A 56,304-nucleotide genomic window follows, 5' to 3' on the forward strand; every position below is an offset into this window, starting at 1 on the left:
GGGAAGGAGCGTGCAGGTGCGTTTTCGGTACCGGTCAGGATCCGGTACTGGTCAGGATCCGGTACTGGTCAGGATCCCGTACTGGTCAGGACGCTGCGACTTCCACCGTTGCCAGGTTCTTCTTGCCCCGGCGCAGAAGCAGGTAGCGCCCGTGCAGCAACTCGCTGGCCGCAATAACGGCGTCGGGGTCAGACACCTTCGCATTGTTGACGTAGGCGCCGCCCTCCCCCACAGTGCGGCGTGCGGCGGACTTGCTCTCAGACAGACCGGAGGCGACCAGCAGCTCGATGATGCCCAGGGCGCCGGCGTCAACCGTGGCGGAGGGCAGCTCGGAGGTCGCCGCCTTCAGTGTCGCTTCGTCCAGTACGGAGAGGTCGCCGTTGCCGAACACCGCGGCGGAAGCCGCAATGACCTTCTCGGTGGCGTCCACGCCATGGACGAGCGAAGTCACCTCGTAGGCCAGCTTTCGCTGGCCCTCGCGGGCGAAGGGCCGTTCGGCGATCGCGAGCTCCAGTTCCTCAATCTCGGCGCGGCTCAGGAAGGTGAACACTTTGAGTCGGTCCGCGACGTCGGCGTCCGCCGTGTTGAGCCAGAACTGGTAGAACGCGTAAGGGCTGCACATGGTTGGATCCAGCCAGATCGCGTTGCCCTCGCTCTTGCCGAACTTGGTGCCGTCAGAGTTGGTGATGAGCGGCGTTCCCAGGGCGTGGACGTGTTTGCCCTCAACCTTGCGGATGAGCTCGGTGCCACTGGTGAGGTTGCCCCACTGATCCGAGCCGCCGGTCTGCAGCATGCAACCGTAGTCGCGGAACAACTGCAGGTAGTCCATGCCCTGCAGGATCTGGTAGCTGAACTCCGTGTAGCTGATGCCTTCGTCGGAACTGAGGCGGGAGGCGACGGCGTCCTTACGGAGCATCGTGCCGACACGGTAGTGCTTGCCGATCTCGCGCAGGAAGTCGATGGCGCTCAGGGGCGCCGTCCAGTCCAGGTTGTTGACCATCCGGGCTGCGTTGTCGCCCTCGAAGTTCAGGAACCTACGGACCTGGGCCTGAAGGTAGCCCACCCACTCGGACACGGTGTCCTTGGTGTTCAGGGTGCGTTCCGCCGTCGGACGCGGATCACCGATCAAGCCCGTGGAGCCGCCCACCAGTCCGAGCGGCTTGTGGCCGGCCAGCTGGATCCGGCGCATGAGCAGCAGCTGGACCAGGTTGCCCAGGTGCAGGCTCGGCGCGGTCGGATCGAAGCCGCAGTAATACGTCACGGGGTCGCCGGCGAGGAGCTTTTCGAGCTCCGCCTCATCCGTGGAGACGTGGACAAGGCCGCGCCATTTCAGCTCCTGCCAGATATTGGCAAAGCTGGGATCGTTCTGCTGGGCATCGAGAATATTTAGCTGGGACACGGAATCTAAGTTAGCAGGATCAACCGGGCGGCAGCGCAGGTGACGCCTGCCGGCCCGGCCTACTCCTCGATGCCTGCCGGGACTCCGGCGGCGGCGATGAGCCGCAGGCGCTGGGTGGGCCGGGTCATGGCCACGTACAGGTCACCCACCCGGCCGTGCTCGTGATTGAGCATGTCCGTCGGTTCCAGGACCACGACGCCGTCGAATTCCAGCCCCTTCGCCTCGCGGGGACTGATCACCACGATGTCCTGCGCATAACTCCCGGCGCCCGTCCCGACCCGGTGGCCGTACACGGCCCGCAGTGCCGCGCTGGCCTCAGGGAGAAGGCCGCCGTCGGCGATGACCGCCAGCAGGCCGCCCTCGATGGCGTCCAGTTCCTCCGGAAGCACCTCGACGAGCTTGCTGACGATCTGGCCCTGGCCGACTTTGTCGATGACCGGGGACCATCGCCCTTCCCGCACGGCCTTGGGCGCCGAAACCACAAGTCCTGCCGCGGTCGCCATGCGGGCGGCGGCCTCGGCGATCTGGGACGGGGTGCGGTAGTTGACGGTCAGCTCCTCGAGCTGCCAGCGGTCGCCGAACATGGGGCCCAGCGCGCTGTGCCAGGAGTTGGCGCCGGCAACAGAACTGGTCTGCGCGATGTCGCCCACGATCGTAAAGGACTTCAGCGGGCAGCGTCGGACCAGCAGCCGCCACTGCATGGGTGACAGCTCCTGCGCTTCGTCCACCACAATGTGCCCGAAGGCCCAGGAACGGTCCGTGGTGGCACGCTCTGCAGCGGTCAGCCGCGTCTCACGCTCCTGGTTCTGATCCACCAGGTCTTCGGCCGTGACAAGGACGTCCACGCCGGCGGTTTCCATGTTGACCAGGGTCTGCTTGGCGTTGGCCAGGTCGCGGGCCCGGTCCTGTTCCTGCTGCGCCAGGCCGCGCCCGGCGGCGGCATCAAGTTCGCCGAGCAATTCGGCAGCCTCGTCCAGCAGCGGAACGTCGGACTCGGTCCAGGGCGAATCGGCCGGACGGAGCAGCAGTGCGCGTTCTTCCGGGCTGAGGTTCGGGGTGCATGCCTCGAGGATGGCCGGCTTGCTGAGCAGCTCCCCCACGAGTTTCTCCGGGGTCATCGGCATCCAGCACAGGTTCAGGGCGATCCGGACATCCCGGGCCGAGCGGACATCCTCGGCCAGGTAGGAGCGGTCGGCGTTGTTGCCGATGTTGCCTGCCTCCACCAGCTCCGTCATCTGCTCGGTCAATTCGCGGAGCAGGATCTTGACGAAGGAGACGCGGGCCTCGTTGTGCGCTTTGCCCGTGGCGCGCGCCCTCTCCTTGGCGCGGCGGACCTGCCTGGGCGTGAGGACCAGTTTGCGGCCGTCCACCTCAAGGGTCCGGTTTCCGGCCGGAATGCGCTGCCGGTTGGCCACGGCGTTGGCGACCACCTCGGCCATGTCGAGCCGGCCCTTGATGGCGGCGACGGCGGAGTCCGGCTCGGCAACGGCGGTGATGCCGGGCATCAGCCGGCCCAGACTCGCCATGACGACGCCGGTCTCGCCGAGCGAGGGCAGCACGCGTTCGATGTACTTCATGAAGGACGACGTCGGCCCCACCAGCAGGACGCCGGCGCTCTTGAGCCGGTCCCGGTGCGTGTAGAGCAGGTACGCGGCGCGGTGCAGGGCGACAGCGGTCTTGCCCGTGCCCGGGCCACCCTGGACCACGAGGGCGCCGGAGATGGAGGAACGGATGATCCGGTCCTGCTCGGACTGGATGGTGCCGACGATGTCTGACATCCGGCCCGTCCGCTTGGAGTTCAGGGCAGCCAGCAGGGCACCCTCGCCCTGTAGCGAATCGTTGTCGGCGAGCATGTCGGCGTCGAGCACGTCATCCTCGATTGCCTTGACCTCGCGGCCCTGCAGGATCAGGTGACGGCGGCGGCGGACGCCCTGCCGGTCGAATGCCGTGGCCTGGTAGAAATGGCCGGCCTCGGGCGCACGCCAGTCCACCATGAGCCGCTGCAGGTCCTCGGTGGTCAGGCCGATGCGGCCGATGTACTGGGCCTCCCCGGAATCCAGGTCCAGGCGGCCGAACACGAGCCGGTCATCGACGGCGTCGAGCTGGGCGAGGCGGTCCTCGTAGAGGGCGGCGAAGGCATCACGTTCGGAAACGTTCTGCATGGTGCCCACGGCACCGGCCCGGCGCACCTGGGCCAGCTGGGTGCGCTTCTCCGCCCGCAACTCATCGAGCCGGGCGTAAAGTCCGGCCACATAGTCGCGTTCATGGGCCAAATCAGCGTCGTGCATCGAACGTTCCCCTATCGAAAAAGACAGACCCACCATTCTACAGCCATTTCGGCGGCACGGCTGTTGCATGTCGCCGAACGATGCCAAGGCAGTCTTCGTCAGGGAATTCTACCGACACGGCCCGGATGGTCCAGCCCGGCAGGCCCGCTAAATCCGCAACAGGGACCGGACGTTGTGGCCGGTCAGGGCTGTGCGGCCGCCAAGATCGTCGAGTTCCATGACCACACCGATGCCTGCCACGTGGATCCCGCACCGCTCGAAGAGCCGCGCCGCGGCGCCGAGCGTGCCGCCCGTGGCGAGCACGTCGTCGAGGATCAGCACCCGGCTCCCCGGCGCCAGGTCCGTGGTGTGCAGCTCAAGGGTGGCGGTGCCGTACTCCAGGGCGTAGTCCTCGGAGAACACCTCGCGCGGAAGCTTGCCGGCCTTGCGGACCGTGATGACCCCGGTCCCGGTGGCGTAGGCGGCGGCCGCCGCGAGCAGGAAGCCGCGGGCCTCCACTCCGGCGACGGCGTCGAACTGGCCCTGGAAAGGTCCCACCAGGGCATCGACGACGGCCCCGAAGGCGGCACCGTCGGCGAAGACCGGGGTCAGGTCCTTGAAGCTGACGCCGGGTTTGGGATAGTCCGGGATAGTGGCGCACAGGCTCTTGATCAGCTCATCCACCGGCATTGCAGTCGTCGTCTGGTTCGGGTCGCTTTGATTCACCCATCCACCTTACTGGCTGGTAGCCGGAAGCTTCCCGGGCCTCCCGTCCCGGCGGCCCGCGGCAACCCACCGGCCATCCAATGTTCACGCTGTCGGTGCCGGATTCGCCGCTCCTGTCCATCCCGCCGGTGATTGAATGCTCGAATGCGACACGAAATCGTCCTCTCCGGCCATGGGGTTCGGCTGGTTCCGCTGGCCCCGCACCATGCGGCGGGCCTCTTCGATTTTGTGGACGCCGGCATGTGGGCAGGCATGGCGGCACCGATGCCTGCGACTGCCCTCGAACTGGCGGCGCTGTTCCGGTCACGGCTGGAGGATCCCGCCACCATCCCGTTCGCAGTCACGGACGGGCGCACCGGCGCCCTGCTGGGCACGACGTCCCTCCGCGACTACGTTCCGGACCAGCAACGCCTGGAAATCGGCGGAACATTCTACAGGCGGCAATTCTGGGGCAGCCACGTCAATCCGGCGAGCAAGCACATGCTCCTCGCCTACGCCTATGAGGTACTGGAAGTTGACCGGGTGGCTTTCCGCTGCGACGCCCGCAACACCAGGAGTGCGACGGCGATCGAACGGCTCGGCGCACAATTCGAGGGGGTCCTCCGCGGCCACCGCGCGGCGCCAGGCGGGGGACGAGCGGACACCGCCGTCTTCTCGATCCTCTCGCAGGAGTGGCCGCACGTGCGCGAGGACCTGCGGCGCCGGCTCGCCCCCTTCGCCGTCGGCGCCGACTATTCACTGGGCAGCTCCGCAGCAACTTGGAACCCCTAATCCCCTGCCGGTGGCGGCAAGGCGTCCGGATGAACGGGAGGCCCGGCATCTGGGGGCACGGCATCTGGAGGCACGGAGTCCGGTTCCGGCGGGCGCAGGAGTCCGTTGGCAAGCCCGTAGTTGACGATGTTCAGCGCTTTTCGGAGCGCGCGCTCGGCGTCGAACCGCCCGGCCGCCACGCGGCTCAGCCGGGCGTAGTCCCCGGCCCATCCGGACCGGCGGAACCTGTCGGCGTCACCGTGAAGGAGCCGTCCATAGAGGACGTCCTCGAACAAGTCATGGTCGGCCAGGGCGATTTCGGCCATCAGCGCCTCGCGGTCCCGGATCATCCCGTTGGTGAACATCCCGGCCGCTTCCGCTGCGCCCTGGGCCAGGCGGGAGTCCGCCGAGTAGTTGCACAGGCGCAGCGCCCGCACCACGAGTTTGAGCGAAACGTGTTCTTCGGGAACGATGAATTTGCGCAGCAGGGCCGCGCGGAAGAGCTCAATCCAGTGCCGGCGCTCTGCCTCGACGGAGTCCGCCGCGACCTGCCCGCCGTCGGGGGTGAACAGTTCCACCATGCGGAAGTATTCGGCGGCCAGCTCCGCGAAGATCTGGAGCCGCTCAAGCTCGCTGCCCGGTTTTCCGCGCTTCCCCTCGCCCATAATGCTCCATCATCCCCCACCGCACGCTCCGGCATCAGCGCGCGGGAACGAGGCGCACACAGTGCCCGCTGCCTCACGCGCCGCGGGCGCCTGGCGCCTTTGCCGGCTTTGCCGCCTTGTAGCGGGAGACGGTCGGGTCGCCGCTGAGCCAGAACCGCCAGGGGTACTCGTGGCTGCCGCCGTCGCCGGAGACGCCGACGCGCGGACCGGAGCTGATGCCCGCGGCGACCCCCTCCGGCGGGTGCGCGGCCGGTTCCAGCCGGAACGGCGGCGCGAGGGCATCCCGCCCGCTGTCCGCCGTCGTCAGTCCCAGCGCGGTCGCCAGCCGGGCAGGCCCGCTCGCGAGGTCGACATCCGATTTCGACGTCGGCCGCCTGGCCCTCGCCAGTTCATGCCCCGCGACCACTTCGCCGGCCCGCAGCAGGAGCGCCGACGCCACGCCCTCGGGCCCGCACACGATATTGGCGCAATGGTGCATCCCGTACGTGAAATACACGTAGAGGTGGCCGGCCGGGCCGAACATCGGGGCGTTGCGGGCCGTTTGGCCGCGGAAGGTGTGGGACCCGGGGTCAGGGTGGTGCGAATCATGCGGGCCCAGGTATGCCTCCACTTCGGTAATCCGAACCGAGACGGATCCGCCGGGCCCGTCGTGCGTCAGGACCGCGCCGAGGATCAGCGGCGCCACGTGCCGGGCATCGGCCGAGAGCAGCTCGCGGACGGACACGGCCGCGCCGGACTCGGCAGGAAGCGGGCTGGAAGTCATGCTCAGACTTTAACAAACACCGCCAAAGGTGAGGACGGCCGCGTCCGAATTCCGCTAGCAGCTGCTCCGCGAAGCTGGCAGGATGGGGTGATGGACTTCTGGCAGCGCTACCGGGCAATCGATGCCCGGGACACCCGATTCGACGGGCAGTTCTACACAGCTGTCCGGACCACCGGCATCTATTGCCGGCCATCGTGCCCCGCGCGGACGCCCAAGGCGGACAATGTCACGTTCTATGAAACGTCCGCCGCGGCGCACGACGCCGGCTACCGTGCGTGCAAACGCTGCCTGCCCGAGGCCGTGCCGGGTACGCCGGCCTGGAACGTGCGCTCCGATATCGCCGGCCGGGCCATGCGGCTCATCAATGACGGCGTGATCAACCGCGACGGCGTCGAGGGGCTCGCGGCCCGGCTCGGATACTCCTCGCGCCAGCTCAACCGGATCCTCAGCCACGAACTCGGTGCCGGCCCGCTGTCCCTGGCGCGGGCCAGCCGCGCCCAGACCGCCCGCACCCTGCTGGTCTCCACCGCCATGAAAGTCTCGGACATCGCCTTCGCCGCCGGATTCAGCAGCGTGCGCCAGTTCAACGAGACCATCGGCGAGGTCTTTGCGATGACGCCTTCCGCGCTCCGGGCCACAGCCAGGCATCACCGCTCCCCCGCGGCCACCACAGCGCTCACGCTCAACCTTCCGTACCGCGAACCGTTCGACCCGGGCGTCTTTGATTTCCTGGCCGTCCGCGCCATCCCCGGGATCGAGGAAGGTACCTCCACTTCCTACGCCCGGACCCTGCGGCTGATGCACGGCGATGCCCGCTTCCGGGTGGATTACGACGCCGGCACGGCCGGGCGTCCGCTCGTGCTGACCATCGGCGCCGTCGACCTCCGGGATCTGGCCGCCCTGTTGAGCAGGGTCCGCCGGCTGCTGGACCTGGACGCCGATCCGGTCGCCATCGATGCCGCCCTCGAGGCCGACTCCCGGCTGGCCGCCGCGGTGGCGCTCACGCCGGGCATCCGGATGCCCGGCGCCGTTGATCCGCAGGAACTGCTGATCCGGGCGATGATCGGCCAACAGATCACCGTGGCCGCCGCGCGGACCGCCCTGGTCCAGCTTTCCGCGGCCGGGAGCACGAGCCTGGTGCCCGATGACGGCCTCCACCGGCTGTTCCCGACGGCCGCACAGATCGCCGGGACCGGCTTCGAACTGCTCCGCGGCCCGCAGCGGCGCATCGATGCTGTCCGGGGCGCCGCGGCGGCGATGGCCTCGGGCGACCTCGATTTCGGCTACGGCGATGACGTGCAGGGGCTGGAGGCCAAACTCCTGCCCCTGGCCGGCGTCGGGCCGTGGACCGTGGGATACGTCGCGATGCGGGTCATCGGCGCGCCGGATGTGTTCCTGGCCAACGACGCCGCGGTCCGCAATGGCATCCGTTCACTCGCCGAGATACCCGACGGCGCCACCCTCGCCCCGGATTTCCGTGAGGTCAGCCCCTGGCGCTCTTACGCCACCATGCACCTGTGGCGCGCAGCAGCGGCTGCCCAGGCCGCGGCGCGCAAGCCGTCCCTGCCGCCGAGGCAGGCTCCAACGCAGAACCACAAGCAGACTCCGAAGCAGACTCCGAAGGAAGCGAAACCATGAAAGCCCAGCTGTTGACCATGTCCACCCCGGACGGTCCGTTCACCATCATTGCCCGGGACGGGGCTGTCCTGTCGTCGGGCTGGACCGCCGTTCCCGGCGAGCTGACCGGCCAGATCCACGCTGACCTGCTTCCGGCCGGATTCGAGACCGTCACCGGGCTGGGCGAGATCTCCGAGGCCGTGGAGGCGTTCTATGCCGGCGATCCGGAGCCTGCCATGGGGGTGCCGGTGCTGCAGAAGTCCGGGCCGTTCCGCAGCCATGCCTGGGACGTGCTGCGCACGGTCGCGCCGGGGCGCCCGGTGACCTACACGGAGTACGCGGAGCTATCCGGCAACGCCAAGGCCGTCCGGGCGGCCGCCAGTGCCTGCGCCTTCAATGCGGCGGCCCTGTTTGTTCCCTGCCACCGCGTCATCCGCACCGACGGAACGCTGGGCGGCTTCCGCTGGGGGCTGGCCGTCAAGGGCAGCCTGTTGGACCGGGAACGCGAAGCAGCCCTCGCGACGGCACGGCCCTGAGCCTTATTCCGTAGCCCGCCCGGCCCGGGCGGGCTCAGTTGTTGACCGGAACGCCGGCAGGCCAGGGCAGCAGCTTCGGAAGGTCGACGCCGTCGGCCGCGGCGGTGGCGCGCAGGCTGCCGAGGGTGGGGTTGCGGCCGGCGAGCCACGCGGCGATGTCCGTGAGCATGCCGTTGATCACGGTCGATGTTCCGCCGCTTCCGATGGCCACCGCGGGCAGGCCGAGCGGCTGCAGCACGAAGCGCTGGCCCTCGGGTACCCGCGCGGAGAGGAAATCGAAAAGGTGCCCGCAGAACGGGCGGCTCCAGGTTTCCGGTCCGTGGCCGGTGCCGAGGTCGGCGGCATGGATGACGAGTTCGCGCCACAGTGCCAGGCCGCCGTCGAACACGACTCCTCCGCGGTAGGTGATGGGCTCACGCCAGCCGACCGCGTCGAGGGAGTCGAAGGCGCGCAGGGCCCGGTCCAACGCTGCGTCGAGGTCGGCCCGGTGCTGCCCGAGGCTGTGGCCGGCCGCCATCTCGATGGCGCGGTTCCGCCCCTCGAAGCCGCCGTCATAGAGTTCGACACCCTCGCCGCGGGCGGCAAATTCGAGCTGCCGGGCCATCGCGTTGGCAATCCCGCAGATGTGGGCCAGCACGTGCCCGCGGCTCCAGCCGGGCAGTTCCGACGGCGCTTTGATGTCCTGCTCCGTCAGTTTCGCGGCGATTCCGGCCACGACTCCGGCGGCGCGGTGCAGTTCTGCCCGGAGGTTATCTGGTGTGATTGAGGTCATGGCGCCCATCCTAAACCGAGCCACCCGATTAAGTCGGATTAACTGAGCGTTGCCCGGTCAGCGGGGCGCGTAGCGGTGCCGGATATGCCGGCGGTCGTGCCGGGCCTGCCAGAATTCGATTTCGCGGGGCCGGATGGCGTAGAGCTGCCAGTCTGTGTTTTCATTGTCTGCATTTTCGCCGTCGTCGGCGCCGGGCCGGGCCCGCCAGTCGGCGGCCGAGGCTTCCGCGGACAGCTCCACGACGTCCCCGGCCACCCGCACCTGGCGGCCCTGGTGTTGCCAGAAGAAGTTCAGCGCCGCGTGCGGGTTGGCCGTGAGCTCCTTGCCCTTGCGGGATTTCCGGGACGTGGCGAAGTGCCAGCCGTCGGCGTCGATGTCCTTCAGGATCAGCATCCGCGACGACGGCCGGCCGTGCTCATCGGCGGTGGCCAGGCTGCACGCATTGGGCTGCGGCACCCCGGCCGCCAGGGCCTCGTCCAGCCACAGCCGGAACAGCTCCGCGGGGTCCGCGGGCGCCGCCCCCGGGTCGAAGTCCGGGAGCACTTCCGGGAAGTCTGGCAGGGCAYGCAGCAGTTGGCGGAACGATTCGCTCATGTCGCAATGCTAGCGGGGAGTTTTCGGCGGCAAACGCCAAACGCTCCCTCACTTTTGGCAGGAAATCCGCCGACGCTCCTGCAGGCAATGCAGGAGCGTCGGCCGAGACGCTGCCGGAACTCCCCACCGGCMCCCTMGCCTCGCAAGCTCGGCCAGGGAACCCTGCCCGCGTGGCCCCTCTCGCGTGTGCTGGCTAGCCGGCGTACTCCCGCACGCCGGCGAGCTCGCCCTCGAGGGCCAGCAGCTGGCGTTCGACGGCGGCCGGTGCGGTGCCGCCCTGCGAGTTCCGGCTGTTGAGCGAACCCTCGGTGGACAGGACTGTACGGACCTCCGGCGTCAGGTGCCCCGAGATGGCGGCGTATTCCTCGTCCGTGAGGTCCCAGAGCTCGACGCCGCGGCTTTCGGCCTGCTTGACCGCGGCGCCGGAGAGCTCGTGCGCCTCGCGGAACGGCACACCCTGGCGGACCAGCCATTCGGCGATGTCCGTCGCCAGCGCGAAACCCTGGGGAGCCAGCGCTTCCATCCGTTCGGTGTTGAACTTCAGCGTCGCGATCATCCCGGAAACTGCCGGGAGCAGGACCTCCAGGGTGTCGGCGGCGTCGAAGACCGGTTCCTTGTCCTCCTGCAGATCGCGGTTGTACGCGAGCGGCAGGCCCTTCAGGGTGGCCAGCAGCCCGGTCAGGTTGCCGATCAGCCGGCCGGCCTTGCCGCGAGCGAGTTCGGCCACGTCCGGGTTCTTCTTCTGCGGCATGATCGAGGAGCCGGTGGAGTAGGAATCGTGCAGGGTGACGAAGGAGAACTCCTTCGTGGCCCACAGGATCACTTCCTCCGAGACCCGGGACAGGTCCACGCCGATCATGGCCGTGATCCAGGCGAACTCGGCGAAGACGTCGCGGGAGGCGGTGCCGTCGATCGAGTTGTGCGTCGCCGAGAAGAAGCCGAGGTCCGCGGCGACGGCCTCGGGGTCCAGGCCGAGCGAGGAGCCCGCCAGGGCACCGGAGCCGTAGGGCGAAACCCCGGCGCGCTTGTCCCAGTCGGCCAGCCGCTGCACATCGCGCAGCAGCGCCCATGCGTGGGCCAGCAGGTGGTGGCTGAGCAGGACCGGCTGGGCGTGCTGCAGGTGGGTGCGGCCAGGCATGGCCACGCCCTGGTGCGCCTTGGCCTGGTCCACGAGAGCGTCAATCGTGGCGAGCACGCCGCGGGCGATGATCCGGGCGTGATCGCGCAGGAACATCCGTCCCAGGGTGGCCACCTGGTCGTTGCGGGACCGGCCGGCGCGGAGCTTGCCGCCGAGCTGGGTACCGGCGCGTTCGATCAGGCCGCGCTCGAGCGAACCGTGCACGTCCTCATCGGACTCGGCCGGCAGGTAGGCGCCGGAGGCGACGTCCTCATCCAGCTGCGTCAGGGCGGCCAGCATGCCGTCGAGTTCGGCGTCGTCCAGCAGCCCGGCCTTGTGCAGCACGCGGGCGTGCGCCTTGGACCCGGCGATGTCGTAGCGGGCCAGCCGCCAGTCGAAGTGCGTGGACTTGCTCAGCGCGGCGAGGGCGTCCGCGGGGCCGCCGGCAAACCGGCCGCCCCACAGCGCTCCCGTATTTGTCGCCTCAGACTTAGTGGTTTCCGACTCAGCCACAGGGGCTACTCTCCTGCGACGCGGATGTCGCGGCCGGAGGCAACCTTGGCGGACATGCCCCACAGCTCGATGAAGCCGCGCGCCATCGACTGGTCGAACGTGTCGCCGGTGTCGTACGTGGCAAGGTCGAAGTCGTAGAGCGAGGTCTCGGAGCGGCGTCCGTTGACGATTGCCTGGCCGCCGTGCAGCACCATGCGGATGTCACCGGAGACGTACTTCTGGGTGTCCTCGATGAAGGCGTCGAGGGAGCGCTTGAGCGGCGAGAACCACTGGCCGTCGTAGACCAGCTCGGCCCAGCGCTGGCCGACGGTCGCCTTGAAGCGGGCCTGCTCGCGCTCGATCGTGATGTCTTCGAGGTGCTTGTGCGCGGTGATGAGCGCCATGGCGCCCGGTGCCTCGTAGATCTCGCGGGACTTGATGCCCACGAGGCGGTCCTCGACGACGTCGATCCGGCCCACGCCCTGGGCGCCGGCGCGGCGGTTGAGTTCCTTGATGGCCTGCAGCGGGGTGACCTTGACGCCGTCGATCGCGACCGGGACGCCGGCCTCGAAGGAGATGGTGACCTCATCCGGTGCCGGCGGGAATTCCGGGGTGGCGGTGTAGTCGTAGATGTCCTTGGTGGGGGCGTTCCAGATGTCCTCGAGGTAGCCGGTTTCGACGGCGCGGCCCCAGACGTTCTGGTCGATCGAGTACGGGTTCTTCTTGGTGGTCTCGATCGGCAGTCCCTTTTCCTCGGCGAAGGCGATGGCCTTGTCGCGGGTCAGGGCGAGGTCACGGACCGGGGCGATGCACTTCAGGTCCGGGCCGAGGGTCTGGATGCCGACTTCGAAGCGGACCTGGTCGTTGCCCTTGCCGGTGCAGCCGTGGGCGACGGTGGTGGCGCCGAATTCGCGGGCGGCCTTGACCAGGTGCTTGACGATCACCGGGCGGGAGATGGCCGAGACCAGCGGGTAGTGGCCCTGGTAGAGGGCGTTGGCCTTCAGCGTGGGCACGCAGTACTCGTTGGCGAACTCGTCGCTGGCGTCGGCGACGTAGGCTTCGACGGCGCCGCAGCCCAGCGCGCGCTGGCGGATGGTCTCCAGCGATTCGCCGCCCTGTCCGACGTCGACCGCCACGGCGATGACCTCGGCGCCGGTGGCTTCACCGATCCAGCCGATGGCTACGGAAGTATCCAGGCCACCGGAGTAGGCCAGAACAATACGCTCAGTCACGGAAATGCTCCTTAGTTGTTTGGTGATGCTTTAAGTCTGGGAAAAATCTGTCTGTTGCAAGCCTGTCACACACCCCGGGTGCCCGGTCCTGTGAAGGGCTCATGGTGTGGCTTACTGGCCGGCTTCCTCGGCGAACTGCAGGAAGCGTGCGGCGATGTCCGCGCCGCCCAGGGGGTCCCGGGTGACAAGCAGGACGGTGTCGTCCCCAGCGATGGTGCCCAGGATCGAGGGCATCACGGAGTGGTCGATGGCGAGGGCCAGGAAGTTCGCGGCGCCCGGCGGGGTCCGAAGCACCACGAGGTTGGCGGAGGCCTCGGCGGTGACGAGCAGTTCCCCACACAACCGGGTCAGCCGGGCGTCGAGGATTTCCTGGGTGACGCCGCTCTTGGCCGCCCGTTCGCCGCCCTCCCCCGGGACGGCGTAGACCAGCACGCCGTCCTTGCCGCGGACCCGGACGGCGCCGAGTTCCACGAGGTCGCGTGACAGCGTGGCCTGGGTGACCTGGACGCCGTCGTCCGCGAGCAGCGCCGCGAGCTCGGCCTGGGAACGGACAGATTCGCCCGTGAGAATCGCCGTGATCCGCGCCTGCCGGGCTGTCTTGGTGGCCGGGCTGGCCCCAGGAGAGGCTGGCTGGACGGACATCAGGCCGGGCCGCCCACCGGTGCCGGCCCATCGAGTGGCGCCAGACCGTCAACCACTGCCAGACCGGAGCGGTGCATGAGCCAGGCCATGAGTGCCTTCTGCGCGTGCAGCCGGTTTTCGGCCTCGTCCCAGACCACCGACTGCGGGCCGTCAATGACGTCCGCGGCGATCTCGTAGCCCCGGTAGGCCGGGAGGCAGTGCAGCACGACGGCGTCCGGCGCCGCGAGCTTCATCGCGTCGGCATCCACGGAATAGGCGCGGAACAGCTTCATCCGCGCTTCCTTCTCCGCCTCCTGGCCCATGGACACCCACGTGTCGGTCGCGACGACGTCGGCGCCCAGGAGCGCTTCGGCGGCGTCAACCGTCACCAGCACCGAGCCGCCGGTCTCCGCGGCACGGTCCTCGGCGGCGGCGATGATCTCCGGCGACGGCAGGTAGCCTTCCGGCCCGGCGACGCGGACGTTCATGCCCGCCGTCACGCCGGCCAGCAGGTAGGAGTTGGCCATGTTGTTGGCCGAGTCGCCCAGGTAGGCCATGGTCAGGCCCTGGAGCGAGCCTTTGTGCTCCTTGACCGTCAGCAGATCGGCCAGGAGCTGGCATGGGTGGTAGTCATCGCACAGGGCGTTGATGACCGGAACGCGGGAGTTCTCGGCCATGGCGACGAGCCCGGCATGCGCGCCGGTGCGCCACACAATGGTGGAGACCATGCGTTCGAGCACCTTCGCGGTATCCTCGACCGATTCTTTGTGCCCGATCTGCGCCTCGCCGGGGTTGATGATGAGCGCGTTGCCGCCCATGTCCGCGATGCCGGTGGCGAAGGAGACCCTGGTCCGGGTGGAGGTCTTGTCGAAGATGACGGCCACCGTCCGGCGGCCGTTGCCGTCCGCGGCGAAGGGCTGCACGCTGTAGGGCGCGGCCTTCATCCGGACGGCGAGCTCGAGGACCTCGGCCTGTTCGGCCGGGCTGAGGTCCGTGTCCTTGAGGAAGTGGCGGGTGGGCACTGAGGCGGTCACGGCGGCGGTCACTTGGCGTCCTTTGCAGCGTTGGTCTTGGCGGTCTCGAGCAGTGCCGGCAGGGCGGCCAGGAAAAGGTCTGCCTGCTCGGTGGTCAGGATCAGCGGGGGCGCCAGCCGGATGGTGCGCGGGCCCGGGCTGTTGACGATGAACCCGGCGTCGAGGCCGGCGGCCACGACGCCCGGGGCGACGTCGGCGTCGAGGTCGAAGCCGATCAGCAGCCCCTCGCCGCGGACCTCTGTCACGCCGGCGATTCCGGCGAGGCCGGCGCGCAGATGCTCCCCCAGGTTCCGGACGTGGGCCAGGATGTCCTGGTTTTCCAGGACGTGCAGGGTGGCGAGGGCGGCGGCGGTGGCCACCGGGTTGCCGCCGAATGTCGTCCCGTGCTGGCCGGCGGTCAGCAGGGCAGACGTTTCCGGGCCGAACGTGACGAGCGCGCCGACCGGGAAGCCGCCGCCCAGGCCCTTGGCGAGGGTCACGGCGTCGGGCACGATTCCGGCGTCCTCGCTGGCCAGCCACTTACCGGTGCGGCCGATGCCGGTCTGGACCTCGTCGAGGATCAGCAGGGCGCCGGCCGCGCTCGTGGCCTCGCGGGCCGCCTTGAGGTAGCCGGCAGGCAGCGGCCGGACGCCGGCCTCGCCCTGGATCGGTTCGAGGAAGACGGCGGCAGTGGTCTCATCAATGGCGGCGCGGAGGGCCTCGATGTCACCAAACGGGACATGCACGACGCCGCCGGGCAGCGGCGCGAAGGGCGCCCGGTAGGCCTCCTTGGAGGTCAGCGCGAGGGCACCCATGGTGCGCCCGTGGAAGGCGCCTTCGAGCGCGATGATCTTGGTGCGCGGCTTCGCTGTTTTTTCCGCGACAGTATTCTCCGCGGCCGCGGACTGGCTCGCGCCACTGTTACGGCGCGCCAGTTTGAAGGCCGCCTCGACGGCTTCGGTGCCGGAGTTGGCGAAGAACACCTTGGAGCCGGCCGGGGCCTTGGACAGTTCCAGCAACTTCTCGGCCAGGGCGATCTGGGTGGGGCTCGTGAAGAAGTTCGAGACGTGGCCCAGGGTGGCCAGCTGGCTGGAGATCACCGAGGTCACGAACGGGTGGGCGTGGCCGAGGGCGTTCACCGCGATGCCGCCGAGCAGGTCCAGGTATTCCTTGCCGTCGGCGTCCCACACGAGGCAGCCGGCGCCGCGGACCAGGACCCGCTGCGGGGTGCCGAAGACGCCCAGCAGGGAGGACGAGTAGCGGGACAGCCACTGCGCGCCACTGGTTTGACCAACGAGCGCGGTTGCGGCGGCCTCCGCAGCGATGCGGCCTTCAGCGGAATGGCTCAGTTCAGTGCTGCTCACTATGCGTTCACTTCCTCGTCGGGGACGACCTGGGTGCCGATGCCGGCGGTCGTAAAGGTTTCCAGGAGCATCGAGTGCGGCAGGCGGCCGTCCACGATGTGGGCGCGCTCGACGCCGTCGTCAATGGCCTTCAGGCACGCCGCCATCTTCGGGATCATGCCGGACTCGAGGCGCGGCAGCATCTCGCGCAGCTCCGACGCCGTCAGCGACGAAATGAGCGATGACCTGTCCGGCCAGTTGGCGTAGAGGCCCTCGACGTCGGTCAGGATGACCAGCTTGGAGGCACCCAGGGCCGACGCGACCGCGGCCGCCGCCGTGTCCGCGTTCACATTAAGTACCTGACCGGTGGTGGATCCGTCGTCGTGGATTTCCGGGGCGACGGTGGAGATCACGGGAATCCGGCCGGCCGCGAGGATGTCCACAATCCCTTCCGGGTTCACCCCGACCACCTCGCCCACCAGGCCGAGGTCCACCGCTTCGCCGTCCACCACGGTGCCGGTGCGGACGGCGCGGAGCAGGCCGCCGTCTTCGCCGGACATCCCGACGGCGTACGGGCCGTGGGAGTTGATCAGGCCCACGAGTTCGCGTCCCACCTGGCCGGTGAGGACCATCCGGACCACATCCATGGCCTCGGGGGTGGTGACGCGCAGCCCGCCCTTGAATTCGGATTCGATCCCGAGCCGGCTGAGCATGGCGTTGATCTGCGGGCCGCCGCCATGCACCACCACGGGGTGGATGCCGACGTGGTGCAGGAACACGACGTCCTCGGCGAAGGCGCGGCGGAGCTCGTCATTGACCATGGCATTGCCGCCGTACTTGATCACCATGGTGCTGCCGGCAAAGCGCTGGATCCAGGGCAGCGCCTCGATCAGCGTGGCGGCTTTGTCCCGGGCGTCGGACTGGGAGGTGGTCTCGCGGGTCTGGGTGTTCATGCTGTTCGTCCTCTGTTCGTCCCTACTGTTCATCCCTCCGGGGGGGGATTAGCTGGAGTAGGCGCTGTTTTCGTGGACGTAGTCGTGGGTGAGGTCGTTGGTGAGGATCGTGGCCTCGGCTCTACCGGCCTGCAGGTCGATTTCGACCAGGACCTCGCGCGGTTCGAGGTCCACGAGGTTCCGGTCATCGCCGATGCTGCCGTTGCGGCAGATCTGCACACCGTTCATGGATACGTTCAGCTGGTCCGGTTCGAAGGCCGCGTCGGTGGTGCCGACGGCGGACAGCACGCGGCCCCAGTTGGGGTCCTTGCCGAAGATCGCGGTTTTGAACAGGTTGGAGCGGGCGACGGCGCGGCTGACGACTTCTGCGTCCCGCTCACTCGTGGCGTTGAACGTCCGGATCGCGATGTCGTGGCTGGCGCCCTCGGCGTCGCCGATCAGTTTGCGGGCCAGCTCGGCGCAGACCTGGGTCAGGCCCGTGCCGAAGTCGGCGGCGGACGGCGTGGCACCGGAGGCGCCGGAGGCGAGCAGCACCACGGTGTCGTTGGTGGACATGCAGCCGTCCGAGTCCGCCCGGTCGAAGGTGAGCCGCGTGGCGTTGCGGAGTTCGGCGTCGAGCACGTCCGGCGGGACGTCGGCGTCCGTGGTGAGGACCACCAGCATGGTGGCCAGGCCCGGGGCCAGCATGCCGGCGCCCTTGGCCATGCCGCCGATGGTGAACTGCGTGCCGTCCGCGGCCGTGCCGGTGAAGACGGCCTGCTTGGACACCGAATCCGTGGTCATGATCGCGGTGGCCGCCGCGGGGCCGCCGTCCGCGGCCAGGGCCGCGGTGGCGGAACCGATCCCGGCCAGGATTTTCTCCATGGGGAGCTGCTCGCCAATCAGTCCGGTGGAGCAGACCACGACGTCGGTGGCGGAGACGCCGAGGACCTCGGCGGTCTTCTCCGCAGTGGTGTGCGTGTTCTGGAACCCCTGGGGCCCGGTGCAGGCGTTGGCGCCGCCGGAATTGAGGATCACGGCATCCACGCGGCCGTCCTTGACCACTTCGCGGGACCAGTGCACGGGGGCCGCGGCCACGCGGTTGGACGTGAAGACCCCCGCGGCGGCCCTGGACGGGCCGTCGTTGACCACGAGGGCCACATCCGGCTTCCCGGAAGCCTTGAGCCCGGCCGTCACGCCGGCGGCGCGGAATCCCTGCGGTGCGGTGATGCTCACGGTGCGACTCCCTGGAGGTTGAGGCCGGCGGTTTCCGCCAGGCCGAGGGCTAGGTTCATGGACTGCACGGCCCCGCCGGCGGTCCCCTTGGTGAGGTTGTCGATGGCACAGCACACGATCACGCGGCCGGTGTGCTCATCGAAGGAGAGCTGCATGACCGTGTGGTTCGATCCCTGGACCGATTTCGTGGAGGGCCACTGCCCCTCGGGGAGCAGGTGCACGAACGGTTCGTCGTCGTAGGCTTCGGCCCAGGCGGCACGCAGGTCCGCGGCAGTGACACTGCGGCCTGGCTGCTGCCGGACCCTGGCGGTCGCCGTGGTGAGGATGCCGCGGCTCATCGGTGCCAGCGTGGGCGTGAAGGAGACGGTGACCGGGGACCCCAGCGCCTTGGAGAGTCCCTGTTCGATCTCGGGGGTGTGCCGGTGTCCCCCGCCGACCCCGTAGGGGCTCATGGAGCCCATGACTTCGGCGCCGATCAGGTTGACCTTGGCAGCTTTGCCGGCCCCTGAGGTGCCGGAGGCGGAGACGATCACGACGTCGTCGCCCTCCAGCAGCTGGTTGCTGAAGCCGGGAGTGAGGGCGAGCAGGGCCGAGGTCGGGTAGCAGCCGGGGACGGCGATCCGGGTGGCGCCACGGAGGGCATCTCGCTGGCCGGGCAGTTCCGGGAGTCCGTAGGGCCAGGTTCCGGCGTGGGCCGACCCGTAGAACTTCTCCCAGGCCTCCGGGTCCTCGAGTCGGTGGTCCGCGCCGGCGTCGATGACCAGGGTCCCGGCGGGCAGCTGCGCCGCGATCTCCCCGGATGCCCCGTGCGGAAGCGCCAGGAACACGACGTCGTGCCCGGCCAGGTTATCCACGGTGGTGTCTTCGAGAATCCGGTCCGCGAGGCCATGGAGATGCGGCTGCAATTCCCCTAGTCTGGAACCGGCGTTGCTGTGGGCCGTGATGGCGCCGATGGTGACGTCGGGATGACCGGCGAGGAGCCGCAGGACCTCGCCGCCGGCATAGCCGCTAGCCCCGGAAACGGCAACAGAAATAGTCATAAGCACGACTATACAGCAAGAGTATGCATAGATGCCGATATTTATGCATCGATGGGCGTGTGTCCAAAGCTCCCGAACGGCCCGCCGCGGAAACCCGGGGGCGTATGCTTGGTAAAGGGTGATCCAGACCGTGCAGCTGCGAATGTCAGCTGCAGCGTTGCCCGTAACCGTGACGAGGCAAGCGCCCTATGACCGCCACTTCCACCCTTCCCGCCGAAACGCCGGCGCGGCCGCCATCGCGGGTCCGGCAGCCCAACGCCGTCGTCCTGAGCTATTCGGAACTCCTCAAGAGCGTGAAGACGGCCGGCCTCCTCGAACGGCGCGTCGGGTTCTACATCACAGTGTTCGCCAGCCTGGTGCTCCTGATGGCCGCCACCTGGTTCGGGTTCGCGCTGATCGGTGACAGCTGGTTCCAGCTCCTGATCGCCGCCGCCCTCGGCATCATCTGCACGCAGTTGAGTTTCCTCGCCCACGAGGCCGGGCACCGGCAGATCTTCGCGTCCCGCCGTGCCAACGACTGGGCAGCACGCCTGCTCGCCACCTCCGTGGCCGGGATCAGCTACTCCTGGTGGGAGCAGAAGCACGGCGCGCACCACAACCACCCGAACGTCATCTCCAAGGACCCGGACATCGCGCCCGGCCCCATCGCCTTCCACCCCGAAGCCGTAGCCGACCGTCAGGGACGCCTCGCGTTCCTGACCCGCAAGCAGGGCTGGTTCTTCTTCCCGCTCCTGTTCCTGGTGGGCCTGGGACTGCAGATCGATTCCGTGAAATTCATCGTCCGCCGGGCCAAGGTCACGCACCGCTGGGTCGAAATCCCGATCCTCGCGGTCCGGCTCAGCCTCCTGCCGGTCCTCGCGTTCACCTTCCTGCCGCTGGGCATGGCGTTCGCCTTCATCGGCGTCCAACTCGCCGTGTTCGGCTTCTATATGGGCGCGTCCTTCGCGCCGAACCACAAGGGCATGCCGGTGCTGCCGGCGGACAGCCGGGTGGACTTCTTCAGCCGCCAGGTCCTGACGTCCCGGAACATCTCGGGCGGCCGCTTCATGGACATCCTGCTCGGCGGCCTCAACCGCCAGGCCGAACACCACCTCTTCCCGGACATGGCCCGCCCGCAGCTGCACCAGGCCGCCAAGATCGTCCGCGAGTACTGCGCCAAGCACCAGGTCCCGTACACGGAAACCACGCTGATGCAGTCCTACGCCATCATTGTCCGCTACCTCAACGACGTCGGACTCGCCGCGGGCCGCCACTTCGAATGCCCGATGGCAACGGTAACCCGCCGCTACTAAAGGACGGACCGCCGCCGGCCGCGCAGGACCCGCCGCCTCCGGGCCACGTCGGCCCAAACATCACGTGACGGCTGGTTACGGAAGGCCCCTTCATGGTTACCCCCGGTGTCCCTAGGATGGACCCAGGGACCGGGACAGAATTCCCCGCCCGGAAAAGGAGCCACATGATGCACGCAATCGTCGCCCGCCAGGCCGGCGGCCCCGAGGTCCTCGAACTCGACAAGACAGCCCGACCCGTTCCCGGGCCCGGCCAGCTGCTGGTCAAGGTCGCGGCCGCGGGCGTGAACTTCATTGACACCTACAAGCGCAGCGGCGTCTACAAGGTCAGCTACCCCTTCACGCCCGGCTCCGAGGCCGCGGGCACCGTGGAGGAGGTCGGCGACGCCGTCACCGGGTTTGCTCCCGGTGACCGGGTGGCCACGGCCGAGGGCGCTGACTGCTACGCCGGCTATGCACTCGTCGATGAGGACAAGGCCCTCCCGGTTCCCGACGGCCTGGATGATTTCACCGCCGCGGCGCTGCCGCTGCAGGGCGTGACGGCCCACTACCTGATCAACTCAACTTTCAAGGTCGAGTCCGGCCACACCGTGCTGCTCCACGCCGGCGCCGGTGGCGTGGGGCTCCTGATGATCCAGTTGCTCAAGGCCAGGGGCGCCAATGTCATCACCACCGTTTCGACAGACGCGAAAGAGCAGTTGGCCCGAGAAGCCGGCGCCGACCACGTGCTGCGCTACGACGGTTTCGCCGACCGGGTCCGGGATCTGACCAACGGCACCGGCGCGGATGTGGTGTACGACGGCGTCGGAAAAGACACTTTCGACGCCTCCCTGGCGTCCCTGCGCATCCGGGGCATGCTGGTCCTCTTCGGCGCAGCGTCCGGCCCGGTCCCGCCGTTCGACCCGCAGCGGCTCAACGCCGGCGGCTCGCTGTACCTCACGCGGCCCACCATGGGCCACTACCTGCGCGACGCCCGGGAACGCCGCTGGCGCTCCGACGAAGTCTTTGCCGCCGCCGCCGACGGCAGCCTCAAGGTCAGGATCGGCGCACGCTATCCTCTCGGCGAGGCGGCCCGTGCCCACGAGGACCTTGAACAGCGCCGCACCACCGGCAAAGTCATCCTCGTCCCCTAAGCTGCACGGTCCCCCAAGCCGTACGGCAACACCATCCGTTCATCTCCTGCAGGGACAATGCGCCAGTGACCGAGCAACGACTGACCCCCAGTGAAGCCCCCGACGCCGGTGCGGTGCAGAGTCTTCCCGCTCCCCGTCTCACCGTCCACGAGCCCCAGCTGCCGGGCGCCCTCTCCGCCCCGCCGGAGCGCACGCTGATAGACATCGTCCGGGATACTGCCGCCCGGTACCCGGACGCTTCGGCGCTCGACGACGGCCACCGTTCGCTCAGCTACGCCCAGCTCATGGACGAGGTCCGGGCCACCGCCCGGAAACTGCACCTCGCCGGGCTGGGTGCCGGCGACAAGATCGGCGTCCGGATCCCGTCGGGCACCAACGAGCTCTACGTCTCGATCCTGGCGGTGCTGCTGGTCGGTGCGGCCTATGTCCCCGTAGACGCCGACGATCCCGACGAGCGGGCCAAACTGGTCTTCGGGGAGGCGAGGGTGGCCGGCATCCTCCGCGCCGGCGGGAAGATCGTCACGGACAGCAACCACCCCCGCCCGTTCCCCGACGCGAGGCCGCCCGGCCCCGACGACGACGCGTGGGTCATTTTCACGTCCGGCTCCACCGGCACCCCCAAGGGCGTCGCGGTCCAGCACCGCTCAGCCGCCGCGTTCGTGGACGCCGAGGCCCGCATCTTCCTGCAGGCCGATCCGGTGGGTCCGCAGGACCGGGTGCTGGCTGGCCTGTCCGTTGCCTTCGATGCCTCCTGCGAGGAAATGTGGCTCGCGTGGCGCCACGGCGCCTGCCTGGTTCCGGCACCCCGGGCGCTGGTGCGGACCGGGATGGACCTCGGCCCCTGGCTCATCAGCCACGGCATCACCGTGGTCTCCACCGTCCCCACACTGGCCGCTCTCTGGCCCGTGGAGTCGCTGGAAAGTGTCCGGCTGCTGATCTTCGGCGGGGAGGCGTGCCCGCCCGACCTTGCCGAACGGCTCGCCGTCGAAGGACGCGAAGTATGGAACACCTACGGGCCCACCGAGGCCACCGTGGTCGCGTGCGCCGCGCAGCTCGGCGCGCCCGGCCCCATCCGGATCGGCCTGCCGCTGGACGGCTGGGACCTCGCCGTCGTCGACGCCGATTCGCTGCCCGTCGCCGAAGGCGGGGTGGGCGAACTGATCATCGGCGGCGTCGGGCTGGCCCGGTACCTTGACCCGTTCAAGGACGCGGAAAAATATGCCCCCATGCCGTCCCTGGGCTGGCCGCGCGCCTACCGCTCCGGCGACCTCGTCAGGTACGAAGCAGAAGGCCTCATTTTCCAGGGCCGCGCCGATGAGCAGGTCAAGCTCGGCGGGCGCCGGATCGAGCTCGGCGAAATCGACGCCGCCCTGCAGTCCCTGCCGGATATCGCCGGCGCCGCGGCCGCCGTGCAGACCACCGCGGCCGGCAACCAGATCCTGGTCGGCTACCTTGCCGCCGTCGCGGGCCGTGACATCGACCTCGCAGCCGCCCGCGAACTGCTGGGCGAACGCCTGCCCGCGCCCCTCATTCCGCTGCTGACGCTCGTCGATTCGCTGCCGACCAAGACCAGCGGCAAAGTGGACCGCCACGCCCTGCCCTGGCCGCTCAGTGGAACCGGAGCGGCGGAGGCCGAAGGTGCCCCGCTGAACCTGCCGGAGGACGCGCAGTGGATCGTGGAGCAGTGGAGCGCCGTGCTGGGAAGCCCGGTCACCAGCCTCGATGCCGACTTCTTCGCCTACGGCGGCGGCTCGCTGGCCGCCGCGCAGCTCGTGTCCGCCCTCCGCGTCCGCTATCCCACCATCACGGTGGCCGATATCTACGCGACACCCCGGGTGGGCGCCCTGGTGGACGAGGCCCGGCAGTCGCTGCCGGAGGGTGGTGCCGTCGCTGCCCAGGAGCGCACCGTCCGGCCCACCGCGCGGAAGTCGCAGGCCTTCCAGACGCTCCTGGGCGTTCCCTTGCACATCCTGGTCGGCATGCGCTGGCTGACCTATCTGATGGCAGCCAACAACCTGCTGGCCGCCGTCGCCGGATTCAGCGCCGCGCCAACGATCTCATGGTGGTGGGTGGGAGCTTCCTGGCTGGTCTTCGTCAGTCCCGCCGGGCGGATGCTGCTCTCCGTCGCCGCCGCCCGCATCCTGCTGCGCAACGTGGTGCCTGGCACCTATCCCCGGTCCGGGCGGGTGCACCTCCGGCTCTGGCTCGCGGAACAGATCCAGGACCTCGCCGGCGCCATCAGCCTCGCCAGCGCGCCCTGGGTGCCCTACTACGCGAAAGCGCTCGGGGCGAAGATCGGCGAGAACGTCCAGCTGCACTCGCTGCCGCCCGTCACCGGGCTGCTGACCCTCGGCACAGGATCCAATATCGAGCCCGAAGTCGATCTGTCCGGCTGGTGGATCGACGGCGACCGTGTCCACATCGGCGCCATCCGGATTGGCCCCGGCGCAAGCGTGGGGGCCCGCAGCACGCTGATGCCGGGAGCCACGGTGGGTGCCGGGGCGCAGGTAGAGCCGGGTTCCGCTGTGATCGGCAAGGTCAAGGCGGGCCAGCTCGTGGCCGGGTCGCCGGCCGAGCGCCGTGGCAAGGCCCGGCACTCGTGGCCGGACTCCCCGGACGAGCACCGGCTGATGGGCCGGTTGTGGTTCGCCGGTTTCGCCGCCGCCTCCGCCATGCTGGCGCTCATCCCCTACGTCTCCGCTGCCGTCGCGGGCTTGGTGATCTTCGCGTTCATCCAGGGCAGCTCCTCCCTGCCCGCGGCCCTGCCCGGCATAGCGCTCTCGATCCCGCTGGCGGCGCTGGCATGGTTCCTGACCAACCTGCTGCTGATCCTGGCCACGACGAGGCTCCTCAGCGTCGGCCTCGCTGAAGGCTACTACCGGGTCCGGAGCCGGATCGGGTGGCAGRTCTGGGCGACCGAGCGGGTACTGGATCTGGCCCGGGATCTGCTGTTCCCGATCTACGCCAGCCTCTTTACGCCGGTCTGGCTGCGGCTTCTCGGTGCGAAGGTCGGCCGCAACGTGGAGGCCTCGACAGTGCTGCTGATCCCGCGGATGACCACCGTGGGCGAGGGCGCGTTCCTGGCCGACGACACGATGGTGGCGTCGTACGAACTCGACGGCGGCTGGATGCACATAGCCCCGGCCAAGATCGGCAAGCGGTCTTTCCTGGGCAACTCGGGCATGACGGCGGCCGGGCGCAGCGTGCCCAAGAACTCCCTCGTGGCGGTGTTGTCCGCGACGCCGGCCAAGGCGAAGTCCGGCACCTCGTGGCTCGGCAGCCCGCCGGTGCGGCTGCGGCGCACCGCCATCGCCTCGGACGACACGCGGACCTACCAGCCGCCCCGGAGGCTGAAGGTCGCGCGCGCCCTGTGGGAGCTGTGCCGGTTCGTCCCGGTCATGCTGACGGTCGTCATCGCCGTCGGTGTGATGCTCGCGTTCGACGCGATGGCGGCCCTGTTCAACTACGGAGTCGCCGCTCTCCTGAGCGGGGTGGTGATCCTGCTCGCCGGGGCCACGGCCGCGGGCAGTGCTGTCGTGGCCAAATGGCTGCTGGTGGGCCGCATCCGCCCCGGCGAGCACCCGCTGTGGAGCTCCTTCATTTGGCGGAACGAGGTAGTGGACACGTTCATTGAGATGGTCAGCGCCCCGTGGTTCGCGCGCGCCGCCACGGGGACACCGGCGCTGGTGTGGTGGCTGCGGGCACTCGGCGCGAAAATCGGTGCCGGGACCTGGTGCGAAAGCTACTGGCTGCCAGAGGCGGACCTCGTCACCCTCGGCAGGAATTCGACCGTCAACCGCGGGTGCGTGGTCCAGACCCATCTGTTCCATGACCGTGTCATGAGCATCGACACTGTTACGCTCGATGACGGAGCCACCATGGGCCCGCACGGCGTCATCCTGCCGCAGGCCAGGATCGGCAGCGGCGGCACGGTGGGGCCGGCGTCCCTCGTCATGCGGGGCGAAACCGTCCCTGCCGGGACGTACTGGATGGGCAATCCGGTCAGCCCCTGGGACGGGCCGGCACCGCCGGCCGGGCCCCGTTAGGCCCGGCGCCTGCGCACGTCCACCAGCACCACAACCGAAGGTCCGTCCATTGAGCACCAGCGCACCAAGCAGCAGCGGCGCCGCCGCCCGCGGGGACATCAGCGGGGAAATCAGCCGCGAAATCAGCCGGGCGACGAGCCCGGAAGCCGGCGCCCCGGACCCCTATATGCCCGGCCACGGGACCAATGCCTACCGCGTCACCCGGTATGAACTCGATCTGGACTACCGCGTCAGCAGCAACCGCCTTGCCGGGCACGCCGTCCTGCACGCCATCACGCAGCTCCCGACGTCGGCGATCGTCCTGGACCTGGCCGGCTTGCGGGCCACGAAGATCCAGCTCAACGGGCGCAGGGTACGCCGGTTCACGCAGCGGGCAGAGCAGCTCGTTGTCTACCCCGACAACCCACTGCTCGCCACCGAGGCCTTCACGCTGGACATCCGCTATGAGGGGTACCCCGCGCCGCGCCGCGGTGTGTGGGGCGAAGTGGGCTGGGAAGAGCTCTCCGATGGGGTGCTGGTCGCCGGGCAGCCCAACGGGGCAGCCTCCTGGTTTCCGTGCAATGACCACCCGCGGGACAAAGCGACTTACCTCATCACCGTGACCACCGATGCGAACTACCGGGCCGTGTGCAACGGGGTGATGCTCTCCCGCACCAGCAGGGCCAGCCGCGTGACGTGGGTCTTTGAGCAGGCCGAACCCATGGCCACGTACCTGGCCACGGTCCAGATCGGCCGCTACGAGCTCCTGACCCTCAATGCCGACCGGCCCTCAGGGCACGTTCCGCAGTATGTGGCCGTGCCGGCGTCGCTGCAGGCGGGCGCCCGGGCCGCCCTGGCCCGCCAGCCCGACATGATGCGGACCTTCACGAACTGCTTTGGGCCGTACCCGTTCCCGGAGTACACGGTGGTGGTCACCGACGACGTCCTGGAAATCCCGCTGGAAGCGCAGACACTGTCCATCCTGGGGCCCAACCATCTGCGGCAGGACTGGGAATCACAGCGGATGATCGCCCACGAACTCGCCCACCAGTGGTTCGGGAACTCCCTGACCACTGCGACCTGGAGGGACATCTGGCTGCACGAGGGCTTTGCCTGCTACGCGGAATGGATCTGGTCTGAAGAGGCCGGCATCATGTCGGCGGCGGCCCGCGCGCGCGCCGCCTGGCGCAAGCTCGCTGCTGCCCCGCAGGACCTGATGGTGGGCGACCCCGGCCCGGAACTGATGTTTGACGACCGGGTCTACAAACGCGGCGCCCTGGCCCTGCACGCCCTGCGGGTACGCTGCGGCGACCTGGCGTTCTTCGCCCTGCTGCACGACTGGACGGACCGTTTCCGGCACGGCACCGTGACCACCGCCGACTTCATCGTCGCGGCCGCCCACACGACGGGCCTGGACGCAGAGGCCCTGTTGCACCCCTGGCTGTTCGCCGACGCCCTGCCGCCGCTCCCGCAGGCAACGCCGCCCAAGATCTGATCAGGGGCGCGGAGCCCTGACTAGGGAAGGACCGCCAGGGCGACGGCGGCCACCAGGTCAGCGGGCAGGCCTGTCTCTGCCGGCGGCAGGTCCCGGAGCCCTGCGCGGCCGTTCACTGCCGGCGCCAGCACGTCCAGGGTGTCCGGGGCCGTCTGCAGCCCGGTGCCCAGCATTTTGAGCCAGGCCTCCTTGCGCGCCCACAGGCGCGCCCTGCCCTGCAGCAGCGCGATGCCGGCCAGCCCGGCGAGGTGCCATTGTTCCGCCGGGGTCAACACGACGTCGTCGAACCCGTCGAAGTCCGCCCGGGCCGGGTCCTCGACGTCGATGCCCAGCTGCTCACCCGGGTCCGGGTCCACGACCCCGGCCAGTAGCGTCCAGCCGGCCGCACGGGACAGGCTCAGCAGCAGCGGCGCAGCCTGGCCCCGGAGCAGGTAGCCGGGCCGGCCGTGTGAGATGTCCGCGCCGGTGCCGCACCGTGGGCAGCTGTACCAGGCGGTGAGATCCGACGCCGGAACGCCGAGCAGGCCGGCGGCGAACCGGCGCTGCGCGAGCCGCCCGTACAGGAAGTCCTCCCGGGTCCGCGGGGTCATGGCCCGGGCCCGGACGAGTTCGGCCCCGTCCAGCAGGGAGCGCGAGTCGCATTCCAGCTCCGGTTCCGGATAGAGGGCTGGTGCCGCGTCCACGGGCGCCCCCAGGTCCCTGGGAACACGGGGGTCGCCGGGAACGCGAAAGGGCGGGCAGGCACGCACAACAAGGTGTGATGCCATGACCCGCCCCTTTCAGAAACGTCTGCGCCGTGAGCAGCGCAGTCCTCAGCGCTGCACCGCTCCGAATCGTTCGTGGGCGGCGGCCACGGCACCTTCACGGGCCTCCGAGGCCTCGTCCGCCGTCAGGGTGCGGTCGTCGGCGCGGAAGCGCAGGCTGAACGCCAGCGACTTCTTGCCTGCCTCGATGCCCTTGCCCGCGTAGACGTCGAACAACGCGACGTCCTCGAGCAGCTCGCCGGCGCCTTCACGCAGCGCAGCCAGCACCTCCCCCGCCGGGACATCCTGCGCCACTACCAGGGCCACGTCCTGCGTGGCCACCGGATACGTCGAGATGTGCCGGGCCACGATCACGTCGGCGGCGGCCTCGAAGAGGGCGTCGGCGTTCAGTTCCAGTGCCACGGAACGGGCCGGCATGTCGTGCGCCGCCAGCAGCTTCGGGTGCAGCTCGCCGGCGAAGCCCACCACTTCGCCGGTGCGCAGTTCAAGCTGCGCCGCCCGGCCCGGGTGGAAGGCCTGATGCCGGCCCTGCGTGACCAGGAGCTCGACGCCGAGCACGTCGCCGGCGATCCGGGCGATGTCCACCGCGTCTGCCCAGTCCCAGGCCCGCGGGGCGTGGCCCGGGGCAGCGGGAGAGTCGTGCCCCGTGAGCACAGCGCCCAGGTGCAGCGGCTGGTCCGGGACGCCGTCGTACAGGGCATCAAGCACGTCGTCGCCGGGCTTGACGCCGAGCGGCGGAATCGCGGAGGTGCCAAGCTTCTCGCCCGGCAGGAACACGAGCCCGGCCTCGAAGAGGGCGAGGTCGCGGAAGCCGCGGGAGTGGTTGCGCTTGGCCACCTCGATCAGGCCCGGCAGCACGGAGGTCCGCAGGAAGCCGTGCTCCTCGCTGATCGGGTTGGCCAGCTTGAGGGCCTTGCGCTCCGCACCCTCGGCGGGGACGCCAAAGGTGTCATTGGCGGACTTCGAGACGAACGGATACGCCAGCACCTCGGTGAGTCCGGCGTCGGCGAGGGCCTGGATCAGGCGGCGGCGCTGCTGCTGGACGCGGGTCAGGCCACGGCCCGGGGGCGCTACCGGCAGGGTCGCCGGGATCTTGTCGTAGCCGACCAGCCGGGCGATTTCCTCGGTCAGGTCGTCCTGGGTCTCGAGGTCCTGGCGCCAGCTCGGGGCGGTCACCGTATAGCCGTTACCGGTCCTGGCAACGACGGCGCCGAGGTCCTCGAGCGAACTCAGGATCTGTTCCTCGGTGAAGTCGATCCCGATCCGGGCTGCCGCGTACTCTGCCGGCAGTTCGATGGTGACGGCGTCCGGCGCGGTCCCGACGTCGGTCCCGGCCTCGTCGGCCGTTCCGCCGGCGAGTTCGACCAGCAGGTCCACCACACGCTGGGCGGCCACGTCGGCCACCTGCCAGTCCACGCCGCGTTCGAAGCGCTTGGACGCCTCGGACGGCAGCTTGTGCCGGCGGCGTGCGCGGGCGATCGAGACCTCGTCGAAGTGCGCGGCCTCGACCAGGACGTTCGTGGTGGTGTCCGAGACTTCGGTGTGGGCGCCTCCCATGACACCGGCGATTCCGATGGGCCCGGATTCGTCCGTGATCAGCAGATCCTCGACGTCGAGCGTGCGCTCCTTGTCGTCCAGGGTGGTGATCTTCTCCCCCGCTGTGGCCCGCCGGACCACGATGTCGCCGGCCAGCTTGTCCAGGTCATAGCAGTGGTTCGGCTGCCCGAGCTCGAGCATGACGTAGTTGGAGATGTCCACCGGCAGGGAGATGGACCGGATGCCGGCGAGCCGGAGACGGGAGGTCATCCACAGCGGGGTGGGCCGGGTGGCATCCACACCGCGCACGGTGCGGGCCACGAAACGGTCGCAGCCGGGCTTGCCGTAGATGGGGGCGTCGTCGTTGAGCTTGACGCCGTAGCCGCCGGAGAGCGACTGCGGAACCTGGACCTTGGAGACCGGGTCCGTGAACACGGTGCCGGTGGCGTGCGCGTATTCACGGGCTGCGCCGCGGATGGAAAACGCGTACCCGCGGTCCGGCGTCACATTGATCTCGGCCGCCTGGTCATAGAGGCCCAGCAGTTCCATCGCGTCGGTGCCCAGTTCCGGGTCGAGGCCGATCCGGGACAGCACCAGGATGCCGTCATGGTCCTCACCGATGCCAAGCTCACGGACGGAGGCGATCATGCCGGCAGAGAGGTGCCCGTAGGTCTTGCGCGCGGAGATGTGGAAGTCGCCCGGCAGCACTGCGCCCGGGAGGGTGACCACCACCTTGTCACCCTCGACGAAGTTGTGGGCGCCGCAGATGATGCCCTGCACGCCGGAGGGGTCGATGCCCTCGCCCGTGAGGGTCTGCTCGCGGCCCTCGGGGACAACCCGGACCTGGCACCAGTTGATGGTCTTGCCGTTGGTCTGGGGCTCCTTGACGATGCTCAGGACCTGGCCCACGACGATCGGCCCACGAAGGGTGTCCGTGGGTCGGTGGACGGCTTCTTCTTCAAAGCCGACCTTGACGAGTTCGGCCATGACGTCTTCGGCCGATGCTTCGGCCGGTACCTGCGCGAATTCGCGCAGCCAGGAAAGTGGGATACGCACTGTTAGATCTCCATCCCGAAGTGCTCGCTGAAACGTACGTCGCCTTCAATCATGTCGCGCATGTCGCCAACCTCGTTGCGGAACATGAGGGTGCGTTCGATGCCCATGCCGAAGGCAAAGCCTGAATAGATGTCCGGGTCGATCCCGGCCGCGCGCAGGACGTTGGCGTTGACCATGCCGCAGCCGCCCCACTCGATCCAGCTGGGGCCGCCCTTGGCGCCCGGGTGCCAAATGTCCAGCTCCGCGGACGGCTCGGTGAACGGAAAATAGTTCGGGCGCAGCCGGATCTGGGCTTCCGCACCAAACATCTGGCGTGCGAAGTGCTCCAGCGTGCCGCGAAGGTCCGCCATGCTCAGGTTCTTATCGATGGCCAGGCCTTCGAACTGGTGGAACACGGGGGTGTGCGTCGCGTCGAGCTCGTCCGTGCGGAACACCTTGCCCGGGCACAACACATAGATGGGCAGCTCCCGTTCCAGCATGGAGCGGACCTGCACCGGCGAGGTGTGCGTGCGCATGAGCAGGTGGGCCTCGGGCGGCTCGACGAAGAACGTGTCCTGCATGTCGCGGGCGGGGTGGTCCGGCTTGAAGTTCAGGGCATCGAAGTTAAACCATTCGGACTCGACCTCGGGCCCTTCGGCAATTTCCCAACCCATGCCGACAAAGATGTCCGCCACGCGGTCCTGCAGCGTGGACAGCGGGTGGCGTGCACCGGCCGTGCGCCGGCGCGGCGCTGCCGTGACATCCACGGTCTCTTCGACGAGGATCCGCGCGTCGTTCTCGGCCTCGAGCGCGACCGTCCGGTCCGCGAGCGCCTTGTTGACCCGCCCCCTCGAGGCGCCCATGAGCTTGCCGGCGGCGGCCTTCTGGTCCTTGGGCAGCGCGCCAATCTCACGGTTGGCGAGGCTCAGGGCGGACTTCTCGCCCGTGTGGGCGAGGCGCACGGCCTTGAGTTCATCGAGGGTCGCTGCGGCGGCGATGGCGGCAACGGCCTGGTCTACGGCGGCGGTAATGGCGGCTTCATCCAGAGGATTCGGGACGGCTGCGTCCGGCAAAGTTTCAGTCATCTACTGTTCTTAGCTACGAGTCGGATCATGCCAACAGCGTGCGCCGGGCACAGGGCGCGGCGCAGGTTCTCGGCAAGGCTTGTGGTCACTGTCCCCAGTCTAGTAGACGGCCGTCGGCGGCATGGCAATGGCCGCCCCGCACGTGACGCCGCGGTGCCGGCCGCCCCTGGCACGCTTACGCCGGAATTCCAAGGGCACGGGACATCCCGGCGGCCCCCTGACTGCCGGGCACACCCCCGGCTACCATGGCCTCATGACGCCCGGACAACGGCTTCGCCAGATCGCCAACCTGCTCAACGGCTCCACCCTGCTGGGCCTGCTGCTGGCAGCCTGTGCGCGGACAACCGTCAGCTCCGGTCCGCGCGGACTGCTGATCGCGGGCCGCTACCGCTGGCGGTTGCCGTTTGCTGCGGCCTTCACCGTGGGCAACGTGATCCTCTTCCGAACCGGACCGGAATCCGCCCGCGCCAATCCAGTGCTGCTGGGCCACGAGGAGCGCCACAGCACCCAATATGCCTGGTGCCTCGGGCTGCCCTTCCTTCCGCTGTACTTCATAGCCGCCGGCTGGTCCCTCTGGCGCACGGGCAACCCGGGCAGCGCCAACATCTTCGAGCGCCACGCCGGCCTGGAAGCAGGCGGCTACCCCCTGCCCGGCCTGCCCGGGACCAGACCACGCACGCACCGCAGATTGGGCGTGACCGCCCCTGAACGTTACGAGGCCTGACATGACAGACAGCCCCCGAAGCATCTCCGTTGCAGGAACCGGCAGCGCCGAGGCGGTGCCGGACCTGTTGACCGTGTCGATCGGCGTTGAATGCCGCCGCGAGACCGTGGCCGAGGCCTACAGCGAGGCCGGAACACGGTCGGCCGCCATCACGTCGGAGCTCCGGCAGCGCGGCGTGGACAGCGCGGACTTGTCCACTTCCGGGCTGAACGTCCGGGCCGAGCTGAACTGGCAGGATGGCCGGGGCCAGACCGTGACCGGCTACCTGGCCTCCAGCACGCTCACCGTCAGGATCCGCGAGCTGTCCGCGTCCTCGCAGGTCCTTGCCGCGGCGGTTGCTGCCGGCGGCGACGCCGTCCGGCTGAACGGGCTGACCCTCGGCTTCGCCGACTCCTCGGCCGTCGAAGCCCGGGCCCGTGAGGCCGCCTGGCAGGACGCCCGCACCACCGCCGAGCACTATGCCGCCCTCGCGGGAACCGGGCTGGGCAGGGTCCTGTCCCTCACCCAGCACACCGGTTTCCAGGCGCCGATCCCCGTGGCGAAGATGCAGCGGGAAGTGGCCGTGACCTCACTCACCGTCGAGGCCGGTGAGTCGGGGGTCACTGCCACCATCGGCGTCGTCTGGGAACTGCTCGACTGATTGCCCAGTAATTGCGGGAGCAGTTGTTTCGCGTCGCCGACGGCGGCCGCCACCGGCTCGGGCGCCGGATGACCGGCTGGGGCTAGTGGGTTGCGCCGGCAGGGAGCTTTAGATCCGCCGTCGTCGCCAGTGCAGTGCGCACGACGACGGCGAGCGCCGCCGCCATCTGGGCGGCCGGCAGCGAGGGGGCACTGCTCCCGGCCGGAAGCTGCGTGTCCTCGTAGGGGACGTGGACAAAGCCTCCCCTGGTGCCCGGACGTAGCCGCAGGGCGTGCATGAGCGCGTAGAAGACATGGTTGCAGACATAGGTCCCGGCACTCTGGGACACTTCGGCCGGGATCTGCTCTGCGCTCAACGCCGCGAGCGCCGCCTTGACCGGCAGCGACGTGAAATAGGCTGCCGGTCCGCCCGGGACCACGGCTTCGTCCACGGGCTGATTGCCGGCATTGTCCGGAATCCGGGCGTCGTCACAATTGATGGCCACCCGTTCCAGCGAGATGCGCGCCCTCCCGCCGGCCTGGCCGGCGCACAGCACAAGCTCCGGCGTGAAACGCTCGAGGGCCTCCGCCAGCACCTTGGCCGACTCGCCGAAGACGCATGGCAATTCCACCGCCTGGACATCCAGCCCTTCGGATTGGAGCAGCCGTGCCGCCGAACGGGCCGCTGCCCACGACGGATTGGCCGTATCGCCGCCAAATGGCTCAAACCCGGTCAGGAGAATCATCGCCCCAGCCTAACAACGCCCTCCCACTGCCGCGGTAAGGCGGCACCCCGCGGCACCCTCGACCCGGCCCCGTCCACACTTGGCCGCCGGGGCAGGTGTCGCTCCGGCCTCATGCGTGTGTCCGCGTCGGCAGGGTGAGGATTTCGGCCCCGTCGTTGGTGATGGCGATCGTGTGCTCACTGTGTGCTGTCCGGCAGCCGGTCGCGCTTCGGAGCGTCCACCCGTCGGCGTCGGTGATGAGTTCAGCGGTGTCGGCCATGACCCATGGCTCCAGTGCGAGCAGCAGCCCGGGGCGCAGCTTGTAGCCACGGCCCGGCCGTCCGGTGTTGGGAATGTGCGGGTCCTGGTGCATGGTCGATCCGATGCCATGGCCCCCGAACTCGGTGTTGATCGGGTACCCCGCCTCGCCAAGGACCGAGCCGATGGCATGGGAGATGTCGCCGATCCTGGCTCCGGGCCGGGCAGCGGCTATCCCTGCGCCGAGCGCGCGCTCGGTCGCGCTGATCATCGCGACGCTTCCCGGGGGCTTTGAGTCGCCCACGATGAAGCTGATGGCGGAGTCTGCTGCGACTCCCCGCTTGGAGACGGCGAGGTCGAGTGTCAGCAGGTCGCCGTCTGCCAGCGTGTAGTCGCGTGGGAGTCCGTGGAGCACGGCGTCGTTGACGGCCGTGCAGATGTAGTGTCCGAACGGCCCGCGGCCGAAGGACGGCTCGTAGTCGACATAACAGGACTGCGCACCAGCCTCGGCGATCATGGCCTGCGCCCATCGGTCGAGGTCCAGGAGGTTCGCGCCGACCGTGCTGCGGTTCTTCAGCGTCTGCAGGATGTCAGCTACAAGGGCGCCTGTTTCTTTGGCCCGGGCAAGTTCGGTGGGATTCAGGATCTCGATCATGCGGCGCCTTTCTCACGTGTCCAATAACTATACCGGTCATATTATCCCGGTATAATCGAAGCCATGGTCAGGTTGCCCCTCACATTCGCAGAGATCGAGCGCGGACAGCGCCTCGGCGCCCTGTTGCGCCGCGCCAGGGGGGAACGCTCGATGCTCGACATCGCACTCGATGCACGCGTCTCACCGGAGACCCTCCGGAAGATCGAGACGGGCCGCGTAGCGACCCCCGCCTTCCCGACCATCGCCGCTATCGCCGGCGTCCTCGGACTCTCCCTCGATGCGGTGTGGGCCGAGGTCAACCAGACCAAACGCGCCACTGAACCGACCGGCCCTGATCACAACGCCCGTGAGCGGCTGGCTTCATAAGCCCCGATCCCCGCAGCTGCACAGGCCGCCCCATGCTGCAACCGGCCGCCGCCTCGCCCGTCAGCATCCTTGACATACAGTCGAACATATATTCGAATGTAGGCATGAGATGGGACGCACAAGCACTTGAGCGCGGCGATTCCCCGGCCGCCGTTTCCGCCGCTTCGCCCACGGCTGCCCTGCTGCCGCTGGCCGGACTCGTGCGGACGGTCTCCACCCCGGAATTTGCCGGGATCACCTTCCATGAGGTCACCGCCAAATCGGTGCTCAACAAGGTGGTCGCCGGTTCCCGGATGCCGTTCGACTGGACCATCAACCCCTACCGCGGCTGCAGCCATGCGTGCGTCTACTGCTTTGCCCGGAAGAGCCACACCTACCTTGACTTCGACGCCGGCCTGGACTTTGACAGCCAAGTGGTGGTCAAGATCAACGCCGCCGAAGTCCTGCGCAAGGAACTGGCCAAGCCGTCCTGGCGCCACGAGCACGTGGCCCTTGGCACAAACACCGACCCCTACCAGCGCGCCGAGGGCCGCTACCAGCTCATGCCCGGCATCATTGGTGCCCTGGCCGATTCCGGCACTCCCCTGTCCATCCTCACCAAGGGCACGCTCCTGGCCCGGGACATCCCGCTCCTCAAGCATGCGGCGGCGCAAGTGCCGGTCGGGGTGGGCATCTCGCTGGCCATGACCAACGGGCAGCTGTCCGAGGCCGTGGAGCCTGGCACGCCTGGGCCACGGGCCCGGCTGAAGCTCATCTCCCGTCTGCGGGAAGCGGGCCTGCCCTGCGGCGTCATGGCCATGCCCATCCTGCCGTGGCTCTCCGACAGTGATGAGGCCCTCGATTCCCTCTTCGGGGCCCTCGCGGCGGCCGGCGCCACAGGGGTCACGGCCGGTGCGCTGTACCTGAAGCCGGGCACCCGTGAATGGTTCATGCAGTGGATCGCCCGGGAACATCCGCAACTGGCGGGCAAGTACCGCCGCCTGTACGGCAGCGGGTCATACGCATCCAAGGAATACCGCGCGTGGCTGGCAGGACGGGTCCGGTATTTCAAGGACCTGCACGGCTTCTCCGGCTCGCAGGGCTTCAGCCACCGGGACCTTGACGGGGGCAGCGACCATGACAACGCCCGGGAGGAAGAAGCCCAGTACCCGGCCGGGAGCATCCCGGACACCGCGGGGCACGCAAGCCCACGCCACGCCGGCGCTGCCCGTTCCGGCACGGCCCAGCCCACACTGTTTTGAAGTCCGCTCCACCTCAAGCACACGGAGCCATGGGTCCCCTGCGCAGCAGGGCTGCCGGAGCGGAAAGCGCCCTGAGCCGCCGGGCGCAGGATGCCTAGAGCGCCTTGACCGCGCCGAGCACCCTCGCCAGCGAATCCTTGGCGTCGCCGAACAGGAGGGTGGTCTTGGGATCGTGCAGGAGCTCATTCTCGATGCCGGCAAACCCCGGGCGCATGGACCGCTTCAGGAACACGACCTGCTGGGCCTGCACCACTTCCAGGATCGGCATCCCGTAAATCGGCGAACCCGGCGAGGACTTGGCCGCCGGGTTGACGACGTCGTTGGCCCCGACTACCAGAACGATGTCCGTGGTCGCGAATTCGGGGTTGACTTCCGCGAGCTCCCGCAGTGACTCGTACGGCACGTTGGCCTCGGCCAGCAGCACGTTCATGTGGCCCGGCATGCGTCCCGCCACGGGGTGGATGGCGAACACGACGTCCACGCCGCGCGCGACCAGGGCCGTGGCAAGCTCCGCCACAGTGTGCTGGCCCTGGGCCACGGCGAGCCCATAACCGGGAACGATCACCACCCGCTGGGCGTAGCCGAGCTGGACGGCAATGTCCTCCGGGGACGAGGAACGCACTGGCCGGTCGCTCAGGGCGGTGGAACCCGCCGTCGAGCCGCCCTTGAACGCCCCGAACATGATTCCGCCGACTCCGCGCCCCATGGCCGAGGCCATGACCTTGGTCAGGATGGTGCCGCTCGCGCCCACGAGCGTCCCGGCGACCAGCAGCAGGACATTGCCCAGGACCACGCCCGACGCTGCCACCGCCAGCCCCGTGAACGCATTCAGCAGGGAGATCACGATCGGCACGTCCGCCCCGCCCACGGGCAGCACCAGGAGCAGCCCGGCCGCGAGGCCCAGGCCCAGCAATGCGAGCGACCAGCCCAGCGACCCGGTCACGACCACCAGAGCTCCTGAGAAGACCGCCCCCAGCAGGACGGCCCCCATCACCCAGGGCATCCCGGGGAACAGCAGCGGACGGGTGCTGATGAGCTCCTGCAGCTTGCCCACGGTCACCGCGGAGCCGGCAAAGGACACCGCCCCCACCAGCATGGTGAAGACCACGGCCAGGCGGACCCAGGGATCTTCCTGGTGGCCAAGTTCCAGCACGGCGACGAGCGCCGCGGCCCCGCCCCCGACGCCGTTGAAGAGCGCCACGAGTTGGGGCATCTGGGTCATCTGCACCCGCCGTGCCACGGGGAAGGCAATCGCGGACCCCACGGCGATGGCCGCGAGGATGAGCGGAACATTCTCCAGCCGCGCGGAGAGGAAGACGGTGACGACGGCGAGGAGCGCCCCGGCCGCGCCGATGGCGTTGCCGCGGCGGGCCGTTCGTGGCGAGCTGAGTCCCTTGAGCGCCAGGATGAAGCAGACGGCGGCCACAAGGTAGAGCAGGGCTGTCCATTCGGGGCTCAGGAGGCTCATTTGGACTCCCCCGCCGCGTCGGCGGAGCTCCCCTCGCCGGGGTGTCCTTCGCCCGCGGCTCCGCCAGCCTTGGCGGCGCCGCTTGAGGCGGGGATGCGTGTCCGCTTGTGGGCGCTGAACATCTCCAGCATCCGGTCCGTGACCACAAAGCCGCCCACCAGGTTGACGGTGGCCAGGACGACGGCCAGGAGCGCGATGCCGAGGACCCACGGGTCACTGGCCTGTCCGGCCACGATGATGGCGCCGACCAGGATGATGCCGTGGATGGCGTTGGCGCCGGACATGAGCGGCGTGTGCAGTTTGCTGGTGACCTTGGAGACGACTTCGAAGCCAACGAACACCGCGAGAACCACCACGGTCAGCAACACGACGGGGCCCATCACGCCTCCCTTTCCAATGCTTCCGCGGTGGGGGCGTGCCGCACCGTGCCGCCGTGGGTCAGGCACGTTCCGGCGACCACGTCGTCGTCGAAGTCCGGGGCCACCGAGCCGCAGTCGGTCATGAGCGCGAGGAAGTTGCTGACGTTCCGGGCGAAAAGCCGGGACGCATCCGAGGGCATGGCGGATGCCGCGTCCTGCAAACCCACGAGCGTGACCGATCCGCCGTCGACCGGCACCTGCACGTCCTGGCCGGCGATCACGCCTTCGACGTTGCCTCCGGACTCCGCGGCGAGGTCGACGACGACAGACCCCGCCCGCATGCCGGCCACCATGGCGGTGGTCACCAGCAAGGGAGCGGCCCGGCCGGGGATGGCGGCCGTCGTGATCAGGACGTCCGCCGCCGCGACATGCGGGGCCAGGAGGCTGCGCTGGCGTTGCGCCCGGTCCTCGCCGAGGGCACGGGCGTAGCCTCCGGCTCCGTCTGCCGCCGCATCGATGTCCAGGTTGATGAAGGTGCCACCCATCGAGGCGACTTCCTCGGCGGAGGCGGCCCGGATGTCGTTGGCCGAGACCCGGGCGCCGAGCCGCTTCGCCGTGCCTATTGCCTGCAGCCCGGCGACGCCGGCGCCAAGGACCAGCACCCTCGCCGGCGGGATGGTACCGGCGGCGGTCATGTAGAGCGGGAAGAACCGCGGGTAGCGGACGGCGGCTTCCAGCACGGCGCGGTAGCCCGTGACCAGGGACTGGGAGCTGAGCGCATCCATGGACTGCGCCCGGGAGATCCGCGGAAGCAGCTCCAGGGCGAAAGAGGTGATCCCGGCCGCGGCGAGTGCCCGGACGGTTGGCAGTTCCGAGGACGGCGAAGCCAGCCCGATGGTGACGGTGCCGGGCCGCAGCCGGGCCGCGGCCTCCGGGGTGAGCGGGCGGACATGCAACAGGACGTCCAGGGCCTCGAACGGGAGCTCGAAGATCACCGTCGCGCCGGCCTCCTTGAAAGCGGCGTCGGCGAAGCCTGCTTCGGTGCCGGCACCGCTCTCGACCAGGAGATGGAGCCCGAGCGCTGTCAGCTGCCGGGCCGTCTCCGGTGTGGCCGCGACGCGACGTTCTCCGGCTCGCTGCTCTCGTCCGACACCGACCTGCACGGGCCACTCCTCTCGGTTGGGATCAGAGTAGGCACATGCCTGACGGTTTGGCGAGAGGCGGGCTCCCGAAGCGCGGCGGCGAGTCCGGTCAGCGGCCCAGCCCCGCTTCCACTCCGCGAGTCCCGGTGGCCTGCACAGCCGCCAGGAGGGCCTCGACGATGGGGAGGTCCGCCGGGATCCACGGCAGGTCCAGGACCCCTGCCGGATTGCGGAGGTCGAGCCAGCGCAATTCGTCATGGTCCTCCAGCGGCCGGGGTTCTCCCTGCGCGAGCTCCGCGAACCAGACCCTCATCGCCGCCTTCGCGTTGAGCGGCCAGCCCGCGGCGGTTTCCGCGGGCAGTTCCGCCCCGAGCCGCACCAGCACGCCCAGTTCTTCCTGGAGCTCGCGGTGCAAGGCGTCCTCGGCGGCCTCTCCTGCTTCGACTTTTCCGCCCGGGAACTCCCACATTCCGGCAAACTGCGGCGGCGCCGTGCGCCGGGCCACAAGGAGCATGCCCGGGTCGGCCAGCGAGTCCACTACTGCGCCGCCAACGACGCCTATGAGTCCAGTCACGCCCTCAAGTCTAAGGCGGGCGCAGGGTCCGGCGCTCGAGGCCGGGGGCCGGGGCCGGCTCAGGTAGGGGACAATGGTGGAGGCGGCCGCCACGACACCTTCCGGAATATTCGGCGCCCCCTCCCGGTTCTTAAAAGCATATTTATCTGTCCGATCCATCCGGTCTCTCCCGGAAAATCTCTCCGAAAAGACGAATGACAACCACCACACACGCCCCGGCGCCGACCAAGACCGGCACCCGTCACGTTGCCCTGGCAATCATTGCCCTCGCGATGGGCGGCTTTGGCATCGGCACCACGGAATTCACCATGATGGGCCTGCTCAAGGAGATCGAACAGGGCCTGAACATCAGCACGCCCGAGGCAGGTCACCTGATTTCGGCCTACGCCCTCGGCGTCGTGATCGGCGCGCCGGTGCTGGCCGCGGTGGGAGCCAAACTCCCGCGGAAGTATCTGGCCCTCGGGCTCATGCTCTTCTTCAGCGTCGCCAACCTCAGTTCCTTCCTCGCCCCGGACTACGGCTCCATGCTGGTGTCCCGGTTCGCCGCGGGACTCCCCCACGGCGCCTTCTTCGGGGTCGCGGCCGTGATTGCCGCCTCCCTGGTGGCGCCGACCAAGCGGGGTTGGGCCATTTCGATGGTCATGGCGGGGCTGACAGTATCCAACGTCATTGGCGTCCCCTTCGCCACCTGGCTGGGCCAGAGCTACGGGTGGCGGCTGCTGTTCCTGCTGGTGGGCCTGATCGGCATCATTACGCTCTTCATGCTGTGGAAGTTTGTCCCGTTCCAGAAACCGCACGCCGATGCCAGCTTCCGCAGGGAGCTCGGCGCGCTCAAGCGGCTGCAGGTGTGGCTTGCCATCCTGGTCGGCATCGTCGGCTTCGGCGGGTTCTTCGCGACCTACACCTACATTTCGCACACCATGACCTCCGTCGCCGGCCTCCCGGCGATCTGGCTGCCGCTGGTCGTGGCGCTGTACGGCGTGGGCATGGTGGTGGGCAACATCGTTGGCGGCCGGATCGCCGACAAGTCCGTCATGGGCACGATTTACTGGGTCCTGCCCGGCACGGCGGTGGCACTCGTGGTTTATGCCGTGGGCGTCCACTGGGCCTGGTCCGCGCTGGTCATGGTGTTCGTCGTTGGCGCCGCAGGGTCCATGCTCGTTCCCGCCCTGCAGACGAGGCTGCTCGATGCGTCCCCGGATGCACCGTCGCTGGCCTCCTCGCTGAACCATGCTGCGCTCAACGTCGCCAACGCCCTCGGTGCCTTCCTGGGCGGCCTGGTGATCGCCTGGGGCTGGGGATACGTCGCTCCCGCGCTCGTGGGCGCCGTCCTGGCCGTGCTGGGGCTCGGGGTCGCCGCCTTCAGCGGCGCCGTAGAACGCCGGCGGCCGCTGGCCTCCTAGCCACCCCGCCGCCGCGGCGCAACAGCCGCGGCAGAGGTACCCCGGCAGAACAGCCACGGCAACGGCAGAGGAAGAGGCAGAGGCCGAGACCGAGGTACCAGCGCCCAAATTCTCCAAAAAGAACAGCAGTCCGGTCCAGTGAAGCACTGGACCGGACTGCTGTTTCGTTGAGGGGCCGCCGTTCCATCTGTCGGCTGCCGCTATCCTAGTGGCTTCCGTTATCCCTAGTGGCTTCCGTTCTCCCTAGGGGCCGGGCGGCTTAGGGGGCGCTGACGCGCTGCACGTCCGGTTCCAGGTAGATGACCCGGGCAATCGGGACGGCTTCGCGGACCCGGACCTCCGCGTCATCAATCGCCTTCGCTATGTCCTGGCCCGAGTCCGAGCGGCCGATGCTGATCTTGGCCGCCACCAAGAGCTCCTCAGGGCCAAGGTGCATGGTCTTGAGGTGAATGATGCTGGTGCCGCCGGCCTCGATCGCGCTGCGGATCTTGGCGACGTCATCGCGGGTGGCCGACTCGCCCAGCAGCAGCGACTTGGTTTCCATGGCCAGGACCACGGCGATCGACACGAGCAGCAGACCGATCATCGCGGTGCCGAGGGCGTCCCAGATGCCGTTCCCGGTCAGGAGCGTCAGGCCCACGCCGAAGAGCGCGAACACCAGGCCCACGAGGGCACCGAAATCCTCGAGCAGGATGACCGGGAGTTCAGGCTGCTTGGCGTTGCGGATGAATTTAACCCAGCTTTGCTTCCCGCGGAGCGGGTTGGATTCGATGATCGCTGTCCGGAACGAGAAGGACTCGGCAATGATCGCGCCGATCAGGACGGCCAGCGGCACCCACCAGAAGTCCCCTTCGATGGCGTGCGGGTGCTGGATTTTTCCCCAGGCCTCGTACAGTGCGAACAGGCCGCCGACGCTGAAAAGCACAATCGAAACGATGAAGGCGTAGATGTAACGCTCGCGGCCGTAGCCGAAGGGGTGCTCGGGGCTGGCTTCCCGCTTTGCGCGTTTGCCGCCGAGCAGGAGCAGCAGCTGGTTGCCGGAGTCCGCGAGGGAGTGAATCGCCTCGGCCAGCATGGACGAGGACAGCGTCAGAAAGTAGGCGACGAACTTCAAAACGGCGATGGTCAGGTTTGCGGCCAGCGCCGCGAGAATCGCCTTGGTACCGCCATTTGCAGCCACGTGAGCTTCTCCTTATGGGGTTCTTCCGGGGTGTATGCGAACACCGGAAGAACCCAGCGCCCACAAGGAATACCGTACCGGTTTCCGGGCCGGCGCCGAACCGCGGCGGGACCAACGCTGCCACGTAACGATTGGGTAGTCCCCTGCTGACAAGCAATCCGCCCTATGTTAGCTTGAAGCCATATTCGGTATTCACAATTTGGATGCCGAAAAATATGTAGGAGGAGACATGGGCTTTCTTGGCTGGATCATTCTCGGACTCATAGTGGGTGCAATCGTCAAGGCACTCTTGCCCGGCAGGGTCGGTGGCGGCTGGGTTACCAGCCTCGTGCTCGGCGTCGTCGGCGCAATTGTTGGCGGCTGGATCGGGGACCTGCTGTTCGGCGGCGGCAAGATGGAATTCTGGAATCTCGGTTCCTGGCTCCTGGCCATCGTCGGTGGCCTCGCGGCCGCGCTCATCTACGGCGCCATCACAGGGCGCAACAAGACCACCACCTAATTCTTCAAGGCACTGGCCGCACACTTTGTGTGGGGGCGGCAGTGACAGTACGACGGCGGGGCTCACCATTCGGTGGGCCCCGCCGTTCGTTTGGCCTGCTTTTTTTGGACAGGAATTCCTGCCGGACCCGCTGGTTTCCTGCCGGGCGGCTAGGGGGTTTGCTGGGAGCGGGCGCTGGCGTACAGGCAGACGGTGGCTGCGGTGCCGAGGTTCAGGCTTTCCGCTTCCCCGTACACCGGCACGGCCACCCGGTGGTCGGCCAGCGCGATCTCGTCCTCGGACAGGCCTTGGGCCTCGTTGCCGAAGAGCCAGGCGGTCGGCTGTTCCAACGCATACACCGATTCGGCGGCGGAGGCCCCCAGGCGGCGGGCGGCGTTCTCGTCCTGGAGACGGTCCAGGTCCAGTTGTCCCTTGCCGTCCGCGGCCAGCACGCCGACGCCACGCTCCCGGCAGCGGGCCACGACTTCCTCGACCTCCGCGCCGAGGACGACGGGCAGATGGAACAGGGAACCCGCCGTCGACCGCACGGCCTTGGGGTTGTAGATATCCACGCTCGAGCCGGTCAGGATGACGGCGTCGGCGCCGGCGGCGTCGGCCGCCCGCAACACGGTGCCGGCGTTGCCGGGGTCGCGGACCTGGCACAGGACGGCAATCAGCCGCGGGCCGGCGTCGAGCACGTGCTCAAGGCTGACGTCCAGGAAGCCGCAGACGGCGACGATGCCCTGTGGCGTGACGGTATCCGCCATCGCAGCGATCACTTCGTCGGTTGCGAGGTGCGCGTGGGTTCCCTCGGCCAGCTGCTCCAGCTCCGGGTGGCGGTCCAGGCAGGCCTCGGTGGCGTACACCTCATAGACGATGCCGGGCTCCCCCGCGGCGATCCTCTTCCGGTGCAGGACCAAGGCCTCTCGGACCGCCTGCGGGCCTTCGGCCAGGAACTCGCGACGCTTTAAACGGGCCGGGCGCCCGGCAAGCTGTGCCACCTTCCTCATCCGATCAGCTCGGGGGTTGGAGAGTGGAAAGTCTTGCGGGCGCCCGGTTTCGTTCATATAAGAACCTTAGTGGCTATTCCAGCCGGCTCTTGAACGAGGCAGTCTTTCAACTGCGGGAGGAACTACTTTGCAGCCTCGTCGGCGGCCTTCTTGGCAGCAGGCTTCTTCGCGGGAGCCTTCTTGGCAGCCTTGGGAGCCGGAGCAGCCTCAGCCTGGACGGCCGGAGCGGACGTGTCGGCAGGCAGCGAGTCCTTGGCGACCTTGACCAGCGCGGCGAAGGCGTTGGCGTCGGAAACGGCCAGCTCGGCCAGCATACGGCGGTCAACCTCAACCTCAGCGGCCTTCAGGCCCTGGATCAGGCGGTTGTAGGTCAGGCCGTTGGCGCGGGATGCAGCGTTGATGCGCTGGATCCAAAGACGGCGGAAGTCGCCCTTCTTCTTCTTGCGGTCACCATAGCTGTACACAAACGAGTGCAGCAGCTGCTCTTTTGCCTTGCGGTACAGGCGTGAACGCTGTCCGCGGTAACCCTTTGCGCGTTCGAGGATAACCCGGCGCTTCTTGTGGGCGTTAACCGCCCTCTTCACACGTGCCACGTGCGTACTCCTTAGAAAATTTCTGATCCCAAGCGTCTACTGCCGGAACGGTCCGGCTGGCCTGAGAAGCCTTTTTGGTAGTTGACTGCTGCCAGGTGGCGAACAGTCAGAGAACTTGGAACTTAGATGCCGAGCATCTTCCGGATGACCTTGGCGTCGCCCTTGAAGACGATCTTGTCGCCGGCAAGGCGACGGGTCAGCCGGGAGGACTTGTGCTCGAGGTAGTGGCGGCGGTTGGCCTGCTGGCGGCGCAGCTTGCCGGTACCGGTCAGCTTGAAGCGCTTCTTAGCACCGCTGTGGGTCTTCATCTTCGGCATGGGAACCGATCTCCTTACGTATCCGCAGAAAAGTCTGCAGCTCTTTCGTGCAGCCACCCCTGCGGGCGGCGTGCTGGTTGCCTGCTGCCGGACATTGCTGTCCGGCAGCCGTGAACTAGTTGGTCTTCTTGGTGCCAGGCTTGGCGGCTGCCCGGGGGGCGGCCGGCCGTGCGGCGGGCTTCGGCGCTGCGGGCCTGGGTACCGGCTTCGGAGCAGCAACCGGCTTCGGCGCTGCTGCCGGAGCGGCTGCCTTTTCCTCGGGAGCCTTCGCTGCCGCCGGGGCCGGAGCGGCCTTCGGAGCCGCGGGAGCCTTCGCTGCTGCCGGCTTCTCGGCTGCCTTCGGAGCCGCCGGAGCCTTCGCTGTTGCCGGCTTCTCGGCTGCCTTCGGAGCGGCCGGAGCCTTCGCTGCTGCCGGCTCCTCGGCTGCCTTCGGAGCGGTTTCCGCCGCCGCGTCCTGGGCGGGGGCCTCGTCGGCCTTGGTCTCTTCGACCGGAGCCGCTTCAACCTTGGCTTCTTCAACCTTGGTCTCTTCGACCTTGGTCTCTTCGACCTTGGTCTCGTCAACCTTGGCTTCTTCGACGGGGGCCTCCGCTGCGGGTGCCTCCGACGATACGACGTAGCCTTCCGGCAGGAGGTCCGACAGCGTCTGGGTCAGCGGGGCGTTGCCACCGGAGACATCGACGCGTCCCGAAGCCTTGGCTTCGTTCTCAGCCTTGGCTTCTGCGCGCTGCGTTGCGCGGCGGGCCTCCGCCTTGGCTTCGGCCTTGTTCTTCAGCGGGCCAACCACCATGACCATGTTGCGGCCATCGATGCGCGGGCTGGACTCCACCACACCAACTTCGGCGACGTCGTCGGCGAAGCGCTGGAGCAGGCGGATGCCCATCTCGGGGCGCTGCTGCTCGCGGCCGCGGAACTGGATCATGGCCTTGACCTTGTCGCCGGCACCGAGGAAGCGGAGCGCGTGGCCGCGCTTCGTTTCGTAGTCGTGGGTGTCGATCTTCAGGCGGAAACGGATTTCCTTCAGGACCGTGTTGGTCTGGTTCTTCCGGGCCTCGCGTGCCTTGACAGCGGCTTCGTACTTGTACTTGCCGAAGTCCATCAGCTTGCACACCGGAGGCTTCGCCTGCGGTGCAACTTCAACGAGATCAAGATCGGACTCGGCAGCCAAACGCAGGGCATCCTCAATACGGACAATTCCTACTTGTTCGCCTGCAGGGCCGACCAGCCGCACCTCGGGGACGCGGATACGCTCATTGATTCTTGGCTCGCTAATGTTAAAGCTCCTGTGTTCGTGAGGGGTATTCCACCGGCAAAAAGAGAAGGCCCCCAATTGCCGGAGCAATCGAAGGCCTCGAGATCGGAACTGCCGCCCTCAATGGGGCAACATGCACTTCCTGCGGACCGGAGTCCGAGGTAGTGCCCGACCAGGTACCCGGCAACCTTGACTCCTGAACAGGAGGGGCTTCCCGAAGGAAGTTTCGCGGCTGACGCGGGTGGGAGAGAACTCCGCTTGCAAACTAAAGCCAACTCTACAGAAAAACACCCGTTCAACGCACGTATGCGCGGCGGGCGCCAACTTCAGTGACAAGCACTGCCAGTCAGAACACTGCATTCTATAAAAGCTTGAGAATAACGACATTTAGTCGGTCTGTGACAAGCTTACCAGCATGAGCACTTCAGATAGTAATTCCCACGTCTTCGAGCCCGCGGCCGCCCAGGCGGACGTCTCGCAGCAGATCCGCGACATCTCGGAAGTCCCCGCGATCGAGGTCATCACCACGGCCGCCGTGCACCTGATGAGCGCCGCCGCGGTAAAGCTCGGCCTCGCCGCCGAGGAAAATGCCCAGGACCTCAAGGACCTGGACGAGGCCCGCAAGCTGATCACCGCCCTCGCCGGTCTGGTGACCGCGGCGGCGCCCGAAATCGGCTCACAGCACGCTGGACCGTTGCGCGACGGACTCCGTTCGCTCCAGTTGGCCTTCCGCGAAGAATCGATCATCCCGGACGCTCCGGGCAAGGGCCCGGGCGAGAAGTACACCGGCCCCGTCAACTAAGCACTCGTCAGCCAGGACAACGCCGGCGTGCGGACCACCCAAGTCCGCCCGCCGGCGTCGCTATTTTTCCGTTCGCACGATTTTCCGTCCGCACGATTTTCCGTCCGCACGGCCCGGGCGCGTGCCCGGGTTGGCGCAGTGGGGCCGGCCCGCGTTCAGACGCGGGCCAGGCGGCTGCGCCGGACCTGTTGCAGGGCCAGTCCCACCAGGCAGAGGGCCACGCCCGCCAACCCCACTGAGACGAAGCCGGCCGACGGGCCGATGAGGTCAATGAACAGCCCGGCAAGCGGCGCACCCAGGGCCACTCCGCCGGTGAGCGATGACCCGTACCAGCCCATCGCCTCGCCGCGCCGGCTTTCATCCACCAGTTCGGCCACCTTTTCCGAGGCCGCGGACAACACCGGCGCGCACAGCAGACCCGGCAGCAACGCGAGCAGGCTGAGCGTCCAGACGTCGGTCGCGAAGGCCATCGGGACCGTCAGCGCTGACATCCCCAGCAACAGGAGGATCGGGGAAACGGCCCGGTGCATGGCGCCGTAGAGGACGCCGCCCACCACCGAGGCCGCGCACCAGAAGAGGAACACGATGCCGATTTCGGCCTGGTGGCCGCCGGTCTGGAGCGCCGCGACGATGCCGACGTCGGTGCCGCTGAGGACCATGCCGGCACCGGCGCCGACGGCAAACACGGCGGCTACGGCGGCGGTGAACCAGCTGAAGTTGTGGATGACCCGGTGGCGCAGGCCGGATCCCCGCCGCCGCCGCTCCTCGGCGGCGGCCGCAAGGGGTGCCAGTTCGGCTGCGGCCTCCTGCAGATGGGCCGGCGCGGCGGCGACCACAGCGGCTTCCGCGCACTCCAGCTCCTGCGCCTCAAGCCCGGCGTCCGGGGAAGCACTCCGGGTGGGCGGGTTGAACCACATCAGGAAGAGCCCGGCGACGGATGTGGCCACTCCCACGACTGTCAGGCCCAGGACGGACTGGCCGCTGGTGGCGACGACGGCCCCGACGGCCGGGCCGATCATGAAGACCAGCTCGGTGGCGATGGCGTCGAGCGCAAAGGCAGTCCGGCGCTGTTCCCCGGGGGCCAGCACGCCCAGCGACTGCCGCACCACGCTGAAGATAGGCAGGGTCAGCAGGCCCCCGATGAAGACCAGGGGCAACAGGGCCTCGTAGGACACGTGCGGCACGATCGACCAGATCACGGCCTCGGAGACCACAGACGGAATCAGCGCCTTCCGCAGCCCCACGGTGTCGACCCGACGTCCGCGCCAGGGCGCGCCGACAGCGATACCGATCGTCATCACGGCGGCGGCCGCTCCGGCGGCCGCGTAGCCCTGGCCGAGGGTCAGGACGATGTGCAGGGTCAGCAGGACACCGGCCGCCGAGTGCGGTATGCGGGCGATCATGCCGACCAACAGGAGGCGCCTGATGGGCCGGATGGCCAGCAGCTGACGGTAAAGCGCGAAATTCACGGACTATATCCTTCTGGTACTGCCCACGGCAGCACCGGGAGGTCCCCCCGTTGGGCCGTCAGCTATGGTGCTGCGCGCTGCAGCTTGACCTCGATCGAATCAACCCGCTCGGCAAAGATTTCATTCCGGGCCCAGGCGTTATTGAGGCCGGCGACGATCGACTGCACGCCGGCGGCGTCGAGACCGTCTTCAAGATAGAGGACCACACGGAGTTCCGGGCCGGCTCCCCCACCGGGGAGCCGCCTGCCATCGGCCGTGGCCGAGGCAACTCCACCCCCCGGATGAATTTCAACACGGCGGACCGCCGGAAAGCCAACCGCGCCTTCCCCGAGTGCACCCGCGAGATCGGGATCGGCGTATGACGGCGTCCATGGCTGCTGTTGGGCGAGGGCCCAGACTGCCGGCCGGCGGACCACGAACGTCACTTCCGATCCGGGATCGAGCACGAGCAGCTCCGCGCCTTCCGCGACCGCTGACAAGGCGGCCCGGGCCGCGTACACGGCGACCGGCCTGGCCTCCGGGTGCCACGCCGAAAGTGACGCCGCCGAGGTGAACACCGGCATGGCCGTCCGCCCGTCCGGCGCCTTGAGCGTCACCAGGGCCATGTCGGCCTGCTTGTCCGAGTGCAGCGGATCCCCGTTGGGGCCGGCCGCGGCCTCGCCCTCTTCGGCGAGCTGGGCGAGGATGGGCACGAACACCCGGGCGGTGGCCAGCGCGGCCACCACGGCCGCTTCGTCGCCAGTGCCCGCGGCGAGGTCGGACAAAGCCGCCAGATAGCCGGCGTCGGCGGTGCCGTCGTCGTTGTCGAAATTGTGGATCTTGGCGTCATCGCCGGACAGGCTGCGCCCTGCCCAGGGTTGGCCGGCGGAGTCGGTGGCCCCGCCGGCGCCGGCGAGGGCCGCCGCGATGTGCCCGGGCAGATGCCGGACGGGACCGGCCCCGGTCCCTGCCTGCACTGCCTCGTGGGGGTTATTGGGGTCGTGGGTGTGCGTCATGGGCACCTTCGCCGCTAGCGGCGGCCGGCGACGTCGAGGGCCTCGGGCAGGGTGAAGTTGCCGTTGTAGAGGGCCTTGCCGACGATGGCGCCTTCGACGCCGAGCGGCACCAGGGAGCGCAGGACCTTCAGATCCTCGAGGCTGGAAATGCCGCCGGAGGCGACCACCGGCTTGCCCGTTTTCTCGACCATCTGGCGCAGGAGTTCGACGTTGGGGCCCTGGAGCGTGCCGTCCTTGGTCACATCAGTCACGACGTACCGGGCGCAGCCGGCGTCCTCGAGGCGGCCGAGCACGTCCCAGAGGTCCCCGCCTTCCTTGGTCCAGCCCCGGCCGGCGAGGGTGGTGCCGCGGACATCCAGGCCGACGGCAATCTTGTCGCCGAAGCGATCGATCACCCGGGCCGTCCATTCCGGGTTCTCCAGTGCCGCCGTGCCCAGGTTGACGCGGGCGACGCCGAGGTCGAGGGCTTTCTCCAGGGATTCGTCGTCGCGCAGGCCGCCGGAGAGCTCCACCTTGATATCGAGCCGGCCGACGACCTCGCGCAGAAGCTCGGCGTTGGAACCGCGACCAAACGCGGCGTCCAGGTCGACCAGATGCACCCACTCAGCCCCCTGCTGCTGCCAGTTGAGGGCGGCCTCCAGCGGGGTGCCGTAGCTCGTCTCGCTGCCGGCTTCGCCCTGTACGAGCCGGACGGCCTGTCCGTTGACAACGTCGACGGCGGGCAGGAGCTCGAGTACGGGCAGCGGGGTTTCGGTGGTCATCGTGGAGTCCTCAGCTTGGGGATGGTGGTGGGGAGGGGGCGGTCAGGACGCCGGCAGGGTCAGGAGGTAGGCGGCCAGCAGTGACATGCCGGCGAGGATGTAGAAAACGATCTGCACCCAGAGCGGACTTTTCTGCTGGCGGAAGGAGATCCCGCCGCCAACCAGCAGGCCGGCCACGCCCATAAGCACCAGAGACCACATCTAGGCGGTCCCTTCCGGGGCTGGGGTCCGGTCCGGGGCTGCGGGGCGCAGGCCCTGGACCCAGTTGCGCAGCAGCCGGGCGCCGGCGTCGCCGGACTTCTCCGGGTGGAACTGGGTGGCACACAGCGGGCCGTTTTCCACGGCCGCGATGAACGGGGCACCGTGGTCGGACCAGGTCACCAGCGGCGCAGCCATCCGCGGCTGGATGACGTCGAAGTCCCACTTCTGGACACCGTAGGAGTGCACGAAGTAGAACCGCTCGTCCTCAACCCCGGCGAAGAGCCTGGACCCTTCGGGGACGGCGACGGTGTTCCAGCCCATATGGGGCACGACGTCGGCAGGCAATAGTTCCACTTTGCCGGGCCACTCCCCCATGCCCTCGGCTTCGGTGCCGTGTTCGACGCCGGCCTCGAACAGCACTTGGAGCCCGACGCAGATGGCCAGCACGGGGCGGCCTCCGGCGACACGGCGGCCGATCATCCGGATGGCGTCAACGGCCTTGAGTTCGCGCATGACGGTTTCGAAGGCGCCGACACCGGGGACGACGAGGCCGTCGGCATTGAGTACATCTTCAGCCTTGGAGCTGAGGATGACTTCGGCGCCGGCCCGCTCCAGCGCGCGGACGGCGGACCGGACATTCCCGGAGCCGTAGTCCAGCACCGTAACGGTGGGCTTTCCCTGCGGGGAGACCGGCTTGGTCGCGGCGGCGGGGTCGATGATGGCCCCGTCGCGGAGCAGCGGGCCGGTCACAAAGCACCCTTTGTCGACGGGATGCCCTCGACGCGGGGATCCGGCTCGACGGCTGCGCGCAGGGCACGGGCAAAGGCCTTGAACTGGGCCTCGACGATGTGATGGGGGTCGCGCCCGGCGGTGACGTTCATGTGCAGGCAGATCCCGGCGTGAAGGGTGATCGCCTCAAAAACGTGGCGGGTCAGGGAGCCCGTAAAGTGGCCACCGATCAGGTGGTATTCCTGGCCTGCCGGCTCGCCGGCGTGGACCAGGTAGGGACGGCCGGAGACGTCTACGACAGCTTGCGCGAGGGCCTCATCGAGGGGAACGGTCGCCTCGCCAAAACGGCGGATCCCGGCCTTGTTGCCCAGGGCGGTCCGCAGAACCTCGCCGAAAGTGATGGCCACGTCCTCGACAGTGTGGTGGACATCGATGTGGGTGTCGCCGGTGGCCTTGACGGTCATGTCGATCAGGGAGTGCTTGCTGAGGGCCGTCAGCATGTGGTCGTAGAACGGGACCGACGTGCTGATGTCTGAAACGCCGGTGCCGTCCAGGTTGATCTCGACCAGGACCGAGGACTCGCTGGTGGTCCGTTCCATGCGTGCGGTCCGGCCCTCGGCGGTGGTGGATCCGGTGGTGCTCATGTAGATGTGTCCTTTGGAAGAAGGCAGGGTGTTGGGCAATCTGGCGGGGACGATCGGGCTCCCCACCAAGTCTAGGCCTGCGGCTTTGCGGAGCCGGCCAGGATAAGTTCAAGTGCCTCCAGGAAGGCTGTGGTTTCTGTCTCAGTGCCCGCCGTGACGCGCAGGTGCCCCGGAATACCGACGTCGCGGATGAGGACACCGGCGTCCAGCATCCGCTGCCAAACCTCATGGGGGTTCTCGAGGCCGCCGAAGAACACGTAGTTGGAATCGGACGCGGCCGGGGTCAAGCCCAACCGCGTCAGTTCCGACACGATCCGGTCGCGCTGGCGCTTGATGTCCTCGACGTCCGCCATGAGCGCCTCCCGGTGGTGCAGGGCAGCCAGGGCCGCAGCCTGGGTGATGGCGGAAAGGTGGTACGGGAGACGGACCAGGCGCAGGGCGTCAGCGACCTCCGGTGCCGCGGCCATGTAGCCGAGCCGCGCACCCGCGAGGGCGAAGGCCTTGCTCATGGTGCGCGAGACGATGAGCCGCTCCCGGCCAGGCAGCAGGGCGAGGGCACTGGGCGTGCCGTCGTGGGCGAACTCGTGGTAGGCCTCGTCGACGATCACGATGGTCTGGCTGGCCTCGCCGGCGTCATAGACGGCCTCGACGACATCGAGCCCCAGACCGGTACCGGTGGGGTTGTTTGGGGAGCACAGGAAGACGATGTTGGGCTGAAGCTCGCGGACCTGCTGTGCCGCCGATTCCGCGCTGAGCCCATAGTCTGACGCGCGGGCCCCGACGATGTACTCCGTGTCCGTGCCGGAGGCCAGCAGCGGGTACATCGAATACGTGGGAGGGAACCCGAGGGCCGTCCGGCCGGGGCCGCCGAAGGCCTGGAGGATTTGCTGAAGGACTTCGTTGGAACCGTTCGCGGCCCAGATGTTCTCCGCGTCCAGCCCATGGCCAAGGTATTCGGCGAGGGCTTCGCGCAATTCGGTGAATTCGCGGTCCGGATAGCGGTTCAGCCCGGCAGCGGCGGCGCTCACGGCCTCGGTGATCGCTGCGCGGACATCGGCCGGGACCCCATGGGTGTTCTCGTTGACGTTGAGCAGGATGGGGACGTCCAGCTGCGGCGCGCCATACGGACGCAGGCCACGCAGATTGGCTCGGAGGGGCAGTCGGTTGAGGCGCTCAAGCTGGTCAGTCACGTGACCAGTTTAAGTGGTAGCGGGACGGGCGCTGAAACTGTGACGCCCGCGACGGCACCGGGGGGCGGTTACTTGGACGGGACGAACAGTTGTTGGCCCGGCATCACACGCGCGGCGTCCAGATTGTTCAGCTCCACGATGTCGGCCACGACGTCGCGGGGATCGCGCTCCGGAGCCACCGACCCGGCAATGGCCCAGAGGGACTCCCCCGGTTGGACTGTGACGGATACGGTCGGCGTCACCGAGAGCTGGTCTGCGGAATCTGCCGCTTTCGCGGGAGCGTTGAGGAATCCGCTGAACGACAGGATAAACGCCGCCAGCAGGATCAGCGGGACACCGAAGAAGACGAAGCGTCCGCGCCGGGTTAGCCGCAGCGGCGGCTGCTTGGTCCGGCCGCCGGAAACCGCGGCGGCGGCCCCTTGCGGCGCCTGCGGCGCCGCGGCGCCGCGGCGCCTGGCGTTGAGCGGGTACACGTTGCCGTGAAGGGAACCACCCTGGCCAATGCCGCCTTGGTCGAGGCTGCCGTGTCCGATGCTGCCGTGTCCGATGTTGCGGCGACCCACTGCACCACCTGGACCAACACCGCGGTGGCGGGTCGTGACGCCCTGAATGTTGGTGCCGTCAAACGCGCTTGAAACTGACATGAACTAAGCCCTCCTGGACCATAAGTTGCCGCCCGGCGTACTCACGTAGTCGCCGCCAACCGGCCGAACCTTCGAACATAGAACCGAACATCGCTTGCGAACCCAGATCGTCGGAATCGAACACATATTCGAATCTTGCTAGTTCTGTTTTAGCACTTACTAACGAACGATGTCGAGACTCGCTAGAACAAATGTTTGAAAAAGGTCTGCGGCTGGCCTACTTTTGAGGGACAGGACAACCACTTTCGGACTCCCACTTTCGAACTACCCGTGGGAATTCATTCGTAGTTGATCAGCAGGGTCTGACATTTCAGGCCGGAAGTTCCCGGTGACAGCAGCCACGGCAGCCGGGCGGAACGGAAAGGCGTTGGCGAACATGGCAGCACAAGCCACCGGCGGCAGGGCCACCCCACGGAGCCCGCAGCCCGCCCGGGCGCCCAAGAGCCTCACCGTCCGGCAAAAGAAAATCCTGGAGACCATCCAGCGGTCCGTCACGGACAAGGGCTATCCGCCGTCCATGCGAGAAATCGGCGACACCGTTGGTCTCGCCAGCCTCTCGAGCGTGACCCACCAGCTCTCCCAGCTCGAAAAGCTCGGCTATCTGCGGCGTGATCCGAAGCGCCCGCGGGCCATGGAAGTGCTCATGCCGCTGACCCTGGACGAGGGGACCACACCGATTTCCGGTGTCGAGAAGTCAAGCGGCCTGCGGGCCGTCGGCGGCCTGTCAGTGACTGAGCTGGCCAGCGCCACCGACACGGCAATGGTGCCGTTCGTCGGACGCATCGCCGCCGGCGGGCCGATCCTCGCGGACCAGGTGGTGGAGGACGTCATGCCGCTGCCCCGCCAGCTCGTGGGCCATGGCGAACTCTTCATGCTCAAAGTGGCCGGCGACTCGATGATCGACGCCGCCATCTGCGACGGCGACTGGGTGGTTGTCCGCCGCCAGGGCGATGCCGTGAACGGCGACATCGTTGCCGCCCTGCTGGACGACGAAGCCACGGTCAAGACCTTCCGCCAGCGGGACGGCCACACGTGGCTGTTGCCGCAAAACACCCAGTACGAGCCCATCCTGGGCGACCACGCCGTCATCATGGGCAAGGTCGTCTCGGTACTGCGCTCCCTCTAAACTGCGCTCCCCTTAGCCGTCACGGGCCATGCCGCCAGTTCGGAGCGGCCACCCCGCGGCGGATTTCCGGCGCAGGGTGGCGGCCCCGGTTTGGGACTTAGGCTTTCGCGGAGTCTTTCGCCAGGCGCTTCAGGGCTGCCATGGCTATCGATGAATCGGTGGTGGGCCAGAACGGCGGCAGCGCGGCGCGCAGGAAGCCGCCGTAACGCTCCGTGGAGAGCCGCGAATCCAGCACTGCCACCACGCCCTTATCCGAGGTCGAGCGGATCAGCCGTCCGGCGCCCTGCGCGAGGCGGATGGCGGCGTGCGTGGCCGAGACGGCCATGAAGCCATTGCCGCCGGCCTGGGCCACGGCCCGTGAACGTGCCGTCATCAGCGGGTCGTCCGGCCGCGGGAAGGGAATCCGGTCGATGACCACCAGCCGGCAGGACACGCCAGGGACGTCGACGCCCTGCCAGAGGGACATGGTGCCGAACAAACACGTGTCAGGTTCGTCGGCAAACTGCCGCACGAGCGCCGTCATGGTCGACTCCCCCTGGCACAGGATGCTGAGGCCCAGCCGGGGCCGCATGGCCTCGGCTGCTTCCTCTGCGGCGCGCCGCGAGGAGAACAGGCACAGGGCGCCTCCGCCGGAGGCGCGGATCAGCTTCTCGAGTTCGTCCAGAGCCTCGGGGGACGTTCCGCGGCCGGGTTTGGGCAGGTGCCGGGCGACGTAGAGTATGCCCTGCTTCGGGTAGTCGAACGGGGAGCCGACGTCGACGCCGGTCCAGCTCGGGGCGCCGTTGCCAACCAGGCCCAGGCCGCCGGCGGCGGGTTCGAAGGCGGCGCCGATGGCCAGTGTGGCCGAGGTCAGGATGACGGTGTGGTCTGCGAACAGGCCCTCGCGCAACCGCCCTGCGACGCTCAGCGGGGCAACATTGATCAACGCCGGCGCGCTCTCGTCCGGCTGCGAGTAGCCCTGCGCCGGATCGAAGCTGCTGTTGCGGGAGAACCACACGACTTCGCGGTTTTCGCGCGCGGCCAGGAGGCGTTCACAGAGCTCCAGGATGACCATGAGGCGCGAGCGGGCCAGCTGCCGTCCGCCGTCCGCCGACACGGAGCTGTCCCCCTTGGAATCGGACAGCGCGGCGCGGCATGCGTCGCGCAGCTGGTCGATGCAGTCCAGCTGCCCGCTGTTCAGGCCGTTGGGCATCAGCCCGCTGGGGACGCCGTCGATGGCGAGCTCCAGGTGGGCAGCGGCGTTGTTCAGTGCATCCACGGTGATGCCCGTGTGCTTCCGGGCCCCGGACGCGGCGGCGTGCACCATCGCCACGGAGAGCTGGCCCGAGACGGCGCCCGTGACGCGGTCCTGAAGTTCGTGTGCTTCATCCACCACGACGACGTCGTACTCGGGCAGCACCGCCAGGCCTTCGAAGGCACTGACGGCGAGCATGGCGTGGTTGGTGACCACGACGTCGGCATCGGCGGCGTTCTGCCGTGCCAGTTCGCTGAAGCATTCGGCCGCGAGCGGGCATTTCTGCGCGCCGAGGCACTCCATGGAGGTGACCGAGACCTGGCGCCAGGCCCGGTCCGTGACGCCCGGCATGAGCTCGTCGCGGTCCCCCGTGGTGGTCTCCTCGGCCCATTCGCGCAGGCGGACGACTTCCTTGCCCAGCTGGGAGGACGGCCCGCCAAGTGCGGCGGCGAAATGCGGCACGGACGTGTCCTCGCCAAGGGAAAACAACTGTCCCTCGGAAGGTTCTTCGGACGGGAAGCCGCCCTCGAGTTTGTGCCGGCAGACGTAGTTGGACCGGCCCTTGACCAGGGCGACCTTGACGGGCCTCTCCAGGGCGGGCGTGATGGTCTTGAGCAGCCTGGGCAGGTCCCGGCCCACAATCTGCGTCTGCAGCGCCAAGGTGGCGGT

The 56,304-nt window shown here is 68.5% G+C and carries 53 protein-coding genes (1 of these 53 only partly in view); 15 read left to right on the forward strand and 38 right to left on the reverse strand.

Features of this window, described 5'->3' with window-relative positions; translation table 11 throughout:
- Nucleotides 1–85 precede the first annotated feature (85 nt).
- The 3 genes from tyrS to AC1D1W_RS08155 form a co-directional block, all read right to left on the reverse strand.
- A complete protein-coding gene (gene tyrS, locus AC1D1W_RS08145; protein WP_243181797.1) occupies nt 86–1,399 on the reverse strand; it encodes a tyrosine--tRNA ligase in 1,314 nt (437 codons plus the stop codon).
- A 59-nt stretch (nt 1,400–1,458) separates the two neighbouring features.
- The gene (locus tag AC1D1W_RS08150; RefSeq protein ID WP_476943400.1) at nt 1,459–3,687 is read right to left on the reverse strand and encodes a HelD family protein; all 2,229 of its coding nucleotides are present in this window, start codon (nt 3,685–3,687) and stop codon (nt 1,459–1,461) included.
- 147 nt (nt 3,688–3,834) lie between these two features.
- Entirely contained in the window at nt 3,835–4,356 is a 522-nt protein-coding gene (locus tag AC1D1W_RS08155) for an adenine phosphoribosyltransferase (RefSeq protein WP_243181808.1), read from the reverse strand.
- A 180-nt stretch (nt 4,357–4,536) separates the two neighbouring features.
- On the opposite strand from AC1D1W_RS08155, the gene AC1D1W_RS08160 reads away from it, so the two are divergent.
- A complete protein-coding gene (locus AC1D1W_RS08160) occupies nt 4,537–5,163 on the forward strand; it encodes a GNAT family N-acetyltransferase (protein WP_243181795.1) in 627 nt (208 codons plus the stop codon).
- Here AC1D1W_RS08160 and AC1D1W_RS08165 read toward each other — a convergent pair.
- The gene (locus AC1D1W_RS08165) at nt 5,160–5,807 is read right to left on the reverse strand and encodes a hypothetical protein (protein WP_476943401.1); all 648 of its coding nucleotides are present in this window, start codon (nt 5,805–5,807) and stop codon (nt 5,160–5,162) included. The genes AC1D1W_RS08160 and AC1D1W_RS08165 overlap by 4 nt on opposite strands.
- A gap of 73 nt (nt 5,808–5,880) precedes the next feature.
- On the reverse strand, nt 5,881–6,570 hold the full coding sequence (locus tag AC1D1W_RS08170) for a DNA-3-methyladenine glycosylase (RefSeq protein WP_028277275.1): 690 nt from the start codon (nt 6,568–6,570) through the stop codon (nt 5,881–5,883).
- 90 nt (nt 6,571–6,660) lie between these two features.
- Between AC1D1W_RS08170 and AC1D1W_RS08175 the strand changes: the two genes are divergently transcribed.
- On the forward strand, nt 6,661–8,208 hold the full coding sequence (locus tag AC1D1W_RS08175) for an AlkA N-terminal domain-containing protein (RefSeq protein ID WP_476943402.1): 1,548 nt from the start codon (nt 6,661–6,663) through the stop codon (nt 8,206–8,208).
- Nucleotides 8,205–8,723: a methylated-DNA--[protein]-cysteine S-methyltransferase gene (locus AC1D1W_RS08180; RefSeq protein WP_243181791.1), complete on the forward strand. Its 519-nt coding sequence runs from the start codon at nt 8,205–8,207 to the stop codon at nt 8,721–8,723. Before AC1D1W_RS08175 ends, AC1D1W_RS08180 begins: the two co-directional genes overlap by 4 nt.
- Nucleotides 8,724–8,757: 34 nt before the next feature.
- Here AC1D1W_RS08180 and AC1D1W_RS08185 read toward each other — a convergent pair whose 3' ends face one another.
- From AC1D1W_RS08185 to argC, 10 genes are all read right to left on the reverse strand, one after another.
- The gene (locus AC1D1W_RS08185) at nt 8,758–9,495 is read right to left on the reverse strand and encodes a maleylpyruvate isomerase family mycothiol-dependent enzyme (protein ID WP_476943403.1); all 738 of its coding nucleotides are present in this window, start codon (nt 9,493–9,495) and stop codon (nt 8,758–8,760) included.
- A gap of 57 nt (nt 9,496–9,552) precedes the next feature.
- Complete coding sequence (locus AC1D1W_RS08190) at nt 9,553–10,089, reverse strand: pyridoxine/pyridoxamine 5'-phosphate oxidase (RefSeq protein WP_476943404.1); 537 nt, start codon at nt 10,087–10,089, stop codon at nt 9,553–9,555.
- A 193-nt stretch (nt 10,090–10,282) separates the two neighbouring features.
- Nucleotides 10,283–11,719 (reverse strand): argininosuccinate lyase, encoded by a 1,437-nt coding sequence (argH, locus tag AC1D1W_RS08195; protein ID WP_028277270.1) that lies wholly within the window; start codon nt 11,717–11,719, stop codon nt 10,283–10,285.
- A gap of 5 nt (nt 11,720–11,724) precedes the next feature.
- On the reverse strand, nt 11,725–12,930 hold the full coding sequence (locus AC1D1W_RS08200; protein ID WP_028277269.1) for an argininosuccinate synthase: 1,206 nt from the start codon (nt 12,928–12,930) through the stop codon (nt 11,725–11,727).
- Nucleotides 12,931–13,041: 111 nt separating this feature from the next.
- Nucleotides 13,042–13,572, reverse strand: a complete 531-nt coding sequence (locus AC1D1W_RS08205; RefSeq protein WP_079551248.1) for an arginine repressor — start codon at nt 13,570–13,572, stop codon at nt 13,042–13,044.
- Entirely contained in the window at nt 13,572–14,597 is a 1,026-nt protein-coding gene (gene argF, locus AC1D1W_RS08210; RefSeq protein WP_439954148.1) for an ornithine carbamoyltransferase, read from the reverse strand. The genes AC1D1W_RS08205 and argF overlap by 1 nt, the downstream gene beginning before the upstream one ends.
- The gene (locus AC1D1W_RS08215) at nt 14,594–15,889 is read right to left on the reverse strand and encodes an acetylornithine transaminase (RefSeq protein ID WP_476943421.1); all 1,296 of its coding nucleotides are present in this window, start codon (nt 15,887–15,889) and stop codon (nt 14,594–14,596) included. Before AC1D1W_RS08215 ends, argF begins: the two co-directional genes overlap by 4 nt.
- 38 nt (nt 15,890–15,927) lie before the next feature.
- Nucleotides 15,928–16,860 carry an acetylglutamate kinase gene (gene argB / locus AC1D1W_RS08220; RefSeq protein ID WP_243181788.1) on the reverse strand — a complete coding sequence of 311 codons (933 nt, stop codon included), beginning with the start codon at nt 16,858–16,860 and terminating at the stop codon, nt 15,928–15,930.
- A 48-nt stretch (nt 16,861–16,908) separates the two neighbouring features.
- Nucleotides 16,909–18,075 (reverse strand): bifunctional glutamate N-acetyltransferase/amino-acid acetyltransferase ArgJ, encoded by a 1,167-nt coding sequence (argJ, locus tag AC1D1W_RS08225; RefSeq protein WP_476943405.1) that lies wholly within the window; start codon nt 18,073–18,075, stop codon nt 16,909–16,911.
- Nucleotides 18,072–19,115, reverse strand: coding sequence for an N-acetyl-gamma-glutamyl-phosphate reductase (gene argC / locus AC1D1W_RS08230; protein ID WP_476943406.1), 1,044 nt, complete (start codon nt 19,113–19,115; stop codon nt 18,072–18,074). The genes argJ and argC overlap by 4 nt, the downstream gene beginning before the upstream one ends.
- A gap of 188 nt (nt 19,116–19,303) precedes the next feature.
- On the opposite strand from argC, the gene AC1D1W_RS08235 reads away from it, so the two are divergent.
- From AC1D1W_RS08235 to AC1D1W_RS08250, 4 genes are all read left to right on the forward strand, one after another.
- Nucleotides 19,304–20,407: a fatty acid desaturase family protein gene (locus AC1D1W_RS08235; protein WP_028277262.1), complete on the forward strand. Its 1,104-nt coding sequence runs from the start codon at nt 19,304–19,306 to the stop codon at nt 20,405–20,407.
- Nucleotides 20,408–20,571: 164 nt separating this feature from the next.
- A complete protein-coding gene (locus tag AC1D1W_RS08240; RefSeq protein ID WP_028277261.1) occupies nt 20,572–21,537 on the forward strand; it encodes a quinone oxidoreductase family protein in 966 nt (321 codons plus the stop codon).
- 113 nt (nt 21,538–21,650) lie between these two features.
- Nucleotides 21,651–25,583, forward strand: a complete 3,933-nt coding sequence (locus AC1D1W_RS08245) for a Pls/PosA family non-ribosomal peptide synthetase (protein WP_476943422.1) — start codon at nt 21,651–21,653, stop codon at nt 25,581–25,583.
- Between the two features lie 49 nt (nt 25,584–25,632).
- Complete coding sequence (locus AC1D1W_RS08250; protein WP_243181784.1) at nt 25,633–27,057, forward strand: M1 family metallopeptidase; 1,425 nt, start codon at nt 25,633–25,635, stop codon at nt 27,055–27,057.
- Nucleotides 27,058–27,077: 20 nt separating this feature from the next.
- On the opposite strand, the gene AC1D1W_RS08255 is transcribed toward AC1D1W_RS08250, so the two are convergent.
- The 3 genes from AC1D1W_RS08255 to pheS all read right to left on the reverse strand — a co-directional run bounded on the left by AC1D1W_RS08255 (nt 27,078) and on the right by pheS (nt 31,477).
- On the reverse strand, nt 27,078–27,740 hold the full coding sequence (locus tag AC1D1W_RS08255; RefSeq protein ID WP_476943407.1) for a 4'-phosphopantetheinyl transferase family protein: 663 nt from the start codon (nt 27,738–27,740) through the stop codon (nt 27,078–27,080).
- Nucleotides 27,741–27,869: 129 nt separating this feature from the next.
- Entirely contained in the window at nt 27,870–30,413 is a 2,544-nt protein-coding gene (gene pheT, locus AC1D1W_RS08260) for a phenylalanine--tRNA ligase subunit beta (protein WP_476943408.1), read from the reverse strand.
- Nucleotides 30,414–30,415: 2 nt separating this feature from the next.
- Entirely contained in the window at nt 30,416–31,477 is a 1,062-nt protein-coding gene (gene pheS / locus AC1D1W_RS08265; RefSeq protein ID WP_028277258.1) for a phenylalanine--tRNA ligase subunit alpha, read from the reverse strand.
- A gap of 253 nt (nt 31,478–31,730) precedes the next feature.
- Between pheS and AC1D1W_RS08270 the strand changes: the two genes are divergently transcribed.
- Together AC1D1W_RS08270 and AC1D1W_RS08275 are read left to right on the forward strand one after the other, a co-directional pair.
- Nucleotides 31,731–32,201, forward strand: coding sequence for a hypothetical protein (locus AC1D1W_RS08270; RefSeq protein WP_028277257.1), 471 nt, complete (start codon nt 31,731–31,733; stop codon nt 32,199–32,201).
- A 1-nt stretch (nt 32,202) separates the two neighbouring features.
- Nucleotides 32,203–32,841, forward strand: coding sequence for an SIMPL domain-containing protein (locus AC1D1W_RS08275; protein ID WP_476943409.1), 639 nt, complete (start codon nt 32,203–32,205; stop codon nt 32,839–32,841).
- An 82-nt stretch (nt 32,842–32,923) separates the two neighbouring features.
- Here AC1D1W_RS08275 and pcp read toward each other — a convergent pair whose 3' ends face one another.
- Nucleotides 32,924–33,565 carry a pyroglutamyl-peptidase I gene (pcp, locus tag AC1D1W_RS08280; RefSeq protein ID WP_243181780.1) on the reverse strand — a complete coding sequence of 214 codons (642 nt, stop codon included), beginning with the start codon at nt 33,563–33,565 and terminating at the stop codon, nt 32,924–32,926.
- A 109-nt stretch (nt 33,566–33,674) separates the two neighbouring features.
- Nucleotides 33,675–34,457: a type I methionyl aminopeptidase gene (map, locus tag AC1D1W_RS08285; protein ID WP_476943410.1), complete on the reverse strand. Its 783-nt coding sequence runs from the start codon at nt 34,455–34,457 to the stop codon at nt 33,675–33,677.
- Between the two features lie 63 nt (nt 34,458–34,520).
- On the opposite strand from map, the gene AC1D1W_RS08290 reads away from it, so the two are divergent.
- Entirely contained in the window at nt 34,521–34,823 is a 303-nt protein-coding gene (locus AC1D1W_RS08290) for a helix-turn-helix domain-containing protein (RefSeq protein WP_028277253.1), read from the forward strand.
- A gap of 104 nt (nt 34,824–34,927) precedes the next feature.
- Nucleotides 34,928–36,064: an Rv2578c family radical SAM protein gene (locus tag AC1D1W_RS08295; RefSeq protein ID WP_476943411.1), complete on the forward strand. Its 1,137-nt coding sequence runs from the start codon at nt 34,928–34,930 to the stop codon at nt 36,062–36,064.
- 94 nt (nt 36,065–36,158) lie between these two features.
- Here the strand turns inward: AC1D1W_RS08295 and AC1D1W_RS08300 are convergent, their stop codons facing one another.
- The 4 genes from AC1D1W_RS08300 to AC1D1W_RS08315 form a co-directional block, all read right to left on the reverse strand.
- A complete protein-coding gene (locus AC1D1W_RS08300; RefSeq protein WP_028277251.1) occupies nt 36,159–37,532 on the reverse strand; it encodes an NAD(P)(+) transhydrogenase (Re/Si-specific) subunit beta in 1,374 nt (457 codons plus the stop codon).
- Nucleotides 37,529–37,912, reverse strand: a complete 384-nt coding sequence (locus AC1D1W_RS08305) for an NAD(P) transhydrogenase subunit alpha part 2 (RefSeq protein ID WP_459384320.1) — start codon at nt 37,910–37,912, stop codon at nt 37,529–37,531. Before AC1D1W_RS08305 ends, AC1D1W_RS08300 begins: the two co-directional genes overlap by 4 nt.
- A complete protein-coding gene (locus AC1D1W_RS08310) occupies nt 37,912–39,054 on the reverse strand; it encodes an NAD(P) transhydrogenase subunit alpha (RefSeq protein ID WP_243181776.1) in 1,143 nt (380 codons plus the stop codon). The genes AC1D1W_RS08305 and AC1D1W_RS08310 overlap by 1 nt, the downstream gene beginning before the upstream one ends.
- Before the next feature lie 88 nt (nt 39,055–39,142).
- Entirely contained in the window at nt 39,143–39,607 is a 465-nt protein-coding gene (locus AC1D1W_RS08315) for a (deoxy)nucleoside triphosphate pyrophosphohydrolase (protein ID WP_308197254.1), read from the reverse strand.
- 194 nt (nt 39,608–39,801) lie between these two features.
- Here AC1D1W_RS08315 and AC1D1W_RS08320 point away from each other — a divergent pair, with 194 nt between their 5' ends.
- On the forward strand, nt 39,802–41,010 hold the full coding sequence (locus tag AC1D1W_RS08320; protein ID WP_476943412.1) for an MFS transporter: 1,209 nt from the start codon (nt 39,802–39,804) through the stop codon (nt 41,008–41,010).
- A 259-nt stretch (nt 41,011–41,269) separates the two neighbouring features.
- Here AC1D1W_RS08320 and AC1D1W_RS08325 read toward each other — a convergent pair whose 3' ends face one another.
- Entirely contained in the window at nt 41,270–42,190 is a 921-nt protein-coding gene (locus AC1D1W_RS08325; RefSeq protein ID WP_028277247.1) for a cation diffusion facilitator family transporter, read from the reverse strand.
- Nucleotides 42,191–42,419: 229 nt separating this feature from the next.
- On the opposite strand from AC1D1W_RS08325, the gene AC1D1W_RS08330 reads away from it, so the two are divergent.
- The gene (locus AC1D1W_RS08330; protein WP_028277246.1) at nt 42,420–42,689 is read left to right on the forward strand and encodes a GlsB/YeaQ/YmgE family stress response membrane protein; all 270 of its coding nucleotides are present in this window, start codon (nt 42,420–42,422) and stop codon (nt 42,687–42,689) included.
- A 149-nt stretch (nt 42,690–42,838) separates the two neighbouring features.
- Here the strand turns inward: AC1D1W_RS08330 and AC1D1W_RS08335 are convergent, their stop codons facing one another.
- The 4 genes from AC1D1W_RS08335 to infC all read right to left on the reverse strand — a co-directional run bounded on the left by AC1D1W_RS08335 (nt 42,839) and on the right by infC (nt 45,819).
- On the reverse strand, nt 42,839–43,735 hold the full coding sequence (locus AC1D1W_RS08335; protein ID WP_028277245.1) for a TrmH family RNA methyltransferase: 897 nt from the start codon (nt 43,733–43,735) through the stop codon (nt 42,839–42,841).
- Between the two features lie 65 nt (nt 43,736–43,800).
- The gene (rplT, locus tag AC1D1W_RS08340) at nt 43,801–44,271 is read right to left on the reverse strand and encodes a 50S ribosomal protein L20 (protein ID WP_028277244.1); all 471 of its coding nucleotides are present in this window, start codon (nt 44,269–44,271) and stop codon (nt 43,801–43,803) included.
- Nucleotides 44,272–44,393: 122 nt separating this feature from the next.
- Nucleotides 44,394–44,588: a 50S ribosomal protein L35 gene (rpmI, locus tag AC1D1W_RS08345; RefSeq protein WP_003798720.1), complete on the reverse strand. Its 195-nt coding sequence runs from the start codon at nt 44,586–44,588 to the stop codon at nt 44,394–44,396.
- A 115-nt stretch (nt 44,589–44,703) separates the two neighbouring features.
- Complete coding sequence (infC, locus tag AC1D1W_RS08350) at nt 44,704–45,819, reverse strand: translation initiation factor IF-3 (protein ID WP_476943413.1); 1,116 nt, start codon at nt 45,817–45,819, stop codon at nt 44,704–44,706.
- 436 nt (nt 45,820–46,255) lie between these two features.
- On the opposite strand from infC, the gene AC1D1W_RS08355 reads away from it, so the two are divergent.
- Nucleotides 46,256–46,642, forward strand: coding sequence for a DUF1844 domain-containing protein (locus tag AC1D1W_RS08355; protein WP_476943414.1), 387 nt, complete (start codon nt 46,256–46,258; stop codon nt 46,640–46,642).
- Between the two features lie 155 nt (nt 46,643–46,797).
- On the opposite strand, the gene AC1D1W_RS08360 is transcribed toward AC1D1W_RS08355, so the two are convergent.
- The 8 genes from AC1D1W_RS08360 to AC1D1W_RS08395 all read right to left on the reverse strand — a co-directional run bounded on the left by AC1D1W_RS08360 (nt 46,798) and on the right by AC1D1W_RS08395 (nt 53,275).
- Nucleotides 46,798–48,111 (reverse strand): MFS transporter, encoded by a 1,314-nt coding sequence (locus AC1D1W_RS08360; RefSeq protein WP_243181772.1) that lies wholly within the window; start codon nt 48,109–48,111, stop codon nt 46,798–46,800.
- A 62-nt stretch (nt 48,112–48,173) separates the two neighbouring features.
- The gene (locus AC1D1W_RS08365; RefSeq protein ID WP_243181771.1) at nt 48,174–49,106 is read right to left on the reverse strand and encodes an SseB family protein; all 933 of its coding nucleotides are present in this window, start codon (nt 49,104–49,106) and stop codon (nt 48,174–48,176) included.
- Nucleotides 49,107–49,120: 14 nt separating this feature from the next.
- Complete coding sequence (priA, locus tag AC1D1W_RS08370; protein ID WP_243181770.1) at nt 49,121–49,867, reverse strand: bifunctional 1-(5-phosphoribosyl)-5-((5-phosphoribosylamino)methylideneamino)imidazole-4-carboxamide isomerase/phosphoribosylanthranilate isomerase PriA; 747 nt, start codon at nt 49,865–49,867, stop codon at nt 49,121–49,123.
- A 42-nt stretch (nt 49,868–49,909) separates the two neighbouring features.
- Entirely contained in the window at nt 49,910–50,068 is a 159-nt protein-coding gene (locus AC1D1W_RS08375) for a hypothetical protein (protein ID WP_164468561.1), read from the reverse strand.
- On the reverse strand, nt 50,069–50,818 hold the full coding sequence (gene hisH / locus AC1D1W_RS08380; RefSeq protein WP_476943415.1) for an imidazole glycerol phosphate synthase subunit HisH: 750 nt from the start codon (nt 50,816–50,818) through the stop codon (nt 50,069–50,071).
- On the reverse strand, nt 50,815–51,441 hold the full coding sequence (hisB, locus tag AC1D1W_RS08385) for an imidazoleglycerol-phosphate dehydratase HisB (protein WP_028277237.1): 627 nt from the start codon (nt 51,439–51,441) through the stop codon (nt 50,815–50,817). The genes hisH and hisB overlap by 4 nt, the downstream gene beginning before the upstream one ends.
- A gap of 71 nt (nt 51,442–51,512) precedes the next feature.
- Nucleotides 51,513–52,631, reverse strand: coding sequence for a histidinol-phosphate transaminase (locus AC1D1W_RS08390; protein WP_476943416.1), 1,119 nt, complete (start codon nt 52,629–52,631; stop codon nt 51,513–51,515).
- Nucleotides 52,632–52,699: 68 nt separating this feature from the next.
- Nucleotides 52,700–53,275 carry a LysM peptidoglycan-binding domain-containing protein gene (locus tag AC1D1W_RS08395; protein ID WP_476943417.1) on the reverse strand — a complete coding sequence of 192 codons (576 nt, stop codon included), beginning with the start codon at nt 53,273–53,275 and terminating at the stop codon, nt 52,700–52,702.
- A 376-nt stretch (nt 53,276–53,651) separates the two neighbouring features.
- Between AC1D1W_RS08395 and lexA the strand changes: the two genes are divergently transcribed.
- The gene (gene lexA / locus AC1D1W_RS08400; protein WP_028277234.1) at nt 53,652–54,401 is read left to right on the forward strand and encodes a transcriptional repressor LexA; all 750 of its coding nucleotides are present in this window, start codon (nt 53,652–53,654) and stop codon (nt 54,399–54,401) included.
- Nucleotides 54,402–54,498: 97 nt separating this feature from the next.
- Here the strand turns inward: lexA and AC1D1W_RS08405 are convergent, their stop codons facing one another.
- A protein-coding gene (locus tag AC1D1W_RS08405) for an ATP-dependent DNA helicase (RefSeq protein WP_476943418.1) crosses the window boundary here: on the reverse strand, nt 54,499–56,304 show its 3' portion. 330 nt of this gene lie beyond the right edge of the window; only the last 1,806 of its 2,136 coding nucleotides appear in the window; the start codon falls outside the window, past its right edge; it ends in the stop codon at nt 54,499–54,501.

The sequence above is a fragment of the Arthrobacter sp. P1_B4 genome, from assembly GCF_056406555.1.

Coding starts and splice junctions, on each gene's coding strand:
- priA (WP_243181770.1), bottom strand. CDS start 49,867: ATGACCACCGAAACCCCGCTGCCCGTACTCGAGCTCCTGCCCGCCGTC.
- argC (WP_476943406.1), bottom strand. CDS start 19,115: ATGACTATTTCTGTTGCCGTTTCCGGGGCTAGCGGCTATGCCGGCGGC.
- AC1D1W_RS08235 (WP_028277262.1), top strand. CDS start 19,304: ATGACCGCCACTTCCACCCTTCCCGCCGAAACGCCGGCGCGGCCGCCA.
- hisB (WP_028277237.1), bottom strand. CDS start 51,441: ATGAGCACCACCGGATCCACCACCGCCGAGGGCCGGACCGCACGCATG.
- AC1D1W_RS08300 (WP_028277251.1), bottom strand. CDS start 37,532: ATGAGCCTCCTGAGCCCCGAATGGACAGCCCTGCTCTACCTTGTGGCC.
- map (WP_476943410.1), bottom strand. CDS start 34,457: ATGATCGAGATCCTGAATCCCACCGAACTTGCCCGGGCCAAAGAAACA.
- AC1D1W_RS08160 (WP_243181795.1), top strand. CDS start 4,537: ATGCGACACGAAATCGTCCTCTCCGGCCATGGGGTTCGGCTGGTTCCG.
- lexA (WP_028277234.1), top strand. CDS start 53,652: ATGGCAGCACAAGCCACCGGCGGCAGGGCCACCCCACGGAGCCCGCAG.
- AC1D1W_RS08295 (WP_476943411.1), top strand. CDS start 34,928: ATGAGATGGGACGCACAAGCACTTGAGCGCGGCGATTCCCCGGCCGCC.
- AC1D1W_RS08150 (WP_476943400.1), bottom strand. CDS start 3,687: ATGCACGACGCTGATTTGGCCCATGAACGCGACTATGTGGCCGGACTT.
- AC1D1W_RS08275 (WP_476943409.1), top strand. CDS start 32,203: ATGACAGACAGCCCCCGAAGCATCTCCGTTGCAGGAACCGGCAGCGCC.
- pcp (WP_243181780.1), bottom strand. CDS start 33,565: ATGATTCTCCTGACCGGGTTTGAGCCATTTGGCGGCGATACGGCCAAT.
- AC1D1W_RS08305 (WP_459384320.1), bottom strand. CDS start 37,912: ATGGGCCCCGTCGTGTTGCTGACCGTGGTGGTTCTCGCGGTGTTCGTT.
- AC1D1W_RS08165 (WP_476943401.1), bottom strand. CDS start 5,807: ATGGGCGAGGGGAAGCGCGGAAAACCGGGCAGCGAGCTTGAGCGGCTC.
- pheS (WP_028277258.1), bottom strand. CDS start 31,477: ATGACTGAAACTTTGCCGGACGCAGCCGTCCCGAATCCTCTGGATGAA.
- AC1D1W_RS08270 (WP_028277257.1), top strand. CDS start 31,731: ATGACGCCCGGACAACGGCTTCGCCAGATCGCCAACCTGCTCAACGGC.
- AC1D1W_RS08240 (WP_028277261.1), top strand. CDS start 20,572: ATGATGCACGCAATCGTCGCCCGCCAGGCCGGCGGCCCCGAGGTCCTC.
- AC1D1W_RS08365 (WP_243181771.1), bottom strand. CDS start 49,106: ATGACGCACACCCACGACCCCAATAACCCCCACGAGGCAGTGCAGGCA.
- AC1D1W_RS08170 (WP_028277275.1), bottom strand. CDS start 6,570: ATGACTTCCAGCCCGCTTCCTGCCGAGTCCGGCGCGGCCGTGTCCGTC.
- AC1D1W_RS08335 (WP_028277245.1), bottom strand. CDS start 43,735: ATGAACGAAACCGGGCGCCCGCAAGACTTTCCACTCTCCAACCCCCGA.
- AC1D1W_RS08375 (WP_164468561.1), bottom strand. CDS start 50,068: ATGTGGTCTCTGGTGCTTATGGGCGTGGCCGGCCTGCTGGTTGGCGGC.
- AC1D1W_RS08330 (WP_028277246.1), top strand. CDS start 42,420: ATGGGCTTTCTTGGCTGGATCATTCTCGGACTCATAGTGGGTGCAATC.
- AC1D1W_RS08155 (WP_243181808.1), bottom strand. CDS start 4,356: ATGCCGGTGGATGAGCTGATCAAGAGCCTGTGCGCCACTATCCCGGAC.
- AC1D1W_RS08320 (WP_476943412.1), top strand. CDS start 39,802: ATGACAACCACCACACACGCCCCGGCGCCGACCAAGACCGGCACCCGT.
- AC1D1W_RS08355 (WP_476943414.1), top strand. CDS start 46,256: ATGAGCACTTCAGATAGTAATTCCCACGTCTTCGAGCCCGCGGCCGCC.
- rpmI (WP_003798720.1), bottom strand. CDS start 44,588: ATGCCGAAGATGAAGACCCACAGCGGTGCTAAGAAGCGCTTCAAGCTG.
- AC1D1W_RS08205 (WP_079551248.1), bottom strand. CDS start 13,572: ATGTCCGTCCAGCCAGCCTCTCCTGGGGCCAGCCCGGCCACCAAGACA.
- AC1D1W_RS08185 (WP_476943403.1), bottom strand. CDS start 9,495: ATGACCTCAATCACACCAGATAACCTCCGGGCAGAACTGCACCGCGCC.
- argB (WP_243181788.1), bottom strand. CDS start 16,860: ATGAACACCCAGACCCGCGAGACCACCTCCCAGTCCGACGCCCGGGAC.
- AC1D1W_RS08175 (WP_476943402.1), top strand. CDS start 6,661: ATGGACTTCTGGCAGCGCTACCGGGCAATCGATGCCCGGGACACCCGA.
- AC1D1W_RS08180 (WP_243181791.1), top strand. CDS start 8,205: ATGAAAGCCCAGCTGTTGACCATGTCCACCCCGGACGGTCCGTTCACC.
- AC1D1W_RS08395 (WP_476943417.1), bottom strand. CDS start 53,275: ATGTCAGTTTCAAGCGCGTTTGACGGCACCAACATTCAGGGCGTCACG.
- AC1D1W_RS08290 (WP_028277253.1), top strand. CDS start 34,521: ATGGTCAGGTTGCCCCTCACATTCGCAGAGATCGAGCGCGGACAGCGC.